This window comes from bacterium (genome assembly GCA_024226335.1).
GTDB lineage: Bacteria > Myxococcota_A > UBA9160 > SZUA-336 > SZUA-336 > JAAELY01.
This window is the reverse complement of the sequence record JAAELY010000079.1, coordinates 1-42382: the sequence shown is the minus strand read 5'-3', so window position 1 is coordinate 42382 and position 42382 is coordinate 1. Positions and strand designations below refer to the sequence as shown.

Sequence of the window (42382 nt, the reverse complement as noted above, 5' to 3'; positions counted from 1 at the left end):
TGCACAGGGAGGAATCGAGCGAGAAGCGGGAGTCGCCGCCTGAGCAAGAAGCGTGATCCGATCGCAGATCCGTAGATCTGCAGAGGGTCGCGCGACGCAGCGCAGGCGGATGCATCGCGCTTCGCAGCCGCAGCCTCCCTGCGCAGAGGTTCCCTAGCTGACGGCGGAGCAACGGGCCGCCCGCTCGAATCCGCTGTTGATTCTTTATTTATTGTCTGTACAATAAAATTCGTGACTAGCGAGACACCGAGCAGAGCGAGAAAGAAGGGACCTGGCCGACCGCCGGGAGCCAGCACCCAGCAAGGGCGCCAGGCCCTGCTCGACGCCGCACGCGCGCTACTCGCCGAACAGGGACAGTCCGGATTCACCTTGAGGGCCGTCGCAGAGCGAGCCGGGGTCCGTCCAACCCTGGCCAACTACTATTTCGGCGGAAAAGAGGGTCTGCTGCGCGCCGTGATCGAACAGATCGCCGAGCGCGTGGGCGATCGCCTGGCGGAAGCCTTGCGGACGGACGGCCCCCCCGAAGAACGACTGCGACGCTTCATCCATCTGACCCTAGAGACCCTGGCTGAAGACCGATACGCTCCGCGCCTGTTCATGGAGCAGGTGCTCCTTCCCGACAGCGAGATCACCGACAGTGTCGCGTCGAATTTCATCGCGCCCAATGTCAGCAACCTGTCCAGTCTGCTCAGCGAAGGTCAGAGCACAGGCGCCTTCGAGAGACTGGACCCACGCTTTCTGGTTCCGGCTCTCATGGGCATGATCAATTTCTTCCTGCTCGCCGCACCGTTATTTCGACGCGTTTTCGATGAAGACCCGTTCGATCCCGATTTCAGGAATCGTTACGCCGATTTCGTGGCCGACCTCTTTCTTCGAGGCATCCGCCGCGAGCCACCGAAAAAGGACTCCGAGCATGGCTGAAGCTGAGGTACCGCTGCGCGCGCGCATCGAAAGAGGGTTCGAAGACTTTGGACGGATGATCCTGCGCCGGCGTTGGCTGACTCTCGGACTTTCCTTGTTGCTCGCCTCCGTGTGCGCATCGCAGCTTCCAACGCTGGAGTTCGATGCGTCGCCCGAGAGTTTCCTGCATCCCGACGCCCCCGACCGCCTGGCGTGGGAGGATTTCCGCACGCAATTCGGCAAGGACGACTACACGTTGATCGTCGTCGACACACCGGATCCGTTCTCTGAGCAGTCGCTCGAGCGATTGCGAGCGTTTCACAAGGACCTGGAAGACAACGTCCCGTACCTGGATGAAGTCAGCAGCCTGATCAACGCGCGGTCCACACTCGGGAACGAAGAAGAATTGATCGTCGAGGACCTTTTCGAGGACTGGCCCGAAACAGAAGCCCAACGCGAGGCTATTCGCGCGCGCGCACTCGCCAATCCTCTTTACAAGAACCTGGTGCTATCGAATGACGGGCGTCTGTCGACGGTCGTAGCCCGCGGCAGCCTCTACAAGTCCAACGAGGCCGACGATGCGCTCAGCGGGTTCGACGAGGAATCCGCCAACGAACCGTCCGCTGAAGAGATGGTGGGCAATGCGGAAGCCGAGGAAATGGTGAATGCCCTCCTGGCGGTCATGGAGCGCCACCAGAAACCCGACTTCAAGCTGGTGGGCTCCGGCACCCCCGTGATTACAGACGGAATGGTCAAGAGCATGGGGACCGATATGCAGAAGTTCCTGGTCGTGATGATTGGGATCATCTGCGTCGTGCTTTTCTCGCTGTTCAGGCGCGTGTCCGCTGTCGTATTGACGCTACTCGTCGTCATTCTCTCGATTGTATCGACGCTGGGCATCATGGCGTGGGTGGGAGTTTCCATCAATATCCCGACCCAGATTCTGCCCAGCTTCCTGCTCGCCGTGGGCATCGGCGCTGCAGTGCACCTGTTGACGGTCACCTATCTCGAAATCGACCAGGGTCGCCCTCGAGACGAGGCGATCGTCCACGCGCTTGGTCACTCCGGACTCGCGATCCTGATGACGGGCCTGACGACGGCGGGCGGTATGCTGAGCTTTAGCGTGGCCGAACTCGCGCCCATCTCGCATGTGGGGATCTTCGCTCCGATCGGCATCCTGCTCGGACTCGTCTATTGCCTGGTGATGCTCCCGGTGCTGCTATCGCTGACTCCCCTGAAAGCGCGCAAGAGTACTTTGGTCCAGCGGGGCGGGTTCCTGGAACGCGTTCTGATCGCAACCGGAGATTTCTCCGTCCGAAATCCCCGCTGGATGATGGCGGCCGCCGCCGTGTTGATCGTCGGGGGTCTCGTGAGCGCCCGGACACTGCACTTCTCGCACGACTTTCTCGGTTGGTTCCCCGAAGACCATATGGTGCGCAAAAGCACGGAGATCGTGGACCGGGACTTCAAGGGCAGCATGAGTCTGGAGGTTCTGGTCGACACCGGGCGCGAGAACGGCTTGCACGATCCTCAGATCCTACGCGACCTCGACGCCCTCAATACCGATACCGTGCAAGCGGGCCTGGGAGTCGGCTTCGAAGTCGGCAAGACCCTGTCGGTGACCGACGTGCTCAAGGAAATCAACCAGGCACTCAACGAGAACCGCAGCGACTACTACAGCATTCCAGAAGAGCGACAACTCATCGCACAGGAACTCCTGCTGTTCGAGAACAGCGGCTCGGACGATCTGGAAGACCTCGTCGACTCCGTCTTCAGCACCAGTCGCTTTACGATTCGGGTGCCGTACCAGGATGCAATCAACTACGTACCCTTCGTGAAGAGCATTCAAGAGGTGTTCGAAGCAAGACTGGGAGAACGTGCTCAGGTTCAGGTAACGGGCTTGATGAAGATGATGTCGGGGACGATCTACGCCGTCATGCACAGCATGGCCGCCAGTTATGTCATGGCCCTGGCGATCATCACTCCCTTGATGATGCTCTTGATCGGCAACCTGAGGGCGGGCCTGGCGAGCATGGTGCCGAACCTCGCACCGATCATCACGACGCTCGGTCTGATGGGTGTACTCGGCCTCTCAATCGACACGTTCACCTTGATGATCGGTGGAATCGCGATCGGCCTGGCCGTCGACGATACGATCCATTTCATTCACAACTACCGGCGCTACTTCGACGAAACCGGCGATCCACAACAAGCGACGCGCAAGACACTGGAAACCACCGGAAAGGCGATGGCGGTCACTTCGATCGTGCTCTCGGCGGGGTTCTCCGTCTATATGCTCTCCAGCATGGGGAACCTCTTCATCTTCGGGGCGTTGATCAGCTTCTGCATCGCGGCGGCTTTCATTCTCGATGTTATCCTCGCCCCGGCACTCATGGCTCTGACGCTGGGACGGGAAAAGAGGTTGACGCCGCAGGACTGATCCGGCCGGTTTCCCGGGGACTTACAAAGAGGAAAACTCCCATGCACCTACGTTTCATCCCAATCCTGGCAGCGCTGCTCTTGCTCGTGCCGCTCCATGCGAGCGCTCTGACGGCCCGCGAGATCATGCAGAAGGCCGAAGACCGGGACGATGGCGATTCCGTGGTCCAGGAAATGGAAATGATCCTGATCGACAAGAATGGCAAGGAGCGCAGACGAGTCTTGCGTTCGTTTCGCCGCGACCAGGGCGAAGACACCCAGTCGATCATGTTCTTCCTCGTCCCAGCGGACGTCAAAGACACGGGATTTCTCACCTACGACTACGACGAAATCGATCGCGACGACGACCAGTGGCTCTACATGCCTGCACTGAAGAAGACCAAGCGCATCGCCGCGAGCGATCAGAGCGGTAGCTTCATGGGCAGCGATTTCAACTACTCCGACATGAGTTCGCGCGAACTCGAACGCTACGACTACGAACTGATGAAGGAGACCGAAGTCAAAGGCGTGAAGGTGTGGCAGATCCAGTCCACACCCCGGACCGAGAAGGAGATCGATCGCACGGGCTACACCAAATCGGTCGTATTCGTTCGCCAGGACAACTTCGTGGTGATCCGCTCGGTCGGCTGGCTGAAAAAGGGCGGCCGCCTGCGTTACATGGACGTGAAGTCGCTCGAGGAAATCGACGATATCTGGGTCCCGACCGAGATCCACATGACCACGAAGAAGGGCAAGAAGACCCTGCACAAGACGGTCTTGAAGAACAACAAGACGAAATTCAACCAGGATCTCGACGAGAACATCTTCAGTGTGCGAAGACTGGAGAAAGGCCTCTGAGCCTTGCGTACCCCATGCTATTTGCTCGTTTCATCCTCGCCCTGGTTCTGATTGGAGGCCCGGCCCTCCACTCTACCGATGTCTTCGCTCAGGACGTGGACGATATTCTCGGCGGCTTCGATGACGAAGAGTCTGGGGACGATGCCGAACCGGACAAGGGGATCGACGATCCGACGGACGAACCCACCGAACGTTTCTGGGATCTGACCGGGGCGATAAACCTCGCTTCCTCCTACGCCTACAACGCAGATCATCCCGCACCTGGCCAACCCGACTACCGTGGATTGACCCGCCTTCAAGCAGAACTGAGCCTCCAACTCGACCTGGATCTGCCCGGCGGTTGGCAGAGCCGGATCGCAGGACGCGGTTATCGCGACTACTTCTACGCAGTCGAAGGGCGTAGTGATTTTTCCAATGAAGTTCTCGATGCTCACGAGCGCGAGAACGAGTTTCAGGAGATCTGGCTCCGCGGCGCACTATCGGAGAACCTGGACCTCAAGTTCGGCCGGCAGATCGTGAACTGGGGACGCTCGGACAATCTGCGCGTAATCGACGTGTTGAACCCGGTCGATCGACGCGAGCCTGGACTGGTCGACATCGAGGATCTTCGCCTGCCGGTGACGATGACCCGACTCGACTACTTCTTCGGCGCCTGGCAGTTGACCGGCGTGGCCGTGCACGAAACGCGTTTCGACACGGGCTCAGCGCCCGGCAGCGAGTTCCTGCCTGCATCATCGTTCTTCTCCATCCCCGAAAGAACTCCGGGCAATGGTGGTCAGGACACCGAATGGGCCCTGGCCCTGACGGGAATCTTCAGCGGCTGGGACATGAGTTTGCACTGGGCCCGCTTCTACGACGACCGCCCACACGGCGTGGGTCCGGGTTTCCTGCCCAGCGGACTCGAACACAGTCGAATTTCCATGTACGGCATCTCGGGACAGAAGGTCATGGGCAATGTTCTCTGGAAGACAGAGGTCGCCTTCTTCGACGGTCTCGACTTCTTCGAGCCTTCTCCCAAGGAACGTGGCCGACTCGACGCGATGATCGGCATGGAGTATTCGGGTTTTGACGAAGGCTCGGTGGCGATTGAGATCGTTAACCGGCGTACCACTCGTTTCGACAGTGTGCTCGAGAACGCCCTCAACCAGACGCGTCGAAACCGCGTGGAAGCTTCACTGCGCTACAGCGCCGACTTCTGGAACCAGAGCCTGCACTTCACCGCGATCTTCCTGAGCTTCGGTGCGCATGCGCAGGACGGCGCGATCCTTCGCGCGCAACTCACCTACGACGTACGCGACGCACTGAGTGTCACCGGCGGCATCCTGATGTACGAGGAAGGCGAGTTCCCGCCCATGGACCAGATTCCTCACAAGGACCGGCTCTTCCTCAGCGCCAAGTACTCTTTCTAGAGCGCGGCGACTTCGACTGGAACTCCGGTCATGAAGGACTGGCTCGACAGTGGCTCGAAACTGTCCGGGCCGATCGGCAACAGGACGTTTGCGTTTACGCCGGGGGTTCGCTGCGCGACCCGCAGACCCGGAGTTCGCGCGTTTCCCCAACCGTGAACAATGGCCACGACACCGGGCATCAGGTCGTCGTCGCAGGAGATCTCGATCTCGAGCGCTCCGTGCTCGTTGAACACGCGCACCTTCTGGCCGTCCTCCAGCCCGCGCGTAGCCATATCCCGGGAGTGCATGAAGAGATAGTTGCGATCGCGATCGCCGCGCTTCATGGCTTCGATGTTCTGGTACCAGGTGTTGTGCATATAGGCATCGCGCCGGGTGATCAGTTCGAGGTCCTGTTTGCCTTTCGACTGGGATGCGATGAACTGCAGCTCCACTCGGTCGAGAGCCTCTGTGAAACCTGGAGGGCAGCAGTCGACCCGACCAGTCCCGGTCTGCAGATACTCCCGATAGAAGTCTCCGGGAGTCAGCGGGGGCAACACGACACCGTGTGGTTGCTCGCGCACCTGATCGAGCGTCAAGCCGCGGTCGTGCAACATGTGATCGATGCGACCCCAGAGATCGGGAGTGGGACCGCGATCGAGTGCGGACTTCAGTCCCATCTCCTGGCACAGGCGGGCGAAGATCCACCACTCCTCGCGTCGCTCGGCCTTCGGCTCGACGACCGCATCGGTAAACTGAATGAAAGGCTCGGACTGCAACCCGAGTCCGGCGATATTGATATCGGCGCGCTCGAACATATCGGTGCTCGGCAGTAGATAGTCGGCCACCTCGGCCGTGGCATTTCGGTACAGGTCTACGACGACCAGGAGTTCGAGTTCGGCAAAGGCCTCGCGCAGGCGTTCTTCGCCGGCGATCGAGAGCAGCGGGTTCCCGGATACGACGAGCAAGGCCCGGACCGGTTCCTCGACGTCGAGTATGTAGTGGGACAGGAGATTGCCGGGCAATGCACCGCGACGCAGACGCCCGAACTCCGTATCGACGAAGCCCTGTTCGAACTCTCGTCGTCCTGCTTTGGCGCTCCGGTAGAAACCGACCGAGAGGATATTGCCACCGCTTCGATCGAGATTTCCGGTCACGAAGCTCAACATATGAAGCAACCAGTACGCCAGAGTTCCGTTGCGACCCATGTTAACGCCCGTCGACATGTGAACCGAAGCCGCTTTCGCCCGCGAGAATTCACCTGCCAGCTCGCGAATCCTCTCGGCATCGATGCCCGTGACGGATTCGACCCGCTGCGCGGGATAGTTCTGCACGAAGTCGCGCAGCTCCTTCACGCGTTCGCCGTGCTCCCGCAGCACGTCTTCGTCAAAACCACCGATGCGATCGATTTCACACAGAAGTGCGGCGAGCAGATAGACGTCGGTGTCCGGCCGGATCTGAACTACATCACCCACGCCCTCGCCCGCCGATTCGATCTGGCGGGGATTGATGAAATGGATCTTCGCGCCGCGACCGGCCGCCCGCTTCAACACCTTCATCGGATCGGGAATCGAGATGAAGCTGGCGTGACTCACGCGCGGGTTCTCACCGAAAACCAGCAGTACGTCGGTGTGTTCGATATCGGGAATCGGGTGAATCGTGCTCGATCCGAACACGGCCTCACTTCCGGCGAACTTGTTCGCGCAGTCCTGAGTTCCCGAACCGAAACTGCGCCGCACGCCTAGCTGTGCGAAAAAGCTGCTTATGGCCGGTCTCGCCAGCGTGTTGAAAGCACTCGGATTCCCGACATAGGAAGCGATGGACTGGGGACCGTGGCGCTCGCTCAGATCGCGCAGTTTCGCTGCGATCTCCGAGAGCGCCGTGTCCCAGGAAACCTCTTCGAAGTCACCGGCTTTGCGAACGCGCATGGGTACGTCGAGGCGATCCGGATCCCGATGGATGTCGATCCCCGCAATCCCCTTGTTACAGGCGAAGCCGCGTGTGACTGGGTGCTCGCGATCGGGCCGCAATGCCTGCAGCGCACCGTCCTGCACAACTCCGATCAGACCACATGAAGGCTCGCACACCCGACAGAAAGTTCGAACTTCTCGACGACTCATGGTTTCCAATTCTATCAGACGTCTGGTGGCGAAGAGTCGCTGGTTCGGAAGGCTATTCGAGCCGCGATTGCGCACAGCGCTGCCGCCAGAAAATAGGGAGACGCGCTACCCACGGCCTGGTAGAGAAAAAGGAACGCGACCGGCCCGACCACCCGCGACAGCGCCTGTGCTGTGCTGTTGAATCCCTGAGCCTCCCCCTGGAACCCTTCGGCAGCTCGTGAAAGCGCAGCGTTGAAAGTAGGCGTCAAGAGTGCGAAGCCGAGCGCAACCGTCAGGCCCGAAGCGACCAAAGTGCTGGCATTCATCGATAGGCCGACGCCAACGAGACCTGTGCCCATCACCAATGTGCCTGCGGTCATGAGTGCGCGATCGGAAAACACGCGTGCGAGCGGGCGTATCAGCCCGCCTTGCACCAGCGCGACCATCATGCCCGCAGCGAACAGCACGATTCCGACCTCGCGTTCCGTCCAACCCAGGCGATCCAGGGCGAGAAATCCGAGCGTGCTGTCGAGACCGATACGGCCGGTCGAGGTGAGAAAACTGAACACCAGCAGCGGCAACATGGATTGCACAAGGTCGCGGGTCGTCAGACCGTCCGCCTTCAGCGCCACTCGGTGTCGATCGATCTGTTCGCGCACGGAGTCCGTCAGGCTTTCGGGAAGCCAGATCCAGACACCGATCGCGGATGAGATTCCGATCGCACCCGATAGAAAATACGGAGCTCGCACCCCCAGCGCGTGGCCGACGAGGCCACCCATGAGCGGACCGAAGCTCACGCCGAGTCCAATGGCCGCGCCGATCGCGCCCATCGCGGTACTGCGCCTGTCGGGCGGAGTCACGTCGGCGGCGTAGGCCAGAACCGCCGGAAGCGCAGCGGCCGAGAACAGTCCACCGAGCAAGCGCGCACCCAGAAGCTGCTCGAACGTCGTACCCAGACCGAAGAGCGAAAAGCCCACTCCAAACCCGAACAAGCCGACGACGATCGCGGGTTTGCGACCGACTCTCCCCGAAACCCAGCCCCAGAACGGGCTCACGAAAACACCGGCCAGTGGATAACTCGACAGCAACAGTCCCGCCTGAAAATCAGTCAGCTCGAGTTCGCGCGTGAACATGGGCAACACCGGGAAGAGCACTCCCAGCCCGAGCATCAGGAGAAACGCAATCAGAGCCGCGAACATCACAGGTCGGGTCATCAGCGGGCGATCCTCCAGTTATTGGGTCCGCAGGGTATAACTGGACGCATGACCAGTCGAGAACCCCGATGAGCTTTACCACACGCCCAACCCTGCGCGGTTTCGGAGGCGGCTGCGCCGCCGGTCACTACCTGGCCACGCAAGCAGGCGCCCAGATGCTGGCGGAAGGCGGCAATGCCGCCGATGCAGCCTGCGCCATGGGATTTGCATTGCAGGTGCTCGAGCCACACATGAACGGCCCGGCTGGCGAAGTCCCCATACTCATGTACCACGCCGCACAGGACCGGGTATTTTCGATTTCTGGCCAGGGAGTCGCCCCGGCTGCGGCCAGCATCGAAACCTTTCGCAATCTGGGCATCGAGCGCATTCCCGGAGACGGACTGATGGCGGCTACGGTCCCCGCGGCCCTCGATGCCTGGTGCCTTCTACTCGCGCGCTTCGGAACGCGGCGACTCGCGGACGTGATCGCACCGGCCCGAGGCCTGGCCGAGCGCGGGTTTCCCATGTACCCGTTCCTGCGCGCAGTCTTGACCTTCGTCGAGAAGCGATTCCGCGACGAATGGCCGAGCAGCGCCGAACTCTATCTGCCGATCCGCCGCGATGGCGAGCGCCAGACCAATCCCGCCTACGCACGCTTGTTAGGAGAGCTGGCCGACACAGAGGCGCGTGCTACGGGCGACCGGGAGACCTGCATCCAGACGGCGCGAGATTCGTTCTACAAGGGACGGGCTGCCGAACAGATCGAAGCCTTCTGCACGCAATCGTTCCGCGACGGCAGCGGTCAAGCGAATTCAGGCTTGTTGCGGGCAGACGACCTGGCCAGTTACGAAGGTTGCATCGAGGAACCGGCCTCGGCTTCTTATCGCGGCGCACACGTATGGAAGTGCCCACCGTGGACCCAGGGACCGGTCTTCCTGCAGCAACTGCGCCTGGCCGAGGGCTTCCCGCTCGCCGAAATGGGGCACGGCAGCGCCGACGCGCTGCACACATGGATCGAGTGCGCCAAGCTCGCGATGGCCGATCGCGAAGCCTGTTACGGTGACCCTCGGTTTGCGGACGTACCCTTGGACGCGCTTCTGTCCGAGGCGTATAGCGCGATGCGACGCAAGCTGGTCGACCCTGCGCAAGCGTCACTGGAGTTGCGCCCGGGCAAGGGCCGCCTGCCAGAGGGCTGGCCGTGGATCGACGAGGGTTTCGCACTGCCCAGTGAACCCCAGGCCCTTGCACACGCCGCCGCGCGTGGGCGCAGCGACACGACCCATCTCGACGTGGCCGATCGCTTCGGCAATCTGGTGAGTGCCACGCCCAGTGGAGCCTGGATTCCTTCATCACCGGTCATTTCCGAACTGGGCTTCCCGATCGGAACGCGCGCGCAGATGTTCAACCTCGATCCTCAACACCCCAATGGCCTGGCGCCCGGGAAACGCCCGCGCACAACCTTGACGCCTTCCATCGCCCAGCTTCCGGACGGCCGTATGATGGCCTTTGGGACACCGGGCGGTGACGGTCAAGATCAGTGGACCGTGCAGTTCTTCCAGAACCTGGTGGACTTCGGCATGCGGGATCTGCAGACGGCGATCGACGCTCCCACCGTCCACACCACGCATATGCCGGACTCCTTTTTTCCCCGTCTCGCCCGACCGGGTGGAATGGCGGCAGAGGCGCGGATTTCCGAAAACGTCGTTGCAGAACTCGAAAGGCGGGGACATCGGGTGCAACGCAGTGGTCCCTGGGAGCACGGCAGGGTGCTTGCGGTCACACACGACGCATCGACGGGCTTGTTCGAGGCAGCAGCCTCACCGAGGAGCGTTATCGCCTACGCCGCCGCCCTCGGCTAGTTCGGTCCTCAGGATCCTCGTCAGACAGTCGATGACGAAACAAGAGAGCCATGAATCGAAAGTCCGAAGACAATTGGCCCGGGGCCAGGGATGACTACCACGATCCGCTGACGAACGCGGAGTTGCAGGTCGTGCTGGACTCCGTGCGCGATCTGAACTCCACGCTCAGCACGGCCGAGGTGATCGATCGGCTCCTCGGACGCACTCTGACCCACCTCGATGCGGAGATCGGTTCGGTACAGGCACTCGAGGGCGAGGTCCTGCGCATCATGGCGGCGCGCGGATTGCCGCAGGAGGTGGTCGAGGAATCCGAGCTGCGTATCGACGAAGGCATTTCCGGATTCGTCGCCAGGACCGGACAGCCGCTACTGGTGGAGGATGTCGACGAGGATCCGCGTTTCACGGGTCGCTGCCTCGAGCGCTATTACACGCGTTCGTTCCTGTCCGCGCCGCTGGTCAGTTCCGGGGTCGTATACGGCGTGTTGAACGTGAACAACAAGCGGGACCGCCGGATCTTCAATCTCACCGATCTGCGTCTACTGGAAGCGATCGCCGGTCACGCCGCGCTGGCCTTGCGCAACGCGAGTCTCTACGAGGACGCCGTCGAACGCTCCCGACTCGATCCTTTGACCGGCCTGTCGAACCACCGCCACTTCTGGGATGAACTCGAGATCGAACTGGAGCGCGCCGACCGCTACCAGCGCACTCTGAGCGTGGTGATGATCGATATCGATCACTTCAAGAGCTACAACGACACCTACGGGCATCTCGGGGGTGACGCGGCCATCCAGGGCGTCGCGCGGCTCATCTTCGCCGGTTGCCGCAGCAGCGATCTGGCCGCTCGCTACGGAGGCGAGGAGTTCGCTCTCATCCTGCCGGAGACATCCCCCCAGGGCGCACTCGACTTCGCCCAGAAGATCCGAGCTTCACTGGAGAACCAGCGCTTTTGCGAAGACGACCGGGCGGAGCTCACCGCGAGTCTGGGTGTTGCCTCCTATCCGGCCGACGGCCGAACATCGACCGAACTGGTGCGCGTGGCCGATCAAAGACTGTACAAGGCCAAGGACGCGGGTCGCAACCAGGTCGTGCACTGCGACTGACCTCGCCCCCGACGGCAGCCGAGTTGTCCGGAGACGAGCTTCCACCGTACACTTGCGCTGCATTCGCCCTTGCAACACTCCAACGAAAGGGATCTGGCTTGTGTGACGTTCCTGTGAGTCGCTTCGACCGCGATACTGCGGTCGAGCGTGTGGCCGAAGACGAATTCGAAGCGCGCATCGATCCGAGCTGGTGGATCGTGGCCGGTCCCAATGGCGGATATCTGAACGCCATCCTCTTGCGGGCAATTTGCGAGAGGGTCGGTGAACCCCAGCGCCAACCGCGAACGCTGACGACCCACTTCACCGCGCGGGCTGTGGAAGGTCCCTCTCGTATAACGACGCACATCGAACGCAGCGGCCGTTCCTTTTCTACCGTCAGCGCGCGGATGGAACAGAACGACCGCCTGATCGCCTACTCCGTCGCCGCATTGGCGAGCCCTCAGAGGCCGGGCTTCGAATTCCAGGACCGGAGGATGCCGGAAGTCACGCCACCCACGTCGATCGAGCGCAGGAAAACCGAGGGCGGGCGTATCGACGAGTTCCGAAGACACTTCGATCAGCATTCCGTTTGGGAAGCTGAGGAAGCGGACCCGAACGCCGAAGCCATCACGGGTGGTTGGATCCGCCCTCACGATCCGCGCGGCGGCGACGCAATTCTTTTGTCACAGCTGGCAGATGCCTGGCCCCCCGCACTTTTTTCGAAATGGACACCCGACGAGAACAGTCGGGGTGTGCCGACAATCGAACTCACCGTGCACTTCCGCGCCCCGCAGATCGCACTGGTGGTCAAACCCGATGAGTTCTATCTGATGCGCTTCCGCACAGGCACTGCGCATGACGGATTCCTGGAAGAAGATGGCGAGATCTGGTCACAGGACGGTGTCCTGCTGGCGCAGTCCCGACAACTCGCCCTATTGGCCTGAATCCTCAAGCGCCCGCGGCCTCTCGCATCCTACCTCCAGGCCGGGAGCCGGGGACACGAGCTGCATTTGAATCCATCCGCTTTCCCCGTCTACCATGGCTGCCACTGGAGGACTGCGATGAGTTTGAACTTTCGCTACCCGGACCCACCGACCTTGCTCAAGAATGTGATCGAGGATCTCGGCGCCGTCGTCGGCATTCTCGAACGCAACGCCCCCTACAACCCGCTTGGCGGCTGGTTCCGACCGGATCAGGATGGCTCGGACGCGACCTCTCCGATGTGGTTCCAGAAGACCTGGATGGATGAAAACATCGCGGTGGAGGGTTCGGATCTCTTCATCGCAAACGAACGCGTTCTCGAAACGGCGCGCCAGTTCTACGACGCGGAGGTCGTGGTCCCACACACTCTGTTCGTGAACCTGATGGCCGCGATTCCGGAGTGCGGCCCGGTCCACACCGACAACCCGCTATTTCGCGGTCGCGATCGCAGCAATACACCGATGTTGCTACTGCGCACGATGCTCTGGTCGGGACTCTTCCAGCGCTGGGCCACCGCGCAGGCGACTTCGATCTGGTGGATGAACGACGTCGAAGGCGGTGGAATCGCGTACTGGCCCGAAGGCCCCGACAAGCCACCGGAGCGGCATTTCAACGCGATGACCAATACTGCGATCGTCGGCGACAACCACGGCATGTTCCATCAGGTGGAGCCGGTGGGACCCTTCGACAAGGGGAGGATCCTAACGAGCCCAGCGGCCGAACTAGCACCGACGAACGACGGCAGCGGTGATTGGGCAGTGTCGGACCGTGGAGTGGAGTGCTACCGCGCGCCTCTCGAACAGATCCGGGTCAGCATACTCATGAAGGCTCACGTCTTCCCCAACGAGGCCGAGCGGCGGCGCGTCGAACGGGACACGCTCTCGTTTGCCGACGTCGCGCGGATCTTCAACCAGGATCTCGCCGAGCGAGACAGCGACGTTCGTTTCGACGTGGGCCGGATCGACGAACTCGCGCACACGGCCGCGCTGGCCAGCATCTACCCTGAACCCGTGCCGGTAGGAACGCGCAAGAGCATCTTCGACGTATAGAAGATCGCCTGTTAATACAGCCACTTACGGGACCTTTTCCTCTGCCCCCTGCTTCTCCGCATCGCCTGTATTGATATTGATATTGATTATCATTACTGATAAGCTGACTTCGTGATGAGTGAGTTCAGGTGTTCTGGGTGGGTAATTGAGAGCTTCGAAAACACGTACGCAACGCTGGCGATCACGACTCGCGCTCCTGGGCGTGCTCGCGTTGTTCTCCCCTGCGCTCGCTCGAGCGGACGCGATCGGCGCCCCCTCTGAATCCGACGCAACGCGGAGCGACGCGACGCAGGCCGACGTGACACAGAGTTACCCGCACATCAGTGGTGAACTGGTGATCGAGATCCAGAACGACTGGGCCTACCACTCCCAGGATCGCGACTCCGAACTCAACGATCTGTACGCGACGCTCGGACCGGCGATCGGTCTCGCGTTCAGTGAGAGTTTCTCGATCCAGTCATCGCTGGTACTGGAACCCGTCGAAGATCCGGATCCGCATGAGAACCGCGAGTTCAGTCAACACGGGCTTTTCGTAGAAGAACTCTACGCCCGTCTGGCGAAAGGAGCGTGGTCCTTACGCGCAGGCAAACTCAATCCGCGCTTCGGCCAGGCCTGGGACCTGGCCCCGGGACTCTATGGCGTCGACTTCGCCGAGGACTACGAACTGACCGAGCGCATCGGAGCGGGAACCAGCTACGACCTCGGAAGAGATTCGGGCGGAATGCACATCCTCAGCGCCGAGATCTTCTTTGCCGATACATCCCACCTGACGCGATCGCTGATGCGCGATCGCTCGCGGGTGCGGCGAAGTGATGGCGGGTCCAGCAACACAGCTCGCCTCAACTCCTACTCTCTGACGCTCGAAGGGGAAGCCATCCTCGGTGCACCAACGCTGACCTACAACCTGGGCTTCGCCTATCAATTGGCAGGAGAAGGCGGGCAACCGGAGAGCGACTACGTTGCGGGTCTGTCCTATGGAATACCGATCAACGACCAATTGGAGCTGAATTTCCTCGGGGAGTTCGCTCTCCTGGACAATGCGGACGGAGAAAGCGATCGCACGCGTCGCTACTTCACGGTTTCTTCGGCGGCGAATTTCCAAGACCTGGTCTTTGCGCTCTCGTATACGTCGCGAGATGAGAACATCCGAGGTGCAAGAGACAATAGTGACTTCCTGGCCCAGGCCTCCGTCGGCCTTTTTCACACCGTGGGAAAGGGAGAACTCGCTCTTGAAGCGGCCTATCTACTGACCCGCGTGGAAAACCGGAAGACCGGAACTGCGGGCCTTCGCGCCAGCTACGTCTTCGAGTTCTGAGCCCTCGCTCAGGCCTTCGAAGCGATCCTCGGCATGATGTCGCGAGCCACGCGTTCAATCACCTCGTAGCGCGGTTCGAGAGAAGGCAGGATCATCACCTGATCGAGTCCCGCCCGTTCAAAGGCACGCAGTCGTTCGACGATCTCGTCGGCGGTCCCGATCACACACGAGGCCTGCATCAGAGTCGGCGTTACAAAGCGCTCTTCTTCGGGGATCACCCAGCAGTTGTGACCAGAGTGAATGCGCTGGTGCAGACGCTCCGCGGGAACCTTGTCGAGCATCGCGCAGTAGTCCTCCCAGACCTCCGATAGATAGGGAGGCGGTTGCTGCCCGAACTGCCGCCACTGGTCGTAGGCGTAGTGGAGCGTTGCCATCGCGAAGGCACCGCACTCATTGCGTACGCGCTCGGAATCGACGGGTTCTCCCTCGTCCAGGACGACGATGGTCGTCAGGGCCGTCGTCGCATACTCCTCTCTGTCCAGGCTTCGACCGGACTGTTTCGCACCCGCTTCGATGTGCTGCCAGTAGAATTCCATCGCGGAGGGATGGGGTGGCATCGCGAGAATCGCACCATCCCCATGGTGCCCGGCCAGACCCAGTGAGCGCGGGCCGAAAGCCGAAACGTAGAGGGGGATCGGCGCTTCGAAGTTCACGAATCCAGCGTCGCGCATGATGTGTCGGATCGGCCGCTCGACTTCACCGACCTGCAGATGGGCTTCCTCTCCTCGCAGCAGAGGCGAGAGCGTCTCGAGATAGCGATCGAACTCGGCGATACGATGCGGCGGCTGGCCCATGATACGCATGGCGGTGTTACCAGCTCCAACGCCCAGAAAGGTCCGGCCTGGAGCCAGCACATTGATCGTCGCAATCGAGGCCGCAGTAACCGCTGCGGGGCGTGTTCCGCTCACCGCGACCCCGGTTCCGATGCGAATACGCTCGGTGCGATCGGCGACCAGAGCCAGGGTCGCGTAACAATCCGACCAGATCATCTGGCTGTCGGCCAGCCAGGCATGCGTGTACCCGAGTTCCTCCGCCCGAACGACGTAGTCGATGTCCGCGATGTTCGAAGCTACGCATACTCCAAGTTCCATCCGTTCCTCCCGCCGCGGGCCCGTGCCAGATGTCCCGGGCCGCATGCGAATTCACGATCCTATTTGGAGTATGACCGCGCGCGGGGGAAGCGTCGAACGAGTGGACTTTCCGCCGGAAACACTTCTGGAGTAGGCTAGACGCATGCGACGTGGACTTCGCCAGGTCCTGAACAGAAGGGAGCGAGCATGGGTGGACTGATTCTCGATCCGATCGACGCAACCCTTGGAGCCGTTGTGGCGGATGTCGACCTCTCTTCCCTCGACGACGTCGACTGGTCGGCGATCGAGTCGGCGTTCTTCGAGTTCGCTCTCTTGATCTTCCCCGGACAGCACCTGAGCGAGGCCGATCAGATCGCCTTTGCGCGGCACTTCGGCGAGATCGAGATCATGAATGGTCAGGAACTCGTGTACATGACCAATCAGCGGCGCGATGGGAGCCTGCGGCCGGAGGGCGATGCCGTCATGGAGGTACTGCGGGGAACCGAGGGCTGGCACGTCGACAGTTCCTACATGCCCCTGGCGGCCAAGGGAGCCGTGTTCTCGGCTCACGTGGTACCCAGCACGGGCGGGGGAACCGAATGGGCGGACATGCGGGCCGCCTACGATGCGCTCGACGATCCCACCCGGACGAAAATCGCGGAGCTATCCGCCTATCACTCGCTGCACTACAGCCAGGCCAAGATCGGCCACACTCCCGCCCGGATTAACGGCGCGATTCCCGGATACGGCTTCCACGACGATCCGCCTCCCCTGCGTCCACTCGTCAAGATCCATCCCGTTACGGGACGCCCTTCGTTGCTGATCGGCCGACACGCCTACGGCATCCCGGGTCTCGAAGCGAAAGAATCCGAGCGGCTGCTCGAAGAACTGGCCGAGTTCGCGTGCCAGCCCCCGCGCGTCTATGAACACCATTGGTCGGTGGGGGATGTCGCCATCTGGGACAATCGCTGTCTACTGCATCGTGCCCGACCGTATGACCACGGAGAACTCAGGCTGATGAAGCACACGCGAATTGCAGGCGATCCGGCGAGCGAACTCGCCTCGACGTGAAGCGGGCCGCTGGCTACGCCAGTTGCTCCAGCAACGCCTTTGCATCCTTCAGATCTCGCGTGTCCAGGCCCTCGCTGAACCAGCCGTGGACGGGAGCGAGAAGGTCGCGAGCTTCGAATTTCCTGCCCTGGCGCTGCCACAGCCGCGCGAGCCCCGTGGCGGCGCGCAACTCCCAGGACTTTGCCTTTTGATTCCTCGCGATCTCCAACGCTTCTTGAAACAGGCCTTCGGCCTCGGTCGAAGCGTCGTCCACGTCCAGGAGGATCTCGGCCTGTAGCCTGCGCAGTTCGACGTCCCACAGGTGCTCACCGTTTTGTTCGGATAGGGAACTGCCAATTCCGAGAGCCCCTCGAGCCTCTTCGCCGCGTCCGACGGACAACAGAACCTCGCCAAACATGCTCATCCCCTCGCCCGCTCCGATCTTGCCGCCGGTTCCCGCGACCTCGACGATTCCGCGCTGCATCTCCGCGATGCCTTCATCGGCCTCTCCCAGGTGGGCTCGCGCCCAACCTCGATACGTCCGGCCCAGACCGAGATAGACGGGAAAGCCGAGCCTTTCGCACAACGCGATGTGTTCCTCGGTGCTTTGCAGGGTCAGTGCGTACTCGCCGCGCAGCGCGTTGATCAAGCTCGCAAAATGAAAGGCGATGGCATGGCTCATCACCTGCTTTCTTCCCTCGGCGACGGTCACGGCCTCCAGACTCAACGCCCTGGCGCGATCGGGTCGGCCGAGTACCCAGTGGCAGTGCGCCGCGTGGCTGCGTGAAACGACGCAGGGCTCCCAATCGATCCCGGGAGTTGCGAGTGAAACGCGATCGCTTCCGTCATCGAGAAGAATGGCCCGCTCGAAGTGATGAAGGGCGCGGGAGAGCTCGCCCTCCCAGTAGAGCGACTGGCCAACGGATTCATGGGCGTAGGCGAGGCTGCTGGTGTCTCCGCGCGGTTCGGCCGCCGCAAGCGCGCGCTCGGCGAGATCTCTCGAAGTCGCTAGTTCTCCCTGTATGTAGTGGGTCATCGACAATCCCACGAGAGCTCGAGGCAGCTCCGGGGCGTCACCGGTCCGCTCGGCCAACTCGTAGGCTCGCTGGTAGGCGGCCTGGCATTCCAGGTGAGCAAATCCACGCGCCACACCCAATGGCACCGCGATCTCCATCTGTAGACCGATCTCCACCCGGTCGCGCTGCAGAGACTCAGGGAGTGTCGTCAGCAGTTCGAGTGCGCGCCGGATGTGACCGACGGCGTCCTCGTTCGCCGTTCGCTCCCTCGCTTGCTCACCGGCGCGCTGGTAATTCGCGATGGCTTTCTCGGCAAGCCCGGCCTGATCGCAATGCCATGCGATGACCTCCGGCTCCAACCGTACACGCTCCGGGAACTGCTCTTCGAGCACCCGCGCGATGCGCGCGTGAAACTGTTGGCGGTCACTCCGCAGGAGTGACTGGTAGGCGGTCTCCTGGATCAGTGCGTGCTTGAAGGTGAACTCGGCCGCGGGCGACGCTCCCCGTTGGAAAAGAAGTTCGGCATCCACGAGTTGTACCAATCCTGCGCGCAGGCGGTATTCCTCATCGAGCCAGACGCTGCGCAACAACTCAAAGTTGAACTCGCGTCCGAGAACGGCGCCGAGTTGCGCGACCTCCTTGCCCTCGTCGAGTCGATCGAGACGCGCCATCAGCGAGTCCTGGAGCGTGGCCGGCACGGCGAGTTCCGCAATCGATCCCGTGAGCTCGTAGCGACTCTCTCGTTCCTCGACCAGACCCGACTCCAATACCATCTTCGTGAGTTCTTCCACGAAGAGCGGCACACCATCGGCGCGCTCCACGACGCGTTCGATCACCGCAGTGGGCAACGGCACGTCGCGAGTCATGCGACCGACCATGTTCGTGGCCTGGCGGCGGGACAGCCGCTTTACCGCAAGTGGTGTGATGTGAGAGCGCACCGGCCAGGGCGGCTCGAAGTCGGGCCGAAAGCTCATCAGCGTCAGGACTCTTGCGGTGGCGTTCTGTTCGAGAAACCAACCCAGAAGCTCGAGCGTGGATGCATCGCACCAGTGGAGGTCCTCGACCAGCAACACCAGCGGCTGCGACTCGGCGAGCCCGAAGACGCAGGCGACCAGTGCCTCGATGGTCTTCTTGCGTTGAAGCTCGCGGGAATACTCGACGGAGGCCACGCGATCCGGGAGGGACAACGAGAGCAGTGGTGCGAGCAACGGCAGTGCCTCTGCAACGGAAAGACCGGCAGCCGCTACGCCTTCTTCGAGACGCGCGAGCTTCGTCTCGGGATCGTCTCCGCTCTGAAAACCCATTTCCTGCTCGAGAAGATCGATCACGGGCTGGAAGGCGGTCCTCTGTGTGTAGGGCGAGCAACGACATTCGAGCCAGCCGTGGGGCGTGTCGGCCATCCGCTCGCGGAACGCTCGAAACAGCCGTGTCTTCCCGAGGCCGGCTTCGCCCGACAGGAACACCGCCTGCCCTTCGCCCTCCTCGACCTTATCCCAGCGTTCGAGCAGCAATCCCAGCTCCTGGTCACGTCCCACCAGCGGAGTGAGCTTGCGCGGATCCACGTCGAGCTGACCATGAATGCGGGACGAGCGCAGTACGGAATACGCGTGGATCGGTTCGGTGATCCCCTTCAGTTCCGGAGTGCCGAGATCCTTCGTCGAGAACTTTCCCCGGACCAGCCGCAGAGTAGCGCCACTGACCACCACCGTGTCGGCCTTGGCGATTGCCTGAAGACGCGCTGCGATGTTCGTGGTGTCACCGAGTGCAAGCGTCTCGCTCTTCGCACCGCCTCCCATCTCTCCGACTACGACCGGACCCGTGTGGATACCGATCCGGACGGAAAGGCGGATGCGGTGTTGCGAATCGAGTGTGCTGTTCAAGCGGACGAGCGCCGTGAGAATCTCGCGCCCCGCTCGGACGGCACGCTCCGCGGCATCTTCGCGGGCTTGCGGATAGCCGAAATAGATCAACAGGCCGTCCCCCAGATACTGGGCGACGTGACCTTCGTAATCTTCGACGACCCGGGAAGCCGACTCGTGGTAGGCGCGCACGATGTTGCGCAGATCCTCGACGTCGAGACGTTGAGAGAGATCCGTCGAATCCACGAGGTCGCAGAACATGACCGTCAGCTGGCGACGCTCCGCTCCGCCAGATTGTCGAGTCGCAGCTTCCGCGGAAGGTCTTGCCGTACCCACCGGCATCTCTTCGCCGGAAGTCGCTCTGGCAGAGCCGACCCAGGAAAGAACCTTGCTCTCCCGAGCCGCGACCTGCTGCACGTCCACGAGTTCCTCGACCAGATCGGCCAGAGATTCCTCGTCCAGTTCGAACTCACGGCTCAGCGCGCGAAGCGAGACGCGGCCCTGTTCCTCCAGGTAGGCTTTCGCGCGTCGGACTGTCTCGAGAAAGCGGATAGCGGAGTACTCCTGCGGTTCGGGTAATCGCATTATGTCAGACCCTCATTTCCCGGTACGTCACGGGGTGACGGGAGGAGATCTTTCCAACCTGTTAGACTGGCGCCGCTGAACCTGTCTCGGTCACGGCCGGACCTCGACGTCTTGGAGAGAAAACCTTGGATCCGATCACTCAAATTGCCGCCAAACGAATCTCCGTGCGCGCCTACGAGGCCAAGCGCCCGGTGCCCCCCGAACTGCGAACCCGCCTGCAAGAGGTCATCGCTGAGAACCGCACAGGGCCGATGGGCAACCAGTGTCGCATCGAAATGATCGACGTCGACGAACTGGCGACCGACGAAGCTCGCAGCCTCGGGACCTATGGGATCATCAAGGGCGCCCGATTGTATCTGGTGGCCGCGATTGCGGACACGGCCTCTGCGCGGGTGGATGTCGGCTACTGCGTCGAGAAGATCATCCTGGAAGCCACACGACTCGGACTCGGGACGTGCTGGATGGGTGGAACCTTTCGCCGGGCAAACTTCGCCCGCAACGCGGGCGCGAAGGAAGACGAGATCATTCCGGTGGTGACTCCGGTGGGTTATGCGACCAAACAGAAAAGTCTGCGCGAGCGCATCATGCGACGGCTGGCGGGCGCGGATCAGCGCAAGCCCTGGGAGTCGATATTCTTCCTCAGGGACCGCGATACGCCGCTTCCCAGACAGGGACGTTTCGAAGCCGCACTGGCCTGCTTGCGTCTGGCTCCGTCTGCGAGCAACAAGCAGCCCTGGAGAATCATCGAGCGCGATGCGGGGTGCTTCGATTTCCATCTCGAGCGCACACCTCGCTACAACGAAATGATGCGCGGCATCGATCTTCAGATGGTCGATATGGGTATCGCGATGTGTCACTTCGACCTGGCGACCGCCGAAGCTGGTTGCAAGGGCGAGTTCTCCCGACGCTCCCCGGCGCCGAGCCTGGAAGGCACCGAGTACATCGCCAGCTGGCAGATGTTGCCGAGCTCAACGGGAGGCTGATCCGCGCACGGCGGCTCAGCCGAGTCGCTGCATGTGCAGGCCCGCGTACCGTACTCGGCCCTGAGGTATGCTGGCGGCAGTGGCGGAGCAGATTCCGCCATCTGGTCCGCAAGGGAGACGAGCATGCCCCTCGAACACAAGCCCGGACGCATCGCAGTTCCGGATCGCGATCTCGAATTCAAGTGCTTTGAGATCGAGACCCTCACGCCTCACATCGGTGCGGAGATCCGAGGCATCGATCTTTCTGCACCTCTCTCGGAAGAGCAGGAGAAGGAAATCCGCCGGGCCCTACGCGACTGGATGGTGCTGGTCTTTCCCGAACAGGAACTGGACGCCGCACAACACAAGGACTTCGGTGCGCGCTTCGGCCCCCTTCACGTCCACCCGCAACTGCGCGGTGCGAAGATGTCGCATCCCGAAATCCTGCCCGTGCACACCAACGCCGAATCACCTTTCACCGCCGGGGACGGCTGGCACGCCGATGTGAGCTGCGAAGAGATTCCGTTGTGGGGTTCCATGCTCTATATCCGCGAGATCCCCGAATGTGGTGGCGGCGATACGCTGTTCGCGGATATGAACCAGGCCTACGAGTTGCTTTCCCAGCCGATGAAGAACTTCCTCGAAGGCTTGACGGCGATCCACGACGGTGCCGGGCCCTACTCCGAACAACTGGCGATGGGCATCGGGTCGCCCGCACCGGACAAGGACTTCCTGCGCACCGAGCATCCTGTCGTGGTGCGGCACCCGGAGACGGGCCGCAAGCTGCTCTATGTGAACAGCGGCTTCACCACTCGTATCGTGGGTCTCAGCGGGGCCGAGAGCCGCGCGGTTCTGGAACTGCTGTTCCGCCACATCAGTTCGACCCCGAAGATCACCTGTCGCGTGCACTGGAAAGCAAAGACCCTCACGTTCTGGGACAACATCTCCACGCAGCATCACGCGATCTGGGACTACTACCCTCACTCCAGGATCGGGGGGCGGGTTTCGATCCTCGGCAAATCCCGACCCAGCGCCTGAAATAGCTCGTATCCCAATCCCAAGGAGTCGACGATGAGTGTCGAAGTCCGAATGGCAACACAGAGTGACCGGAGTCGTTGCCTCGAACTACTCGACGCTCTCGCCCAGGTCGCCGGGGGAAGCATCCACTCAGCCGCGGGTGCTGCGTTTGACGCGCTTCTCGAGCAGGAGCGGGGCGAAATCCTGGTTGCAGAAGAAGATGGTGTGGTGCTGGGACTCGCCTCGGTTTCTTTCAATCTCGCAATGCGTTACGGCGGCGAGTACTGCCAGCTCGAGGAACTCATCGTCGATCCCGCGGCTCGCGGAAAGGACGTCGGAGGTTTGCTGGTCAGAGAAACCGTGCATCGAGCCAGGCAACGCGGTTGCGCCGACTACGGCCTCTATCTGGTCGAAGCGACCGAACGAAACCAGCCGTTCTACGAGAAATTCGGCTTCCGGAAGGTCGGTTCGGAGATGCGCCAGCAACTGACCTAGCAGGCCGCGAAAAGAAAACCCCAATGCGGAGATTCGGGGTGTGGCAGAATGCCGCGTTGCCGCTCTGGAGTTGCTCATGATCCTGTTTCGCCTTTTGACACTGGTATTCGCACTCGCCTTCTGACTTCCGCTCTCGCGGAAGACCGATCCGGCTGCACGGGCCGCGTCGGCCCCGTCTGTGGGGATGGAACGCTCGCATCGCCCGAAGTCTGCGACGACGGAAACCTGCTGCCGGGCGATGGCTGTAAAGCGGACTGCACCGAGGAGACCTGCAGCGAAAGCTGTTCTGGGTTGCAGACACTCGCCGAAGATGAATGCTTGACCAATCAATCCACCGCAACTCAGATCTGTCTAGACCAGAACGCCACTTGCGAGAGCGCTTGTGCGGGAAACACAACCTGCCTGCAGGTCTGCTCCGCGCAAAAGACGACTTGCATGAAGATCGTCGATACGGCGATGAATACCTGTACCCGCCTCTGGGAAACTGATTTCAACGTTTGCGCGAGACGCTGCAATTGCATAGCCGGATGCACATTCTTTGAGACCAACGATTGCAATTCCGCGAAGGGATTGGGCGATAGTGTCTGTTCAATCGCCGACCAATCATGCCATTCGGCCTGCACCATTCTACCCCTTCCGCAGCCTTGTCATGATGTCTGCACCAGCACATATCAGAGTTGCGATGCGAATACCTCAGCACAGTATGAGCAGTGCCTGGACGAAGTCCCCGTTGTCTGCGAAAGCACATGTCAGTAGCAATACGGGTCCCGTCCGTTTCGGCTCACGAATCGGTACCCGGTTTGACCCGAAGCACTCTTCGTGTTGGGATTGTCGGCGGTCGACTCTGTGAAGAACCTGTAGATTCCGACCCGGGCGCGGGATACTCGTTGTAGACGGCCAGAACCCGAGAGTATTTTCAGGAAGAACTGGCTTCGATCCGGTCATCGAGCACGATGAAAACGAGTGAGAACGGCAGTGGAATCGCTGGAACACCGCTCTTCGGCATAGCGGCGGCAGGCTCGAGCGTCAGGCGCGAAGTCCTCGGCGGCCTGACCACCTTCATGACGATGTCCTACATCCTCGTGGTCAATCCGATGATCCTCGCCGATGGCGGCATGCCCGCCGCCGGAGCTTTTCTCGCCACCGCACTCGCCGCCGCCTTCGCAACGTTCTTGATGGGTCTTCTCTGCGATCTGCCGATCGCACTCGCACCGGGCATGGGGCTAAACGCGTTTTTCGCCTACACGATCTGCGCGGGCGATCAATCCTGGCAGGCCGGGCTCGGACTCGTGGTGATCGTGTCGCTGATCTTCCTGCTCTTGACGGTCAGCGGCGTTCGCCACGCGTTGACGAAGGCGGTGCCACCGTCCCTGCGTTTCGGAGCAGGTGTCGGAATCGGCTTGTTCATCGCGTTGATCGGCCTGAAGGAATCGGGCATCGTCGTCGACGATCCGGTGACGCTGGTCCGCATGGGCAACCTCGCGACCGCCCATGCGACGCTCGCCGTCTTCGGTCTCGTCGTCACTCTGGGATTGATGGCCCGAGGCGGCGCCGCGGCGATCTTCTGGGGCATGGTCATCACAGCGATCGCAGGTGCGGCGCTGGGTCTGGTGCGGGTGGATGGCGCCTGGTTCGCCCTGCCTTCGTGGGATCTTCCCGGACTTCAGATCGACCTGATCGGAGCGCTGCGAACGGAGTACATACCGCTGGGAGCGACGCTTCTGTTTTTCGCACTCTTTGACGCGATGGGAACGCTCTACGCCGTCGGCGCCGAAGCGAACCTGCTCGACGAGAACGGGGACTTCCCGAGACTCGGAAGGGCGTTGAGCGTCGACGCATCCGGCGCCCTGGTCGGCGGTCTTCTCGGAACATCCTCGGTCACCTGTTACATCGAGAGCGCCACGGGAGTAAATGTCGGAGCGCGGACCGGCCTGGCCAGTGTGGTCACGGCGTCCCTCTTCCTTCTATCGCTGTTTGCTTTGCCGCTCGTCTCGGCCGTCGGGGCCGGTGTCGCGAGCGGCGCGGAGATCTACCACCCCGTGACGGCTCCGGCTCTGATCACTGTCGGCATCCTGATGTGCCGCAGCGTCGTGCGCATCCCGTGGGACGATTTCAGCGAGGCGGCGCCCGCGTTTCTATGCCTTCTCGTGATGCCCTTTACCTTCAGCATCGCGAACGGTCTCGCGGTCGGCTTCGTCAGCTACGCGACGGTCAAGCTCTTTGCCGGTCGCGCCCGAGAAGTGCATCCCATCGTCTACACACTCGCGGTACTCTTCGTCGTCTACTTCGCGATCGGACGCTAGCAGCCCACGGGACGCTAGCAGCCCACGGGATGCTAGGCAGCCTGCCTAACCGAGAAGACGCACGGGCTCGGAGCCATCCCAGTCGCGAGCTTCTTCGGCCACCTTCTCGAAGAAGCGGCCCTTGGGTCCGCTGATCTCCGAAACTTCTACGACCGTGCCGGGATGGGACTCGGTGTCCAGGTAGGCGAACCGTCCGCTCGTTCCGATCCCGCCGGACTGCCCGATTTCGTAGCCCGCGTCGAGCCAGCGCTTCAGATCCGGGTCGAAGGTTTCGGTCCAGTAGGCCACGTGTTGCAGGCCTTCGTTTCCGGCCTCCAGAAAGTCGCGGTACATGGAAGGTGCGTCGTTTCGCTGTTGGATCAACTCGATCTGCAAGGGTCCAGTGTTCGCCAGCGCGATACTCACCGTCAGCGCCGATGGCTCGCCCCGGTAACGGAAGTCCTGCATCGGAACGCTTTCGAAGTAATAGAACGGGCCCACGCCCAAGACCTGCGTCCAGTGTTTCATGGCCGCCTCGATATCGCGCACCACGTATCCGTTCTGGCGAATCGTTCCGAATATTCGACTCATGGAGCCAGGATACCCGCATTGCGGTACAGGAACCAGTCGACGCCGGACAGCGGTGCACTGGGATAGCCGCGTTTCAGCTCGTAGCGGTGTCCCCGGCCGTCCACGAAAAAGCGCGGCGGAACCCGTCCGCGACGCGCCCTCTCTTCCACCGCGTATTCGAGCACGAACCAGTCGGTTCCGCCCTCGGGCCAGTCATCCTTGCCCAGAAACTGCGGTGCGCGATCGGCGGAGAAGTAGCGCGCGTAGTAGCGCACGACCTTGCCCGTGCGCAGATCGTGGTCCGAGCCGATCCTGATCGGGCCGTCGGAGGTGTCACTCATGAAGCGCATGGCTTCCAGATACTGACCGCGCCCGTAGCGCAACAGCGGTTCGACGTGGAGCGCGTTGGCGATCAGGAACAGACCCAGCGCTCCGGCACAGGCGAGCCGCCCTGCCCGGCTGTGCCGGTACGCCGCCGCGGCGAGTTCGGCCAGGAGCAGAAGAAAGAACGTACTACTGACCAGGAAGTAGCGGGGAGCCAGATAGGCCGGGCGCGTGAGCGCGAGCGCCAACGCCGGAAATCCGACGACCGCGAGTCCGTAGAAGATCCAGCGGCGCGAACCGGAGCGCCGCAGCAACACGAGTCCCGCCGCAAACAGGCCGAGCGCGAGTGCTGCACCCAGCCACGACAGCGGCCCGTCGAGTGGCATACCAAGTGAAATGGAAGCCGCGCCCGCAATCTTGCCCGGAAACGAAACCGCCGGGCCGCCGCCGATCTGCAACTCGCGGACAAAGAGCAGGTAGAGCAAAGCGATCGTCGCGCTGGGAACCCCGTGCCAGAGCAGCCCGCGACGCAGGACATCGGTCCAGGCGACGCCCGCTGCACGCTGCTCGGCAAACCACCAGACGGCGAAGGCCGCGTAGGCGTAGATGAAACTCAGATGCGAGAACAGACCCAGGCCCACGCAAAGCCAGAAACCGATCGCATGCGCGACGCCCGCCTGTTCTTTCTTCGCGTCGAGCAACCAGAAGGCGAGCAACGCAAATGCGATGGCGGGCGCATAACCGCGTGCCTCGGAAGAGTAGTGGATGAGCAAGGCCGAGGCCCCGCAGAGCAGCAATGCGAAACAGGCTTCCAGCGCACTGCGCCGGGCCGCGATGCTGCCCGCAATGACGACGCTGGCCACGCCCGAGAGCAGAGCCGGGCAGCGATAGGCCCATCCGGAGCCCCCCGGCTGGGACTCGCCGATCCAGTGCAGGAGAAGCGTATTCAGCGGGTGGTTGTTGTCGTGTCGAAGTTTGAGCAACACGTCGAGGGGCGAAGTCATGCGCCGGGAAAGCTCGAGAGACCAGATCTCATCGAGCCACAGTCCGTTCAGGCTCGCCAGGATGCGAACGACGGCCGCGACCAGAACGATTGCGATCGCAACCCAGTAGAAGCGCAGCGATCGAAAGGCGGACGGAGGCGACTCTTCGCTCGTCTCCGCCTGTCCGCCCGCGATCATCAGACCAGACTAACGAATCAACGCGTGTGACTCAGCCCGTGTTTGCGCGTGCTGCGCAGGAGTTCAGCGCTTGTTGCAAAACGATCAGGGCTTTCGTGTCGTGTGCACAGTATTCCAGAAGCTGGCTGCGCAGGCGTTCGGCTTCGTCTCGTGTCACTTTCTGTCGCGCGATACTCATAAAGGCACCGGCGGCCGATCCACCATCTGCGATGCCATCGAGTTCGGAGTAGCTGAATCCCGGATCGAGCGCGGGTGCCACGCGTTTCAGTGAGAACGAACCTTCGAAGGCGAGTGCGTAGATGCCATTGCGCGCGATCGGCAGCAGGTCGACGAGACGCCGGCGAATCCTCTCCAGGTCTTTCTTCAGCTCGGGAAATGCGTCGGCCAGTCCTTCGAGTACCGTCGCTTCAAAAGACGAGTACACCAGGATCGGCAGATCGCGATCCCGCAACGCATCGCAGAGCGTGTGCGCGAACTCCTTGCGCGGATCGACGTTCCCCTCGGCCAGGAAAGCTCGATGGGTGAGGCCGTCGGGGGTTTGACTGTGCAGGGACCACTGAAACGGCAGTGTCTGGTAGGGACGCGTTCCCGGGAAGATGGGAACCTCTGGCGTGATCGCCTCGAAGTCCAGGTAGTCCGATGGCGGACCACTTCCCACCAGAGCGCGTCCCAGCTCGGGAAAAACCGCGGTTTCACCCGACAGGATCGCGCGTCGCGCGTTCTTCTGTGGGCGGGTCAGCGAAAACTCGGAGGGGATCTCTGCAACGGTCCTGACTCCGGCTTCCGAGAGCGCGTGGAAGTACTGCGCGCGCAATGCGGGCAATCGGCCAATCCAGTCGGCCGGCAGGGATTGCGTGCAGTGCGTCCAGAAACGACACGGATAGGGCCGACGGCAATGCGGGGAGGCTTCGATTGTCGGCGCTTCGGAGAGCGCGAGCGCGCTCTTCATCTGCTCGATTTGATCGGGAAGGTCTTCGGCCAGATAGGAGGCGTCGCGTGTCACGTCGCTGCGGCGAAAGAACGCCCGCCAGTCGACCTCGCCTTCTTGCCGACGATACTTCCCGTCTGGATGCAGGACCTCGACGGAAGCGATCCCGACCCCGGCCGCGCGAACGACCGCGAGCTGGTAGGCCAGTTCGTCCAGATGTTCATCCTTGACGCGCTGGGCCGATTTGACTCGAAGCAGTCGCCACTCGGACTCGCCGGCGCGCTCCAACATATCGACCCGAACGGTTCGTCCGGGTAGTTCGAAGTAGGCGCCGAAGAGCACGGAAACTTCAGAGTCCGCCAGGAGCTGGCGCGTGCGTTCGGCGGCTCCGGCGGGCACATCGTCGCGCTCACTCACGACCTCGCCGCCGCCAAATAATCCGCGCGCGCGCAGCTCGAGGGCCGCGCTGGCCGCGATCAGACTCTCGATCGTAGGCGTGCGGTCTTCTGCGAGCTGGGGCTCGTTGGCCGATAGCCACAGCCGTCGCTGGCACTGGAGACCCGCGAGGTACCCGGTTTGGCCGAGCATCGCTTTGGACATCAGACGGGTCGAGTCAGGCCACGGCTTTGGCTTCGCGCAACTTCGCGATGTCTCCGGCGGCAAACCCCCAGTCCGCCAGCACCTGGTCGGTATGCTCACCGGTGTGCGCGGGAGGCACGGGGGTTTCCGGCGTCGTGCGATCGAAGCGCGGTGCGGGCGCGGCCTGGGGCACGCCGTCGACCTTGATGAAGGTCTTGCGATGCACATTGTGCGGATGCTCGGGGGCTTCGCCCAGCCCGAGCACGGGCGCAAAACAGACATCGCTGCCTTCCATGATCTCACACCACTGATCGCGCGTCTTGGTCTTGATCAGCGCCTCGACGCGCTGTTTCATGACCGGCCACTGCGTACGATCCATCTGCGCGGGCAACTCCTCGCCCTCGAGACCCGAGAGCTTCAGGAGTTCGGCGTAGAACTGGGGCTCGATCGAACCCAGCGAGATGTACTTGCCGTCCTGCGTCTCGTACGCGTCGTAGAAATGCGCGCCGGTATCGAGCAGATTCGTGCCGCGCTCGTCGTGCCAGAAGCCGAGGTGGCGCATGCCGTGGAACATCGACATCAGGACCGCTGCACCATCGACCATGGCCGCGTCCACGACCTGACCCTGGTTGGATGTCTGTCGCTCGACCAGAGCCGCCAGCATGCCGAACGCCAGCAGCATGCCGCCGCCGCCGAAGTCACCCACCAGATTGAGCGGTGGGATCGGCCTCTCGCCCGCGCGCCCGATCGGATCCAGCGCACCGGCGAGCGCGATGTAGTTGATGTCGTGCCCGGCAGCCTGCGCCATCGGTCCGTCCTGACCCCAGCCGGTCATCCGGCCGTACACCAGCTTGGGATTGCGCGCGCGACACACATCGGGACCGAGCCCCAGGCGCTCCATGACACCGGGACGAAAGCCTTCGATCAAGGCGTCAGCAGATTCGATCAGGCGCAGCACGGTCTCGACGCCTTCGGGATTCTTGAGATCGACACCGATGCTACGACGCCCGCGCAAGAGCGGATCGGAGGGGCGCTGCCCCGAGTTCCCACGCACGTTCTGGGCACGATCCACGCGCAGCACCTCGGCGCCCATATCGGCCAGCATCATGGCGCAGAAAGGTCCCGGACCGATCCCGGCCAGTTCGACTACCTTGATTCCCGAAAGCGGTCCCATCTGAAGTTCTCCTGTGCTCGTTGCGGGCGGACGCGCAGGATACCACCGGTCCGCTCGGCGTTGTCATTGCCCCCCGGGAGCGCCGGACGGGGCGCGTTTCGCGAGCGCGTTCGTTACTCTGCCGACCGTGGAAGCGGGAATCGTCGGCTACCCCGGATCCGGGCGCAGCACAGTCTTTAACGCACTGCTCGCGCATCGCGCGCAGGAAGCGGCCGGTGCCCGGAAGTCGGGCGCGGCCATCGGTGTAATCCACGTCCAGGATGCGCGCCTCGAGGAACTCTCCGCCCGTTTCAAGCCCAAGAAGACCACGCCGATCGAGATCCGCCTGCACGATCTGTGTCCGTCCCTGGAGCCGAATTTTCCGACCGCGGAAATCGAGGCCATGAAGCGCATGGACCTGTTGCTGCTGGTGATTCCGGCGTTTGCGGATCCCGATCCGGCCGCGCAACTCGCCGGGCTGGACGGCCTGGTCGCGGACCTGTGCCTGGAAGACCTGGCCGCGATCGAGAAGCTGATCAAGCGAACCACGCGCGAAAAGACCGACGCCACCGTGAAAGAGGCCCTGGACCTGATCCAGACGGCGCTGGAGGCGAGCATTCCCGTGATCTCTGCCTCCTCGCTCCAGGCCCAGCATCGCGAAGCCCTGCGCGGCTACGGCCTGATCACCGACCGGCCCATGATCGCGGTCGCAAACAACGCCGAAGACGCAGCGGGCACGCCACCTCCGGCCGAACTGGTCAAGCGGGGTGAAGAACTGGGTATCCCGATCCTGGCTCTAGCTGCGGGTCTCGAGGCGGAGATGGCGGAACTGGCCGCCGAAGATCGCGTTGAGTTTCTGGCGGAGTACGGCGTGAGCGAACCCGCGGGAGCTGCCGTGACCCGAGCCATTCTGGAGCGCGGCGACATCATCCCGTTCTTCACCGCCGGCGAGGACGAGTGCCGCGCCTGGGCCATTGCTCGCAATACAGCCGCCAAGCAGGCGGCGGGAAAGATCCACTCCGACATCGAGCGAGGCTTCATCCGCGCAGAGGTGATCGGTTACGACGAATACGAGCCCCTGGCGGGTGGTCTTACTGAGGCAAAGAGCAAGGGACTGCTCCGCGTCGAAGGCAAGGACTACATCGTTCAGGATGGCGATATCGTGAACTTCCGGCACAACACGTGACTCCCCCTCTTTCCACAGCTGACTCAAGCTCGAGGTCGCTTCTGCGATAAGAGGATCAGGGGGCTCTCTTTGAAGAAGTTCGGGCGAATAGCGGCGCTCGCTGCGCTTTCGTGTGTGCTGAGCGTGTTGTTCACGCTTGCGGCCGACGCCAGGCCGCGCGAACAACTGTTTCCAGAGCCCGAGCCCATGCGCTCGGCTGTCGCCTTCTGGATGCGCGTGTACCTGGAAGTGACCACCGACAGCGGCCTGTTGCACGATTCGCGCAACCTCGGAGTGGTCTACGAGACCATCCAGCTTCCCAAGGGCGCCAGCAAGAAGAAGCGCCAGCGCAAGGTCGACAAGCGGCGCAAGCACTGGCGGGCGGTATTGAACCACCTGGCGAAGGGCAAGAAGGCCAGAAATGACAGCGAACGCGCGATCGTCCGCGTGTTCAAGACGGAACTGAAACGGGAGCCGACGGGGCGCGATTTCGCACGAGCCGCTCAACGAGTCCGTTTTCAAGTCGGCCAGCGCGACAAGTTCCGCGCCGGCTTGATTCGCTCCGGCGCCTACGAGAATGAAATGCGCGCCATCTTTCGCGAGATGGGCCTACCGCAAGACCTGGCCTATCTGCCGCACGTCGAGTCCTCGTTCAATATACGCGCCTACTCGAAATACGGCGCGGCCGGAATGTGGCAGTTCATGCGCGGCACGGGTCGGCGCTACATGCAGGTGGACTACGTAGTCGACGAACGACTCGACCCGATCATCGCCACGCACTCCGCAGCGCGCCTGCTGCGCGACAACTACAAGGCGACGGGCACCTGGCCCCTGGCCATTACCGCCTATAACCACGGCGCTTCGGGCATGAAGCGAGCCAAGCGAAAGCTCGGTACGAGTCGCATCGAAGAGGTCGTGGCCAAGTACAAGAGCCGTTCATTCGGCTTTGCGTCGCGCAACTTCTACGCCCAGTTCCTGGCCGCGCGCCGGGTCGTGCGTTCCTACGAGGCGTTCTTCGGCCCCCTGGATCGCAACAAGCCCGAACCCGTCGACGAGGTCGTCCTACCGTTCTACGCCAGAGTCGAAGACCTGGAGACCTATCTGGGGACGACCCCCGACCTGATCAAACGCTACAACCCGGCCTTGCGCCCATCGGTCTACCGCTCGGGCAAGCGAATTCCCAAGGGCTACACCCTGCGCCTTCCGGCCGGTACTTCGGGTCCCAACCCGGAAAAGTGGCTGGCCATGGTCCCGCAGAAGGCTCAGCACGCCAGACAGCACCGCAGCAATCTGTACAAGGTGCGGCGCGGCGACACGCTGAGCAGGATCGCCAAGCGCAATGGCACCAGTGTGCGCACGCTGGTCGCGCTCAACAATCTGAAGCGCAAACACCGCATTTATCCCGGGCAGGTTCTGCAGCTTCCGGGTGGCAAGAGCAAGTCGAAGCGCGCGACGCCCAAACCGAAGAAGTCCATCGAGATCATCAGCTCGGCTCAGGCCGCACCTCCGCCCGCCGCCAAGACGAAGGCGCCGCCCGCCAAATCCGTGAAGCCCGAGCCGCTCAAACCCGAACCGACCCTGGCCGCGGCGACGGTCGAGCCCGCGACACTCACGCCCGAGATTCCGACCCGGCCGATCCCGACTCTGGAAAGCGCAGACGCGGAGCCCACGACGCTCCCTTCGGCTCCGAAAGGCGAGCAGACGATCCAGGTGGCGAAGGCCGAGAGCCAGCCGAGTTCTGGAAACAACGCCGGACCCATGACGGGAGTCAGGCGCGGCGCGAAGATCCCGCCACCCGTCAAGAGTTCCCGATTCCGTCGCATCATTCGCAACGGTGTGCTCGTAGACGCTGACGAGACGCTGGGGCATTTCGCAGAATGGCTCAACGTACCGACCTCGCGATTGCGCAAGCTCAATCGCATGCGGAACAAAGCAAACCTGCGCATGGGCCAACGCCTGAAACTCGACTTCTCCAAGGCCACGCCCGAGCAATTCCAGCAGCGCCGCATGGAGTACCACAAAGCAGTCGAAGAAGACTTCTTCGACAACTTCGCAATCACCGGAACCGTCGACCACACCCTGCGCAAGGGCGAAAGCCTGTGGGTCCTGTCGCATAAGGTCTATCAGGCCCCAAGCTGGCTGATTCAGCGCTACAACCCGGACCTGGATCTCACGAAGATGAAACCGGGAACCCTGGTGAGCGTACCCCTGGTGGAAAAGCGAAGCTGAACCCGGAGCCGGTGGGGAGTTCCACCGGAAGGCCGAGGTAGCCGGGTCGGTCGGATGCGAGCTTCGTTACTCGTGCTATGCGAGCTTCAGCGGATCGTTGCGATGATCTCTGGCGGTACCGAGACGCCCGACGGGGCTGAACGCCACGGGTCCAGTGACGCTATCGAACGCGAACCGTCCGCAGTCCGGCCGACCTGTTCGAGCGGCCATCGTCAATGCAAGGCCGCCCTTGCCAAGAAAAACCATTTGTGCCACCCGGGTTTTCGGAATAGCGCGCCGAAGAAGACGAAGACGCTTGTAAGTAGCTGTTCTTTGGAAGAAATTGATTTTGACGGTCGGACGTTATCCGACTCAGCCGCGCATGAGGTGCGGCTGTCGAATAGTAGTTGGGCGGCGTGAGGATGGAACGACAGAGACTCGTGGTCACATTGGCAATCGGGTGGAACATTCTCTGGTTGCTCCCCGTTCTTGGGCTGGCGGCGGCGGCTTGGTTCGTCGCAGGTCGGCACACTCTGTATACCTCGCAGTTTACAGAGAACGGATTCTCTCAGATCGCTCCCGGGACTACAGAGAACGAAGTGCGCATGCTGGTGGGCGCACCGTTCTTCGAAACACCGGCGCTGTGGCCCTATCGAAAGTACGGGCGCCCAAACCTTACGGCCGCCGAGCTGGGTTCCTTGGTCTTCAGATCGGACGATTCGCGCTTTCTGTGGTACAGCCGACCGGGCCCACTGCACTTCGCATACGAGCTCCGAGTGGTCGAAGTCTCAGGCGACCGCGTAGAGCAGATATTTGCGCACGATCAATGGGACTAATGTGCCCGGTCCCACACCAAGCCACGACCTCTCTCTCCGGGGGCTAGCAGGTTTGCTCGTCGCGAACCGCCGCCCAACACCTATCAGGCCCCCGGTTGTCAATAGATGAGGACGTCTGTTGACGCCTCCGCTTTCATCGGGCGTTGGTGGTTTGCGCGTCGCAACTCCTTGTCTCCGGCTTGCTATTCGATCCACTGGTTCCAGGCTCCGCTTGGAGTCTGCACCAAACACTTATCGGGACTCTTGATCGGAGCACTGTTGCCGCTCCGCGTCCCAGAAACTCATCTGTTGCCTCACCCGTCCATTCAATATCGACCTGGCTTAGATCGTCCAGTTAGTCTCGGGCTCGAGCGAGGAGCAGAGATCGAAGGAGTAGCGCTCATCGGCGCCTCTCGAATGCTCGGAGGGGAGGTGGATCTCCAATCAAGCGCTACGGCTACCAGGCACGCTCCATGAAGCCGTCTCGTGTCCCGTGCAGCAGGCACGGATCTACGAGTCTCTCGCAGGCTTCTCGGTCTGGCTTTGCCCTTGGTTCCTGTCCGAACCCGGTGCCAGTTATGCGTAAGCGCGCACTGGACCGCATGTTTCGTGCGGGAGTTTGATCTCGCAGAGTATGACCTCCTGGAACGAGGAGGAGGTGCTCGATGACAGCACGAGGAAGCGCAAATTCATCGGAGAGCACTATCAGACTCGGGGGTACTTCGTTTCGACCGTAGGTCCTGATGAAGAACGAGTCCGGAACTACATTCGGGCACACGGAGCCGAAGACAAGCGAATCGAGCAGCTTCGAGTGATCTGACCGGCCCGCGACCAACGAGCGGCCGTCACGACCGCCTCGGGCGGCCCATAATCCAGATTCCCCCGGCTCTGACGGGGGATCGTTAACTGATCAGGGCGGCGTGGATGCGAGCCGCAACGTCCTGATCCCCGAGGTATCCGCTGATGCCGTGGCGGTTCGACGTCGGGTTGTCCACATCGGTCTTGTTCTCGATGGGTGGTTCGACCGAGAAGCGATCTGGAGTGAGAGGATAGAGAGCAACGATGTCACGCTCGTCCATCGCGTTGTACCAGTCACCTACGCAGGACGGATAGGCAATCGGTCGGATGCTCTTTCGGATCGTCTGAACGCCAAGTGGTGAGCCGAGAGTCACGAAGAGAGGGAGGTCCCAGTTTCCCGACTGGGAGGCGGCCTTCGCCAGGTTGTAGGCGACCACGGTACCCAACGAATGACTCACCATCACCGTGGGCACCCCCGGAGAGACCGCTTGTCGCACACCGTCGTCGATCTGCCGGCGGATTGCCGGGTTCTTCAGGTACTGGTAGACGTCGTTCGTGGCGAGGGCCACGCTTGCGGCGCTGGCTCCTGGCACGTGGGTGTCGAGGGCCTTGAGTATCCCCTGGAGCCATTCCCATTCGAGCGGACCCCGCTCGATGACTTCTGCACCGGCGGCCTCTGCGAGCATGGTGCGAGTGATCCCCTCGTGTTCTTGCACCTCTTCTAACACTTCGCGAATGAAGGCCATGTGAGCAGCGTCTTCGCTCGTGCCGCGGATGATCACATCGGCCGCGGCTTGTTCATCCGCACCCTGAGATAGATCGAATAGTGTCTGCCCGTAGTACGGGAAGCGGATGTCCGACTCGGAGATCGGGAGGTCGAGTCCGCTCTTTGCCAACCCCGCTTCGAACGCGTCCAGCCACTCTTTCTTGAGGGCGACTGAATCCTTGTGCTCTTGGGATCTTCCATGAACGAGGACGAGCTGTTTGGTCACGTGATGATTCCTTCTTCGAGTGCGCTGCGAAGCATCCCGGCGCCTTCCCCGTCGAACATCGTCCAGGCCGAGTCCAGGAGGTGTCGCTCCAAACCGCGAAGCCGTTCCTGCATCGTGACCCGATGGGCATCGAGTAGACCCCAGCCCTGGGAAAGCAAGGGCAGGAAGCCGATGGCCGGTAAAGTCGAGTCGATCGTCGAGTCGCGCAGAGCTCCCGTAAGGAGTGCTACATCGAAAAGCGGAGCACCCAGCGCCTCTCGCATGAAACCGCCCATCTGCCGGATGAGGTCCCGGCGTCCGAGATCTCGATAGGCGTATGCCGCATAGATGGCAAGAGACGGATCAATGGTCTTCGCGTACTGCATCTTCCGCGCGAGCTCGAGGGCTCCTTCGCCTTCCATTCGAAAGACCCCGCCGTGTGTCGCGGATGCCGCGACTGCCCGCAAGGTGCGTACTTCAGCCGCACGTTCCTCGAACATGTCCCACAGGTCGGAGTTAGCGGACGGCTCATAGGCTACATCGACGAGCTCGCCCTCTTGGATGGTCAGAGAGCAAAGGAAGCCGGCTAGCGCAGGAAGGACGATGCCCGCGCCCCTGTCCGTGGTGAGGAGCACGCTGCCATGCCCCCGCCCGGATAGCTCCACGGTCAAGTCGTCCGTGGGTCCCTGCTCGATGATGTTGGCCGTGGTGGAGAACGCATCCGACAGCAGGCCCCCGCGGATCTTGAAGCCGCACTCTGTTTCGTGACTCATGGCGCCGAAGGGCTCAGCGGCATGTGTGAGCAGGGCGTAGGAGTCGGTGCGTGCGGCTCGGTCTTCAGTAAATCCGCGGCGTCTGGACGTGCCGATGCCTGCAATCGCCGCAAGGTCCGAGGGTGCGCCTCCCGATAGTGCGTTGTCCAGGATCGTTCGCGATACATCGGTCGGATTCTCGGGAACAGGCACCGGCGGCCCGCCCGGACTGCGCGTGGCCCCGGGAGGTCGGACTTCGGCGCGCTGGACGGAGGCGAGCCAGGCATCCTCGTCGGATGTGATCCGCGCATCGGGGATCTGGATCACTCGAGTCTCCAGGCCGGCCGCCGCGACTCGTTGGGAGACCTCGTCGTAGAGATGGCGCTTCAGGGCACGCGGCCTGACGAAGCCGGCGGGTTCCGCGGACCAGTCCACCACCTCCTCCGGCTCGCCACTCAGCGATGCAATCAGTACCGACGTGTAGAGCGCTTCGTATTCCGCTGCCGTGACGTCGGGGTTCTTGATCTCGTGGGCGGGCCGCCCGAGGGTGCAAGCGAAGAAGACGTCAACGGCCTGTTCCACATCGTCCGCCCCCTCGTTCGGGAAGATCTCGCCGCCCGTGACGAACTGAGCCTGGACCCCTTCCGCCGCGGTCCGGCAGGCATCCGAGATGAACACCACGTGGGGGATTCCGCAGTAGCGTGCGAGCGTGACGCTACCGGCAACGTTGACGGCGGCCTGGGTGTCGGCGGGAGCGTCACTCAAGAGCCAGTACTCGCCGTACCGGATGTTGACCCCGTGCCCGGCAAAGTAGACCAGGAGCTGCTCGACCGTCCCGGTCGCGACGATCGCCTTGATGGCAGCCTTGATCGCCTGAAGCGAGACGCTCTCGTTCTCGTCCGTAATCGGCAGAACCGGGTCCATGCCTTGGCCTCGTGCCCACGTCGCGAATCGCTGTGCCCCCGCGGCCGCATCGTGCAGCTCGGGGAGGCCGCCCGTCCTGTCGATTCCGATCGCAACCGCCGCGCGTTTCACAGGGACTCCTCGGCTCTGCGGGTCTGCGTTCATACCCCCAGCGGCCAGCCATTCTATACTGGACTTGAGGGTCGAAGTACCCCGGCCAGAAAGTCCCAGGAAAATCTCAAGAGGGAGTCGTGCTGGTGAGCCAAGACCTCACGAGGTATCAGGCCGAATACCGGCGAATCACGGCCGGGAGAGAATCCGAGAAGTCCGGCGCTGAGGCGGAGTTGGAGGGTTTCCTGAAGGATTTCCTCCATTCCGCCTATTCTTCTCTCGAAGCGCATGGCGCGTCTTCCTCGGATCCTTGTCCGCCGCTCCACGTTTACGCCGCGGATCATCCCACGGAATCCAGAACCGTCGCGATGGATGATCAGGGGCTCCACGTGGGGATCGAGTTCTTGCAGGAGCTCGATTTCGCGCTGATTCTCTACTCGAACTTCCTCCTACAGAACTTCATCTGGCAAGTCAGTCCGGTCATGGGGGATGTCCCGTCCCTGCGAGAGCTGGTCGAACCCGCAGATTTTCCGGATCAGGCGTTGACGATGCACGCTGAATCCCTGATGCCTAATATCGTCACGCGTGATGGCTACAAGCGCCGACCGGCGAGCAGCCTCATGGAAGCGATGGACAAGGGCTTCTTCGCCAAGGAAGGCGAGAGCATCGCGTTGGCGCTCAGCCGTTCGATCGACAAACCCCTGTTCGACTTTCCGAGCTACCTAGCGGATGCCGACTACGAGGAGCTACTTGCGGCGTATCTTGGCGAGTTCGGCGAGTATCTGCTCTCCCTACATATTCGACTCCTCGGAGACGCCATGCACTTCCTGCTGGCGCACGAGCTGGCACACCACGAGTTGGGGCATCATCTTGCGCCTCCGGATGATGCCGCTCAGGCGAAGCGCGAAGAGGCGGATGCCGACCTGCGGGCACTCGCGATCCTGGGTTCGGTGCCTGGGTTCCATCTGAGATCGCTACTCACGATGTTCGCGTTCTGCCACGCCATCGAACCGGACGTGGAACCCGACCGAATGGAGCACCCATTCGCGCGAAATCGGATTCTCATCCTCAACGACGCCGTCCTCCAAACCAGGTACGACGAGGGTCTGCGGGCGGATATCAACGCAGGAATGGCGCTGATGGCGACACCGCTGCCCACCCTCCAGGTCGGATTCGCATGGGATGGGGGCCCGCCGGAGATCGTGGAGATCAGTGTCTCCCACTACTCCGATCTGGATCAATGCGTTCATATCCAGCTGGTCCTTGATCGGCCGCCTCACTACGGGGAGGTCTTCGATGGATCACGGGAGAACGCTTTCCTCCTTTCTCGCCTCGCTTTCGAGGCGGAGGTCGTTCTCCGAAACCGCATCGATCCGAGCGAGGTTCTTCGAAGGGGTCGGGTCGTCATTCGCCCTGGCGCGGTAGATGGCATGCTGGCTCGGTACAGCACCGATTCGGCACGAACTCGAACCGACATCCGAATCGCTTGCCCGACGGAGTGGTGGTTGGCAACGCCAAAGACGGAGGTCGCCGTCGAGTCGATCGACGTAGAGTTTCTTCCCGAAGAGGATCTCGAGTCGGAAGAGCCACTTCTCATGCACCGCTACGAATTCCACCTGGATCCCGTCGACATCGACTACGACGACTTCCTCCGTTCTCTTCCACCCAAGGATGAGGCCCCCTACGCCTGGGCCAACGTGCAGGTGGCAGCCCGGCGCTTTCTCGAGCTGAGTCAATCCAATGGGGCACTCTTCTTCTATCGCCACCTGCGAGAAAACTGCCCAGATCTGATGCAATACCCCGATCTCATCGGCTTCGCCTGGACACTCGTCCAAGAGGGGCATCTGGGCGAAGCCGCCGAGGTCTCGCGTTCAGCGATTTGTGCTGCCCCACAGTTGCGCCCAGGGTTTTCGCAGGTCTTGGCCTTCGAGGCGTACCAGAGAGGCTCGCTCCTCGAGGCACTGGATCACGTCTTCCTCGAACTCTGTGGAATTGGTGGCCTCGGAGAGTACTCGGAGGCGGCAAGCGGGCTGTACGCACAGATCCTGCAAGGTGCTGAGGATCCCACGCTCGTCGCACTCCGAGAGTTTCACTCACATTGGGATGCCTTGGCGGAGAGGGGCGACCCTTCGGATCCCTCACAGGTGCTCGCCGCCGCGCAGATGGCCTTGGGCTCGATCCTGGAGGCTCAGCGGGCCGCCGACCGGGAGCTGCTCTTGTTGCGGCAATTCGAGGGAGAGGCCCGCGAGGAGATCGCGGCGGTTTCAGGTGGGGGCTATGGGGAGGCGCGCGAAGCCTTCCGCGCTGCCCTGGACCTCGAGACGCGCTTCGCCCCTGCTCGAGTCGAACTAGCACGCATTGCCCTTCGAGAAGACGATCCCCAAGAGGCCTCTCGACATTGGCACGACGCCCACACGTTGGCGCGTGGTCACCCCATGGTGACGGCGCTCCGAGGCCAGATCGAGGCGCCCAATCAGGGCTTCCAAATCAGAAGCCGGCCAGTAACAGAGGCATTCGGCCACGACGGTGAGAGCGGGCCCCACGACTCACAGGACTAACGTTAGGCACTCAGCGTCACTGACAGCCCCTGCCAAGATCCCGTTCTGTCCCAAGAATCATCCGATCGCAGAATACCCCGGCAACGAAGCCAAGACCGGCCACGCCGCACCCGTTGTGACTACTAGCTTCAACGCAAGCGATCAACCCTCGCCGTCGTTGACTTCGTGAGCCGAGGGTGTTTCTGGGTCAGCACGGAGTCTGATCGAGAACGGAGCGGTGGGGGTCGGCAGCGAAGCGCTCTTTCCACAGTCGCGGCGTGAGCTCCTCTACGGGGCCACGGCAGTCAGGAAGTCTTCGGGGCGGCTCTCTCTGCCAACGTCAGTGAGACACCAGGCCCCCTTGGAATTACTGTAGGGCGGTGGAAGGTGAACACCGATGACAGAGAGGAAGAAGATGGACGTGAAAGGACTCCCCACCCCCGCGATTGGGGTTGAGGAGCGAAGCGACGAGGCCCCGAGCGCGGGGGTAGACGCTGTACCCGACCCGCAGGTGATTGCGAAGCCGAAGCGGCGGCGGTTCACGGCCGAGTACCGACTGCGCATCTTGGAGGAAGCGGATCGCTGCACCGGCGCCGGTGAAGTCGGCCAGCTGCTTCGCCGCGAGGGGCTCTACAGCTCGCATCTCGCCAACTGGCGCAAGGCACGAGACGAGGGGGCGCTTCACGGACTCCGCTCGAAGAAACGCGGCGCAAAGCCAAAGGCAAGCAACCCGCTCGAACCGAAGGTCCGCGAACTCGAAGCAAAGATCGCTCGGCTCGAGAACGACCTGCACAAGGCACACACGATCCTGGACGTTCAGGAAAAAGTTGCCGGGCTGCTGGGCTTCAGTCTCGAGGACGGGAAGGACTGTTGATCGCTGCCAGCGAGTTGGCCGTGCGGGTTGGTGTTGAGCCAGCCTGCACGGCACTCGGTGTGTCGCGCGCAACGTTCTACCGTCGCAAGAGTCTGAACCCCGGGCACCAGCAGCCCCGTCCTACGTCCGCCCGGGCCTTGAGCACAAGCGAGCGCAAGCGCGTCGTCGAGATCCTCAGTTCAGATCGCTTCGTCGATCGATCGCCCGCCGAGGTGTTCGCGACGTTGCTCGATGAGAAGACGTATCTGTGCAGCGAGCGCACGATGTACCGGATCCTGGCCGAGTGTCAGTCGGTGCGTGAGCGTCGCAATCAACTCCGGCACCCGCAGTACGCGAAGCCCGAACTCATGGCCACAGCGCCAAACCAGGTCTGGTCTTGGGACATCACGAAACTGTTGGGACCAAAGAAGTGGACGTACTACTACCTTTACGTCCTGCTCGACATCTACAGCCGCTACGCGGTCGGCTGGATGGTGGCCGACCGAGAGAACTCGGCCCTGGCCGGTCGCTTGATCGAAGAGACGTGCACCAAGGAAGGTGTCGAGCCGGAGGTGTTGACTCTGCACTCCGATCGCGGCTCTCCCATGACGAGCAAGTGCACGGCGCAGTTGCTTGGCGATCTCGGGGTCACGCGGTCGCTCAGTCGCCCGCGTGTCTCGGACGACAACCCGTTCTCGGAAGCTCAGTTCAAGACCTTGAAGTACCACCCCGGTTTTCCGCGACGCTTCGCGGACATCCACCACGCGACGAGCCACTGCCAATCGTTCTTCCCGTGGTACAACACCGAGCACCGGCATGGCGGCATCTCGATGCTGACGCCGTACGATGTTCATCGCGGTCAAGCGCCCGCGGTCATCGCGCAACGAACGCGCACGCTGGAAGCCGCATGGACGGCTCACCCTGAACGCTTCGTCCGGGGCACCCCGAAGCCCAGTCCGCTTCCCGAAGCGGTCTGGATCAACCCACCCGAATCATCAACGACAGGAGGAATTGCTCAGTAAATCAAACAATCGAGTGTCTCATCGGCGTTGACAGGTTCCG

Annotated in this window: 31 protein-coding genes; 21 read left to right on the top strand and 10 right to left on the bottom strand. The window is 62.2% G+C overall.

Annotation, left to right across the window (positions count from 1 at the left end; translation table 11 throughout):
* Window positions 1–231 precede the first annotated feature (231 nt).
* The 4 genes from GY725_03580 to GY725_03565 are packed head-to-tail and all read left to right on the top strand — an operon-like array spanning window position 232 to window position 5585.
* Entirely contained in the window at window positions 232–921 is a 690-nt protein-coding gene (locus GY725_03580; protein MCP4003256.1) for a TetR/AcrR family transcriptional regulator, read from the top strand.
* Window positions 914–3340, top strand: a complete 2427-nt coding sequence (locus GY725_03575; protein ID MCP4003255.1) for an MMPL family transporter — start codon at window positions 914–916, stop codon at window positions 3338–3340. Before GY725_03580 ends, GY725_03575 begins: the two co-directional genes overlap by 8 nt.
* Window positions 3341–3381: 41 nt before the next feature.
* Window positions 3382–4176, top strand: a complete 795-nt coding sequence (locus GY725_03570; protein ID MCP4003254.1) for an outer membrane lipoprotein-sorting protein — start codon at window positions 3382–3384, stop codon at window positions 4174–4176.
* A gap of 14 nt (window positions 4177–4190) precedes the next feature.
* Window positions 4191–5585, top strand: coding sequence for a DUF1302 domain-containing protein (locus GY725_03565; protein MCP4003253.1), 1395 nt, complete (start codon window positions 4191–4193; stop codon window positions 5583–5585).
* On the opposite strand, the gene GY725_03560 is transcribed toward GY725_03565, so the two are convergent.
* Together GY725_03560 and GY725_03555 are read right to left on the bottom strand one after the other, a co-directional pair.
* Window positions 5582–7681, bottom strand: coding sequence for a molybdopterin-dependent oxidoreductase (locus GY725_03560; GenBank protein MCP4003252.1), 2100 nt, complete (start codon window positions 7679–7681; stop codon window positions 5582–5584). The two genes, GY725_03565 and GY725_03560, sit on opposite strands and share 4 nt — an antisense overlap.
* Before the next feature lie 14 nt (window positions 7682–7695).
* Entirely contained in the window at window positions 7696–8874 is a 1179-nt protein-coding gene (locus tag GY725_03555) for an MFS transporter (protein MCP4003251.1), read from the bottom strand.
* A 68-nt stretch (window positions 8875–8942) separates the two neighbouring features.
* Here GY725_03555 and GY725_03550 point away from each other — a divergent pair, with 68 nt between their 5' ends.
* The 5 genes from GY725_03550 (at window position 8943) to GY725_03530 (ending at window position 15136) form a co-directional block, all read left to right on the top strand.
* Entirely contained in the window at window positions 8943–10712 is a 1770-nt protein-coding gene (locus GY725_03550) for a gamma-glutamyltransferase family protein (protein MCP4003250.1), read from the top strand.
* Window positions 10713–10762: 50 nt separating this feature from the next.
* Window positions 10763–11812, top strand: coding sequence for a sensor domain-containing diguanylate cyclase (locus GY725_03545; GenBank protein MCP4003249.1), 1050 nt, complete (start codon window positions 10763–10765; stop codon window positions 11810–11812).
* Between the two features lie 98 nt (window positions 11813–11910).
* Window positions 11911–12735 (top strand): thioesterase family protein, encoded by an 825-nt coding sequence (locus GY725_03540; protein MCP4003248.1) that lies wholly within the window; start codon window positions 11911–11913, stop codon window positions 12733–12735.
* Between the two features lie 117 nt (window positions 12736–12852).
* The gene (locus GY725_03535) at window positions 12853–13821 is read left to right on the top strand and encodes a hypothetical protein (protein ID MCP4003247.1); all 969 of its coding nucleotides are present in this window, start codon (window positions 12853–12855) and stop codon (window positions 13819–13821) included.
* A 145-nt stretch (window positions 13822–13966) separates the two neighbouring features.
* Window positions 13967–15136, top strand: a complete 1170-nt coding sequence (locus GY725_03530; GenBank protein MCP4003246.1) for a hypothetical protein — start codon at window positions 13967–13969, stop codon at window positions 15134–15136.
* Window positions 15137–15144: 8 nt separating this feature from the next.
* On the opposite strand, the gene GY725_03525 is transcribed toward GY725_03530, so the two are convergent.
* On the bottom strand, window positions 15145–16227 hold the full coding sequence (locus GY725_03525) for an LLM class flavin-dependent oxidoreductase (GenBank protein ID MCP4003245.1): 1083 nt from the start codon (window positions 16225–16227) through the stop codon (window positions 15145–15147).
* A 186-nt stretch (window positions 16228–16413) separates the two neighbouring features.
* On the opposite strand from GY725_03525, the gene GY725_03520 reads away from it, so the two are divergent.
* Window positions 16414–17277 (top strand): TauD/TfdA family dioxygenase, encoded by an 864-nt coding sequence (locus tag GY725_03520; protein ID MCP4003244.1) that lies wholly within the window; start codon window positions 16414–16416, stop codon window positions 17275–17277.
* 13 nt (window positions 17278–17290) lie between these two features.
* Here GY725_03520 and GY725_03515 read toward each other — a convergent pair whose 3' ends face one another.
* Entirely contained in the window at window positions 17291–20716 is a 3426-nt protein-coding gene (locus GY725_03515) for an AAA family ATPase (GenBank protein ID MCP4003243.1), read from the bottom strand.
* A 125-nt stretch (window positions 20717–20841) separates the two neighbouring features.
* Between GY725_03515 and GY725_03510 the strand changes: the two genes are divergently transcribed.
* The 5 genes from GY725_03510 to GY725_03490 all read left to right on the top strand — a co-directional run bounded on the left by GY725_03510 (window position 20842) and on the right by GY725_03490 (window position 25493).
* Window positions 20842–21699 (top strand): nitroreductase, encoded by an 858-nt coding sequence (locus GY725_03510; GenBank protein ID MCP4003242.1) that lies wholly within the window; start codon window positions 20842–20844, stop codon window positions 21697–21699.
* A 123-nt stretch (window positions 21700–21822) separates the two neighbouring features.
* A complete protein-coding gene (locus tag GY725_03505; protein ID MCP4003241.1) occupies window positions 21823–22716 on the top strand; it encodes a taurine dioxygenase in 894 nt (297 codons plus the stop codon).
* A 33-nt stretch (window positions 22717–22749) separates the two neighbouring features.
* Window positions 22750–23190, top strand: coding sequence for a GNAT family N-acetyltransferase (locus GY725_03500; protein MCP4003240.1), 441 nt, complete (start codon window positions 22750–22752; stop codon window positions 23188–23190).
* A 48-nt stretch (window positions 23191–23238) separates the two neighbouring features.
* Window positions 23239–23946 carry a DUF4215 domain-containing protein gene (locus GY725_03495; GenBank protein MCP4003239.1) on the top strand — a complete coding sequence of 236 codons (708 nt, stop codon included), beginning with the start codon at window positions 23239–23241 and terminating at the stop codon, window positions 23944–23946.
* Between the two features lie 197 nt (window positions 23947–24143).
* Window positions 24144–25493: an NCS2 family permease gene (locus GY725_03490; protein MCP4003238.1), complete on the top strand. Its 1350-nt coding sequence runs from the start codon at window positions 24144–24146 to the stop codon at window positions 25491–25493.
* A 45-nt stretch (window positions 25494–25538) separates the two neighbouring features.
* Here the strand turns inward: GY725_03490 and GY725_03485 are convergent, their stop codons facing one another.
* The 4 genes from GY725_03485 to GY725_03470 are packed head-to-tail and all read right to left on the bottom strand — an operon-like array spanning window position 25539 to window position 30228.
* Window positions 25539–26063, bottom strand: coding sequence for a VOC family protein (locus GY725_03485; protein MCP4003237.1), 525 nt, complete (start codon window positions 26061–26063; stop codon window positions 25539–25541).
* On the bottom strand, window positions 26060–27547 hold the full coding sequence (locus GY725_03480; protein MCP4003236.1) for a hypothetical protein: 1488 nt from the start codon (window positions 27545–27547) through the stop codon (window positions 26060–26062). The genes GY725_03485 and GY725_03480 overlap by 4 nt, the downstream gene beginning before the upstream one ends.
* Window positions 27548–27578: 31 nt before the next feature.
* The gene (locus GY725_03475) at window positions 27579–29075 is read right to left on the bottom strand and encodes a DUF2779 domain-containing protein (protein MCP4003235.1); all 1497 of its coding nucleotides are present in this window, start codon (window positions 29073–29075) and stop codon (window positions 27579–27581) included.
* Between the two features lie 13 nt (window positions 29076–29088).
* Window positions 29089–30228: a CoA transferase gene (locus GY725_03470; protein MCP4003234.1), complete on the bottom strand. Its 1140-nt coding sequence runs from the start codon at window positions 30226–30228 to the stop codon at window positions 29089–29091.
* Between the two features lie 127 nt (window positions 30229–30355).
* On the opposite strand from GY725_03470, the gene ychF reads away from it, so the two are divergent.
* The 3 genes from ychF (at window position 30356) to GY725_03455 (ending at window position 34416) form a co-directional block, all read left to right on the top strand.
* Window positions 30356–31393 carry a redox-regulated ATPase YchF gene (ychF, locus tag GY725_03465; GenBank protein ID MCP4003233.1) on the top strand — a complete coding sequence of 346 codons (1038 nt, stop codon included), beginning with the start codon at window positions 30356–30358 and terminating at the stop codon, window positions 31391–31393.
* 69 nt (window positions 31394–31462) lie between these two features.
* Window positions 31463–33601: a LysM peptidoglycan-binding domain-containing protein gene (locus GY725_03460; protein ID MCP4003232.1), complete on the top strand. Its 2139-nt coding sequence runs from the start codon at window positions 31463–31465 to the stop codon at window positions 33599–33601.
* A 401-nt stretch (window positions 33602–34002) separates the two neighbouring features.
* Window positions 34003–34416 carry a hypothetical protein gene (locus GY725_03455; GenBank protein MCP4003231.1) on the top strand — a complete coding sequence of 138 codons (414 nt, stop codon included), beginning with the start codon at window positions 34003–34005 and terminating at the stop codon, window positions 34414–34416.
* 881 nt (window positions 34417–35297) lie between these two features.
* Here the strand turns inward: GY725_03455 and GY725_03450 are convergent.
* On the bottom strand, window positions 35298–36185 hold the full coding sequence (locus GY725_03450) for a hypothetical protein (protein ID MCP4003230.1): 888 nt from the start codon (window positions 36183–36185) through the stop codon (window positions 35298–35300).
* On the bottom strand, window positions 36182–37951 hold the full coding sequence (locus GY725_03445) for a hypothetical protein (GenBank protein MCP4003229.1): 1770 nt from the start codon (window positions 37949–37951) through the stop codon (window positions 36182–36184). Before GY725_03445 ends, GY725_03450 begins: the two co-directional genes overlap by 4 nt.
* A 125-nt stretch (window positions 37952–38076) precedes the next feature.
* Between GY725_03445 and GY725_03440 the strand changes: the two genes are divergently transcribed.
* The 3 genes from GY725_03440 to GY725_03430 all read left to right on the top strand — a co-directional run bounded on the left by GY725_03440 (window position 38077) and on the right by GY725_03430 (window position 42342).
* Entirely contained in the window at window positions 38077–40488 is a 2412-nt protein-coding gene (locus GY725_03440; protein ID MCP4003228.1) for a hypothetical protein, read from the top strand.
* A gap of 376 nt (window positions 40489–40864) precedes the next feature.
* Entirely contained in the window at window positions 40865–41341 is a 477-nt protein-coding gene (locus GY725_03435; protein MCP4003227.1) for a transposase, read from the top strand.
* The gene (locus tag GY725_03430) at window positions 41335–42342 is read left to right on the top strand and encodes an IS3 family transposase (protein ID MCP4003226.1); all 1008 of its coding nucleotides are present in this window, start codon (window positions 41335–41337) and stop codon (window positions 42340–42342) included. Before GY725_03435 ends, GY725_03430 begins: the two co-directional genes overlap by 7 nt.
* The last annotated feature ends 40 nt before the right edge of the window (window positions 42343–42382 follow it).

Coding starts and splice junctions, on each gene's coding strand:
- GY725_03575 (MCP4003255.1), top strand. CDS start 914: ATGGCTGAAGCTGAGGTACCGCTGCGCGCGCGCATCGAAAGAGGGTTC.
- GY725_03570 (MCP4003254.1), top strand. CDS start 3,382: ATGCACCTACGTTTCATCCCAATCCTGGCAGCGCTGCTCTTGCTCGTG.
- GY725_03565 (MCP4003253.1), top strand. CDS start 4,191: ATGCTATTTGCTCGTTTCATCCTCGCCCTGGTTCTGATTGGAGGCCCG.
- GY725_03560 (MCP4003252.1), bottom strand. CDS start 7,681: ATGAGTCGTCGAGAAGTTCGAACTTTCTGTCGGGTGTGCGAGCCTTCA.
- GY725_03555 (MCP4003251.1), bottom strand. CDS start 8,874: ATGACCCGACCTGTGATGTTCGCGGCTCTGATTGCGTTTCTCCTGATG.
- GY725_03550 (MCP4003250.1), top strand. CDS start 8,943: ATGAGCTTTACCACACGCCCAACCCTGCGCGGTTTCGGAGGCGGCTGC.
- GY725_03545 (MCP4003249.1), top strand. CDS start 10,763: ATGAATCGAAAGTCCGAAGACAATTGGCCCGGGGCCAGGGATGACTAC.
- GY725_03535 (MCP4003247.1), top strand. CDS start 12,853: ATGAGTTTGAACTTTCGCTACCCGGACCCACCGACCTTGCTCAAGAAT.
- GY725_03525 (MCP4003245.1), bottom strand. CDS start 16,227: ATGGAACTTGGAGTATGCGTAGCTTCGAACATCGCGGACATCGACTAC.
- GY725_03520 (MCP4003244.1), top strand. CDS start 16,414: ATGGGTGGACTGATTCTCGATCCGATCGACGCAACCCTTGGAGCCGTT.
- GY725_03515 (MCP4003243.1), bottom strand. CDS start 20,716: ATGCGATTACCCGAACCGCAGGAGTACTCCGCTATCCGCTTTCTCGAG.
- GY725_03505 (MCP4003241.1), top strand. CDS start 21,823: ATGCCCCTCGAACACAAGCCCGGACGCATCGCAGTTCCGGATCGCGAT.
- GY725_03500 (MCP4003240.1), top strand. CDS start 22,750: ATGAGTGTCGAAGTCCGAATGGCAACACAGAGTGACCGGAGTCGTTGC.
- GY725_03495 (MCP4003239.1), top strand. CDS start 23,239: ATGCCGCGTTGCCGCTCTGGAGTTGCTCATGATCCTGTTTCGCCTTTT.
- GY725_03490 (MCP4003238.1), top strand. CDS start 24,144: ATGAAAACGAGTGAGAACGGCAGTGGAATCGCTGGAACACCGCTCTTC.
- GY725_03485 (MCP4003237.1), bottom strand. CDS start 26,063: ATGAGTCGAATATTCGGAACGATTCGCCAGAACGGATACGTGGTGCGC.
- GY725_03480 (MCP4003236.1), bottom strand. CDS start 27,547: ATGATCGCGGGCGGACAGGCGGAGACGAGCGAAGAGTCGCCTCCGTCC.
- GY725_03475 (MCP4003235.1), bottom strand. CDS start 29,075: ATGTCCAAAGCGATGCTCGGCCAAACCGGGTACCTCGCGGGTCTCCAG.
- GY725_03470 (MCP4003234.1), bottom strand. CDS start 30,228: ATGGGACCGCTTTCGGGAATCAAGGTAGTCGAACTGGCCGGGATCGGT.
- GY725_03455 (MCP4003231.1), top strand. CDS start 34,003: ATGGAACGACAGAGACTCGTGGTCACATTGGCAATCGGGTGGAACATT.
- GY725_03435 (MCP4003227.1), top strand. CDS start 40,865: ATGACAGAGAGGAAGAAGATGGACGTGAAAGGACTCCCCACCCCCGCG.